40 protein-coding genes (2 of these 40 cut by a window edge) are annotated in these 57,671 nt (G+C 40.1%); 18 read left to right on the top strand and 22 right to left on the bottom strand.

Annotated features, from left to right (window positions below; translation table 11 throughout):
• A protein-coding gene (locus PISS_RS16465) for a phospholipase effector Tle1 domain-containing protein (protein ID WP_016899129.1) crosses the window boundary here: on the top strand, positions 1-1,484 show its 3' portion. 16 nt of this gene lie to the left of the window's left edge; only the last 1,484 of its 1,500 coding nucleotides appear in the window; its start codon lies off the left edge, out of view; it ends in the stop codon at positions 1,482-1,484.
• A 55-nt stretch (positions 1,485-1,539) separates the two neighbouring features.
• On the opposite strand, the gene nagP is transcribed toward PISS_RS16465, so the two are convergent.
• The 5 genes from nagP to PISS_RS16440 all read right to left on the bottom strand — a co-directional run bounded on the left by nagP (position 1,540) and on the right by PISS_RS16440 (position 8,759).
• Positions 1,540-2,835, bottom strand: a complete 1,296-nt coding sequence (nagP, locus tag PISS_RS16460; protein ID WP_024602609.1) for an N-acetylglucosamine MFS transporter NagP — start codon at positions 2,833-2,835, stop codon at positions 1,540-1,542.
• A gap of 32 nt (positions 2,836-2,867) precedes the next feature.
• Complete coding sequence (nagA, locus tag PISS_RS16455) at positions 2,868-3,995, bottom strand: N-acetylglucosamine-6-phosphate deacetylase (protein ID WP_058155706.1); 1,128 nt, start codon at positions 3,993-3,995, stop codon at positions 2,868-2,870.
• A complete protein-coding gene (gene nagB-II, locus PISS_RS16450; protein ID WP_013462891.1) occupies positions 3,996-4,994 on the bottom strand; it encodes a glucosamine-6-phosphate deaminase NagB-II in 999 nt (332 codons plus the stop codon). It lies immediately after the preceding gene.
• Positions 4,994-5,905, bottom strand: a complete 912-nt coding sequence (gene nagK / locus PISS_RS16445) for an N-acetylglucosamine kinase (RefSeq protein ID WP_024602607.1) — start codon at positions 5,903-5,905, stop codon at positions 4,994-4,996. Before nagK ends, nagB-II begins: the two co-directional genes overlap by 1 nt.
• Before the next feature lie 163 nt (positions 5,906-6,068).
• Positions 6,069-8,759, bottom strand: a complete 2,691-nt coding sequence (locus PISS_RS16440; protein ID WP_058155704.1) for a family 20 glycosylhydrolase — start codon at positions 8,757-8,759, stop codon at positions 6,069-6,071.
• A 508-nt stretch (positions 8,760-9,267) separates the two neighbouring features.
• Between PISS_RS16440 and PISS_RS16435 the strand changes: the two genes are divergently transcribed.
• Both PISS_RS16435 and PISS_RS16425 read left to right on the top strand, forming a co-directional pair.
• On the top strand, positions 9,268-10,290 hold the full coding sequence (locus PISS_RS16435) for a LacI family DNA-binding transcriptional regulator (RefSeq protein ID WP_016899123.1): 1,023 nt from the start codon (positions 9,268-9,270) through the stop codon (positions 10,288-10,290).
• A gap of 362 nt (positions 10,291-10,652) precedes the next feature.
• A complete protein-coding gene (locus PISS_RS16425) occupies positions 10,653-11,378 on the top strand; it encodes a MauE/DoxX family redox-associated membrane protein (protein WP_058155701.1) in 726 nt (241 codons plus the stop codon).
• 64 nt (positions 11,379-11,442) lie between these two features.
• Here the strand turns inward: PISS_RS16425 and eat are convergent, their stop codons facing one another.
• From eat to PISS_RS16410, 3 genes are read right to left on the bottom strand one after another with little or no spacing between them, the layout of a single operon-like run.
• Positions 11,443-12,855 (bottom strand): ethanolamine permease, encoded by a 1,413-nt coding sequence (gene eat / locus PISS_RS16420; RefSeq protein WP_058155698.1) that lies wholly within the window; start codon positions 12,853-12,855, stop codon positions 11,443-11,445.
• 37 nt (positions 12,856-12,892) lie between these two features.
• The gene (eutC, locus tag PISS_RS16415) at positions 12,893-13,777 is read right to left on the bottom strand and encodes an ethanolamine ammonia-lyase subunit EutC (protein ID WP_033103028.1); all 885 of its coding nucleotides are present in this window, start codon (positions 13,775-13,777) and stop codon (positions 12,893-12,895) included.
• Positions 13,778-13,779: 2 nt separating this feature from the next.
• Positions 13,780-15,180 carry an ethanolamine ammonia-lyase subunit EutB gene (locus PISS_RS16410; protein ID WP_028834301.1) on the bottom strand — a complete coding sequence of 467 codons (1,401 nt, stop codon included), beginning with the start codon at positions 15,178-15,180 and terminating at the stop codon, positions 13,780-13,782.
• A gap of 278 nt (positions 15,181-15,458) precedes the next feature.
• Between PISS_RS16410 and PISS_RS16405 the strand changes: the two genes are divergently transcribed.
• Positions 15,459-16,385 carry a helix-turn-helix domain-containing protein gene (locus PISS_RS16405; protein WP_335337944.1) on the top strand — a complete coding sequence of 309 codons (927 nt, stop codon included), beginning with the start codon at positions 15,459-15,461 and terminating at the stop codon, positions 16,383-16,385.
• A gap of 314 nt (positions 16,386-16,699) precedes the next feature.
• Here the strand turns inward: PISS_RS16405 and arfA are convergent, their stop codons facing one another.
• The 4 genes from arfA to PISS_RS16385 form a co-directional block, all read right to left on the bottom strand.
• Complete coding sequence (arfA, locus tag PISS_RS16400) at positions 16,700-16,900, bottom strand: alternative ribosome rescue factor ArfA (RefSeq protein ID WP_013462885.1); 201 nt, start codon at positions 16,898-16,900, stop codon at positions 16,700-16,702.
• Positions 16,901-17,073: 173 nt separating this feature from the next.
• Positions 17,074-19,602, bottom strand: a complete 2,529-nt coding sequence (locus tag PISS_RS16395; protein ID WP_033103516.1) for a TonB-dependent receptor plug domain-containing protein — start codon at positions 19,600-19,602, stop codon at positions 17,074-17,076.
• A gap of 438 nt (positions 19,603-20,040) precedes the next feature.
• Complete coding sequence (locus PISS_RS16390; RefSeq protein WP_058155696.1) at positions 20,041-21,198, bottom strand: HDOD domain-containing protein; 1,158 nt, start codon at positions 21,196-21,198, stop codon at positions 20,041-20,043.
• Positions 21,195-23,204 carry an EAL domain-containing response regulator gene (locus PISS_RS16385; protein WP_058155694.1) on the bottom strand — a complete coding sequence of 670 codons (2,010 nt, stop codon included), beginning with the start codon at positions 23,202-23,204 and terminating at the stop codon, positions 21,195-21,197. Before PISS_RS16385 ends, PISS_RS16390 begins: the two co-directional genes overlap by 4 nt.
• 473 nt (positions 23,205-23,677) lie before the next feature.
• Between PISS_RS16385 and PISS_RS16380 the strand changes: the two genes are divergently transcribed.
• The 4 genes from PISS_RS16380 to hemH all read left to right on the top strand — a co-directional run bounded on the left by PISS_RS16380 (position 23,678) and on the right by hemH (position 28,949).
• Entirely contained in the window at positions 23,678-24,862 is a 1,185-nt protein-coding gene (locus tag PISS_RS16380; protein ID WP_058155692.1) for an FIST signal transduction protein, read from the top strand.
• Positions 24,859-26,268, top strand: a complete 1,410-nt coding sequence (locus tag PISS_RS16375; RefSeq protein WP_058155690.1) for a sensor histidine kinase — start codon at positions 24,859-24,861, stop codon at positions 26,266-26,268. Before PISS_RS16380 ends, PISS_RS16375 begins: the two co-directional genes overlap by 4 nt.
• 245 nt (positions 26,269-26,513) lie before the next feature.
• The gene (gene nosR / locus PISS_RS16370) at positions 26,514-27,851 is read left to right on the top strand and encodes a response regulator c-di-GMP phosphodiesterase, NosR family (protein WP_024602599.1); all 1,338 of its coding nucleotides are present in this window, start codon (positions 26,514-26,516) and stop codon (positions 27,849-27,851) included.
• Positions 27,852-27,929: 78 nt separating this feature from the next.
• The gene (gene hemH / locus PISS_RS16365; protein WP_013462876.1) at positions 27,930-28,949 is read left to right on the top strand and encodes a ferrochelatase; all 1,020 of its coding nucleotides are present in this window, start codon (positions 27,930-27,932) and stop codon (positions 28,947-28,949) included.
• Positions 28,950-29,105: 156 nt separating this feature from the next.
• Here hemH and PISS_RS16360 read toward each other — a convergent pair whose 3' ends face one another.
• Entirely contained in the window at positions 29,106-30,263 is a 1,158-nt protein-coding gene (locus tag PISS_RS16360) for a benzoate/H(+) symporter BenE family transporter (RefSeq protein WP_036955364.1), read from the bottom strand.
• A gap of 369 nt (positions 30,264-30,632) precedes the next feature.
• On the opposite strand from PISS_RS16360, the gene PISS_RS16355 reads away from it, so the two are divergent.
• Entirely contained in the window at positions 30,633-31,346 is a 714-nt protein-coding gene (locus tag PISS_RS16355) for a hypothetical protein (protein ID WP_013462874.1), read from the top strand.
• Positions 31,347-31,418: 72 nt separating this feature from the next.
• The gene (locus PISS_RS16350; RefSeq protein WP_024602595.1) at positions 31,419-32,162 is read left to right on the top strand and encodes a M12 family metallo-peptidase; all 744 of its coding nucleotides are present in this window, start codon (positions 31,419-31,421) and stop codon (positions 32,160-32,162) included.
• A 120-nt stretch (positions 32,163-32,282) separates the two neighbouring features.
• Here PISS_RS16350 and PISS_RS16345 read toward each other — a convergent pair whose 3' ends face one another.
• Positions 32,283-33,503 (bottom strand): alkaline phosphatase family protein, encoded by a 1,221-nt coding sequence (locus tag PISS_RS16345; protein WP_028834310.1) that lies wholly within the window; start codon positions 33,501-33,503, stop codon positions 32,283-32,285.
• Between the two features lie 150 nt (positions 33,504-33,653).
• Between PISS_RS16345 and dgt the strand changes: the two genes are divergently transcribed.
• The 3 genes from dgt to PISS_RS16330 all read left to right on the top strand — a co-directional run bounded on the left by dgt (position 33,654) and on the right by PISS_RS16330 (position 37,955).
• Entirely contained in the window at positions 33,654-35,117 is a 1,464-nt protein-coding gene (dgt, locus tag PISS_RS16340; RefSeq protein ID WP_016899096.1) for a dGTPase, read from the top strand.
• Positions 35,118-35,462: 345 nt separating this feature from the next.
• Positions 35,463-36,944: a hypothetical protein gene (locus PISS_RS16335; RefSeq protein WP_058155688.1), complete on the top strand. Its 1,482-nt coding sequence runs from the start codon at positions 35,463-35,465 to the stop codon at positions 36,942-36,944.
• A 162-nt stretch (positions 36,945-37,106) separates the two neighbouring features.
• Positions 37,107-37,955: a substrate-binding periplasmic protein gene (locus PISS_RS16330; RefSeq protein ID WP_013462869.1), complete on the top strand. Its 849-nt coding sequence runs from the start codon at positions 37,107-37,109 to the stop codon at positions 37,953-37,955.
• A gap of 524 nt (positions 37,956-38,479) precedes the next feature.
• Here the strand turns inward: PISS_RS16330 and PISS_RS16325 are convergent.
• Together PISS_RS16325 and PISS_RS16320 are read right to left on the bottom strand one after the other, a co-directional pair.
• Positions 38,480-39,685 (bottom strand): type II toxin-antitoxin system HipA family toxin, encoded by a 1,206-nt coding sequence (locus tag PISS_RS16325; RefSeq protein ID WP_058155686.1) that lies wholly within the window; start codon positions 39,683-39,685, stop codon positions 38,480-38,482.
• Complete coding sequence (locus PISS_RS16320; protein ID WP_004589614.1) at positions 39,675-39,974, bottom strand: helix-turn-helix domain-containing protein; 300 nt, start codon at positions 39,972-39,974, stop codon at positions 39,675-39,677. The genes PISS_RS16325 and PISS_RS16320 overlap by 11 nt, the downstream gene beginning before the upstream one ends.
• A gap of 703 nt (positions 39,975-40,677) precedes the next feature.
• Here PISS_RS16320 and PISS_RS16310 point away from each other — a divergent pair.
• Positions 40,678-42,735 carry a DNA phosphorothioation-associated putative methyltransferase gene (locus tag PISS_RS16310; protein ID WP_058155682.1) on the top strand — a complete coding sequence of 686 codons (2,058 nt, stop codon included), beginning with the start codon at positions 40,678-40,680 and terminating at the stop codon, positions 42,733-42,735.
• 263 nt (positions 42,736-42,998) lie between these two features.
• On the opposite strand, the gene dndA is transcribed toward PISS_RS16310, so the two are convergent.
• Positions 42,999-44,126, bottom strand: a complete 1,128-nt coding sequence (gene dndA, locus PISS_RS16305) for a cysteine desulfurase DndA (RefSeq protein WP_058155680.1) — start codon at positions 44,124-44,126, stop codon at positions 42,999-43,001.
• A gap of 135 nt (positions 44,127-44,261) precedes the next feature.
• Here dndA and dndB point away from each other — a divergent pair, with 135 nt between their 5' ends.
• Genes dndB through dndE form a run of 4 tightly spaced genes read left to right on the top strand, consistent with a single transcriptional unit; the run spans position 44,262 to position 49,308 of the window.
• Positions 44,262-45,353: a DNA sulfur modification protein DndB gene (dndB, locus tag PISS_RS16300; RefSeq protein WP_058155677.1), complete on the top strand. Its 1,092-nt coding sequence runs from the start codon at positions 44,262-44,264 to the stop codon at positions 45,351-45,353.
• Entirely contained in the window at positions 45,343-47,010 is a 1,668-nt protein-coding gene (gene dndC / locus PISS_RS16295) for a DNA phosphorothioation system sulfurtransferase DndC (protein ID WP_058155675.1), read from the top strand. Before dndB ends, dndC begins: the two co-directional genes overlap by 11 nt.
• Entirely contained in the window at positions 47,000-48,958 is a 1,959-nt protein-coding gene (gene dndD / locus PISS_RS16290; protein WP_058155673.1) for a DNA sulfur modification protein DndD, read from the top strand. The genes dndC and dndD overlap by 11 nt, the downstream gene beginning before the upstream one ends.
• On the top strand, positions 48,958-49,308 hold the full coding sequence (gene dndE, locus PISS_RS16285) for a DNA sulfur modification protein DndE (RefSeq protein WP_058155671.1): 351 nt from the start codon (positions 48,958-48,960) through the stop codon (positions 49,306-49,308). Before dndD ends, dndE begins: the two co-directional genes overlap by 1 nt.
• 122 nt (positions 49,309-49,430) lie before the next feature.
• On the opposite strand, the gene PISS_RS16280 is transcribed toward dndE, so the two are convergent.
• The 5 genes from PISS_RS16280 to dptF form a co-directional block, all read right to left on the bottom strand.
• A complete protein-coding gene (locus tag PISS_RS16280; protein WP_058155669.1) occupies positions 49,431-50,648 on the bottom strand; it encodes an AIPR family protein in 1,218 nt (405 codons plus the stop codon).
• Between the two features lie 57 nt (positions 50,649-50,705).
• A complete protein-coding gene (locus PISS_RS16275; protein ID WP_058155667.1) occupies positions 50,706-50,966 on the bottom strand; it encodes a hypothetical protein in 261 nt (86 codons plus the stop codon).
• A gap of 188 nt (positions 50,967-51,154) precedes the next feature.
• The gene (gene dptH / locus PISS_RS16270) at positions 51,155-56,227 is read right to left on the bottom strand and encodes a DNA phosphorothioation-dependent restriction protein DptH (protein WP_244175299.1); all 5,073 of its coding nucleotides are present in this window, start codon (positions 56,225-56,227) and stop codon (positions 51,155-51,157) included.
• Positions 56,208-57,518: a DNA phosphorothioation-dependent restriction protein DptG gene (gene dptG, locus PISS_RS16265; protein WP_058155663.1), complete on the bottom strand. Its 1,311-nt coding sequence runs from the start codon at positions 57,516-57,518 to the stop codon at positions 56,208-56,210. Before dptG ends, dptH begins: the two co-directional genes overlap by 20 nt.
• Position 57,519: 1 nt before the next feature.
• Positions 57,520-57,671: the final stretch of a DNA phosphorothioation-dependent restriction protein DptF gene (gene dptF, locus PISS_RS16260; protein ID WP_058155661.1), read on the bottom strand. The gene runs 1,441 nt beyond the window's last position; only the last 152 of its 1,593 coding nucleotides appear in the window; the start codon falls outside the window, past its right edge; it ends in the stop codon at positions 57,520-57,522.

Here is a 57,671-nt window from a genome sequence, read left to right as displayed (position 1 = left end):
TTATTTTTAATTTTGATGGTACCGGCAGTGAACCCCGAGACGCAGATCAGTTTAGTACAGAGCATTTTAAAGAAGACGCCAGTATTTCTAATATTTTAAAACTACACTTATTGCTCGGTGGTAAACTTGATGATTCTCCCACCACCCCATTTTCCAAACAGTTAAGTTTTTATTACCAAGGCATAGGCACTAAAGGCAGTCGTTTAAAACGAATTTTAAATCAAGCACTCGCCCCACGTTCAGACGATGTAGCCAGCATTTTAAATCAAGCTATTAATGATTTTAAACAGCATTACCAAAGCGGCGATACCCTCCTACTTACCGGCTTTAGCAGAGGCGCTGCATTAGCGCGGCGATTTGCAAAGTGCTTAGAGCCACTCATACATGAAAAGGTGTATTTATGTGTGTTTGATACAGTGGCCTCGATTGGCATGTCAAAGGTGAGTAAAGCCACTTGGGGTGCAGAGCATGTTATTTTTGAAAATCACACCATTGCCAGTAATGTCTCTGAGGCGCTGCACTGTGTAGCGCTTGATGAAAAACGTCGCGCCTTTGAACCGACGTTAATGAACCAGCAAGCTAACATTACCGAGCTGTGGTTCGCAGGAGCCCATTCCGATGTGGGAGGCGGCTACTATCGCGATGGACTTGCCGATATTTGCTTGCGTTATGCACTTGAGTGGCTTATTGCTCAGCCGCTGTCAGTTTCATTGCTAACCAGTCATGACATCGATTACGAAAACCTTTTACCTGAGAGTAACTTGGTTGCCCAAGACGATGTGACTGTTATTCCCGATCCACTGGCGTTAAGTCATCAGCAAAATTACTTTTGGCTAAACCCATTTTTTAAACTTGTTGATAGGCAGTGCTGTGTATTAATTGACGATGAAATCAGCCACGTCGCCCCATTAATACATCACAGTGTTGCACAGCGAATTAATAAACTAACCAGCTATCGTCCCGAATCGTTAAAAAACTTACATTATAAAATGATTTACAGCGACGACAGCACGTTAAACTTTATGGGACTCAGTGCCCATATAATGCTAGCCAACCAAAATATGAGTTTACTTAGCATAAACCAAAGCCAAGATGTGATGGTATATGCCAGTGAAGCCTACAACGCCACCGGCTTAATGCTTGCCCAAGGTGCGACCTATCGCTTTACTCCTTATCCTAATCAATATTGGTATGACGATGGTATAAAGTGCTCTCCTTCTGGGTGGCATCGCGATAACGTGCAACTCGGCGTTAAAGAAATCCCCATGGCATTACTTGAGCCATTTAGACGTTTAGCTACAGCGCAGTGGTTTAGCTTGATCGGCACGATTGGTCAAAGCGATGAACATGCCTTTGAAATTGCTGAAGGCGTTGAAATAACCATTAAAAAATCGGGAGAGTTTTGCCCTTTTGCTAATGATTTAAGTCGTTTTTATGGTGCGAATGCCGGTAGGATAAAACTTAAAGTAACGCGATTAAGCTGATAATCAGTGCACTTTATACTGCAAAGTGCACTGAGCTAGGGATAGCTGGTGGAGGTTATTGCTTTTTCATTTTATGGCCTTTCACGGCATAAAATAATATGAATAGATAACAAGGTAACAACACCGAGTAGCCTGTTTGTAACGAGGTAAAGCCACTCAGTAGCCCCCATAAAACGGGACCAAATGCACCTCCGGCAATCCCCATGATTAAAAGCGCAGAACCAGTACTAGTAAGTTTACCCAATCCTGATAATGCTAGTGGGAACACCGCAGGCCAAACAATCGCGTTTGCTAAGCCTAAAAAGGCAATCAGCAGTAAAACATCAGGCAAATTAGCGCCGCCTAAAGGCACCAATAGCGCATTGGCAATAACAAACGACTGTGCATCGAGCAGTAAAATACATAATGTAATAACAATCCCTAATACAGCCGATGCGGTTAAAGCGCTCTGCTGAGAAATAAATTTAGGGATAAGTAAAATACCTAAAATATAACCAAACACCATAAACATCATAGTGTATGAGGTCATTACCCCATATTTTTCGACTCCCAGCGATAGTGCAAAAGTACCTATGGTATCGCCTGCAATAACCTCAACCGCCACGTACAAGAATATCGCAATAGCGCCTAACACTAAGTTTGGATGAGATAGTGTTTCACGAATTTCACCCTTATCGTTTATTGCTTCAACTTCATCATTAATAAGTTCAGGTAGCGGCGACTTTTTAACCGCAAAAGCTAATAAACCAATAAATATGGCCATGCCTAAGTAAGGTAAAATAAGGCCGTTGGCCATATCATCAACTTGCTCTTGGCTAAGCTCTGTGCCTACCGTACCGGTAAAGTTGCTTAAAATTAAGGCGGTAAATACCATCGGAGAAATAACCCCTGCGCCTTTATTTAAAATACCCATAATACTAATACGCACAGCAGCCGACTCTTCTGGCCCTAAACGCACTACGTACGGGTTAACCGCAGTTTGTAATAGAGTTTGACCTGCCCCCATCACCAACTGGGCTAATAAAAACAGAGGAAAAAACTGTGACATAGCAGCAGGAATGAACAGTAAACCCGCTAACATCATACACCCCATGCCAAGCGCCATCCCATTCTTATAGCCAACTTTTTTAATTAACACGGCCGAGGGAAGCGCAGTAAAGGTGACGGCAATATAAAAGGAAAATAAAATTAACGATCCTTGAAACGGAGTTAACTGTAAAATCTGACTTAAATACGGCATTAATGAGCCATTTAGCCAAGTAGCAAAGCCCAGTATAAAAAATAATACCGCAACAATGGCCATTGGAACCACGCTACTATTTTTGGACGTATCCATAACATTGGTTGTCATGTTATTTTCCTTTATTTATATTTATTATGTTGTTAACAAACCTGAGCGCCGCCAATCCACGTGCTAATGACTTGTTGTTGTGTGTTTAATTGTACAAAATCTGCTGGACTGCCCGGTATTAATCGCCCGTGTGTGGTGGGCAACTGTAAATACTGAGCAGGATATAAACTTGCCATATTAAGCGCTTGCGCTAATGGCTGCTTTAAATGGGTTACTGTATTTCTTACTGCGGTTGCCATATCAAGCGCAGATCCTGCCAGTTCACCCGTGGTAGAGGTGAGCTTACCATTATCTAAGGTGACGGTACGGTCAAAAAAAGCAAATTCGGTGTCATTCGTACCCACTGGTGGCATCGCATCAGTGACTAAAAAAACACGACCCATTGGCTTTGCTTTTAACGCAAGCTGACATGCAGCGTAATCAACATGATGCCCATCAACAATTAGGCCGCAATAGGTGTCATCGTTTAATAATGCACAGCCTACAACACCTGGCTCACGCCCCTGTAATGGCGACATAGCATTATATAAATGCGTAAATCCGGTTGCGCCAGCATCAACCGCGCGCTGAGCTTGAGCAAAGCTTGCATTGGTATGACCTAAACAAACGTGTATGCCTACCTCACGCATTTTAGCGATATCACTTGGCAGAACATTTTCAGGTGCAACTGTTACCACCACTTTACCTAAATCTTGGCGAGATAATACCTGCCATTCTTGTTCAGAAATAGGGCGAATATAATCAGCACTATGAGCGCCTTTTTTTGCAACAGATAAGTGCGGGCCTTCAAAGTGAATGCCAATAATACCGGGAGTCTGCAAAGCAATAGCATCAGCAATGACATCGGCTGCTTGGTGCATCACTTCAACCGTGTCAGTAATTAAAGTCGGCAACATGGCAGTTGTGCCATACTTGGCATGTGCCAGCAGCATTTGTTTAACCCCAGCAACACTGCTAGTACGATTAAACAATACACCACCGCCACCATTCACTTGCAAGTCAATAAAGCCTGGCGCAACTAACCCCGTTAGGTGCTCATCTGCCTGTTGCACGTTATCATCTATTGCCGTAATAATACCCGCATCAATGCTCAACACTTTGTCGTTAACAAATTGCTCGCCATCAAAAAACTCTGCTACATGAATACGTTTTACTGACATTTATAATGTCCTTGTTACTTTTTTAAGCCCCTTAGGCTCATCAGGGTTAAAACCACGGCTTAACGCTACTTTTGCCACATCAAGATAAAAACGCTGCAATACTAAAAATGGCGCTAATCGAGGGTGTACGTTAATACCGTTTTGATTAAGGCTAATCACGTGTGCACCGCGTTTTTTAACCTCAGCAATTTGCTGCTGATGTGACTCTTTAGTTTCATCATCAACCGAGCAATCTAAAATCACTAACCCTTGCTCAACTAAGGTTACCGGACCATGTAAAAATTCTGCACTACTGAATGACTCAGCATGAATAGCACACACTTCTTTAAGCTTAAGTGCCATTTCTTTTGAGATAGAAAACCCTAAACCACGGGCTAATACCACCATGTTCTTAATGTTTGCAAACTCACTAGGCTGTAACTGAGTTGGCGAGTCTATCATTGCATCAAGCGCGCTAGGCAGCTCTTTAAGCCCTTGTAATAATGACTCATTTTGCGTCCAATTAGCAACAATATGTACCAATGCCGATAACGTGGCTAAGTAACTTTTTGTTGCCGCCACCGAAATTTCATCACCGGCTTTAAGGGGGACAAAATCATCTACTATGTCTTGCAATGGTGACGCTTCATCGTTAACCAGTGCAATACAATAAGCGCCCGCCTCTTTCGCCATTTTTGCTTGAGCGAGAATATCTGGGCTGCGTCCTGATTGAGAAATTACAATCACCACAGCGCCTTCAAGCTTTAATGTTTTACCATATACACTCGCCACTGATGGCGCTGCTGAACTGACCGGTACACCGGCTTCAATTTCAATTAAGTATTTACCAAAAACGCCAGCATGATCTGATGAACCGCGACCAATCATCATCACCACCTTAGGGGCCATATCGCGAAGCTTATGACCAATTTTTTCCACTAAAGGTTGGTTGGCAATAATTTGCTTTTCAATAACATTTGGCGTTTGCGCCGCTTCTTTTTCCATTAGGGTGTTAAACATCATAACTCCTGGCTGCTGTAATTAACGTGCTGTTGTTTAGCGTAAAGTACAGACCCCATTTCTGGTGACGATAATGGGGCTGATAAAATAGCTTGAATGTCTGGATCTAACCATGTTGTCATCACGGCTGATAAGCCACCAATAAACGAAAGCCTTGGTGGCTTTTTATCTAATAATTGTCGTGCAATGTCGCTTAAATAAGCGCCACCTTCTTTTAAAATGGCAATCGCAATGGCATCGTTTGCTTGTGCTGATTGAAAAACACAACCTGCAAGTTGCGCAAAAAAGGCGGCTGGTTTATTCGCAATCACTTCAACTAGTTGCATTGCATCACGCACTTCTAAATACTTCATAATCAAATTAGTAAGCGCACCACTTGGGATTAACTTGTCTAGGCTTAACAACACCTGCTGACAAGCAGTAAAGCCTATCCATGCACCGCTGCCTTTATCGCCATGCGGGAAACCATGACCACCAATCATAAACGATTGACCATTAACGTATGAAAATCCACACGAGCCAGTACCTGCAATCATCACTGCGCCATCACTACCTTGATGAGCGCCCATACAAGCAATGAGTAAATCAGTCGTTAAATGCATAGTTTTAAATGGGTGTTGCCACTGGGTCATTTGATTATGCAAACTTGGTAAGTTAACTCCCGCCAGGCCAACCCCTGCGATTAATGCAGATAAAGGCGTCTCTTTGAGTCCTGCATCTTGCAAGGCTAAACGCGCTGATTGCTCAATGGAATGCGTTGCTTGGCTAAATCCATGTAACGGGTTACCAGGGCCTGCCACACCGGTGCCTACTATTTCATTACAGCTATTGACGATAATTGCTTTACATTTAGTGCCACCGCCATCGATCCCCACAAAGAGTTCATTGTTATTAATATTGTTGGTGATCATTTTTGCCTCTTAATTTGTTCGACCGTTTTGCAAAACACTGAAAATAAAACCGGACTGTCATACTGTATGAATCTTATACTAGCACAAATGACAGCGTTGTCATTATTTTTATTTACAAATAAATAACTTCTTTCATCTTCAATAATTTAAAGGAAAACGCACCTTATCGGTGCGTTACTTTGAGCTTTCTGCTTACACGACTTGCTGATGGAGTCTTAGAGCGAATCCATACATCTTGTGTTACTTTGACGGGTTGTTTATAGGTTTGCCATTGGCCGCTTCCTTGTTTGTATTCAATTACCAAACCAGGGTAGGCAATATTGGCGTACAACATGCCGTTCTCAATTTTTGCGCCCGCATTTGCAAGACGATAATGCACATCAGCCATTTCTAGCTTAGGAAATTCTTTTAGTCCCATTGTGGCTGCAAAAGTCTGCCATTGCTGATCGCGCTGCTGTTTTAATGCTGAGCTAAAGCGATTTGTTTGTTGGCTATAAACAAAGCCATTGTGATCATACGGTACCGCCCAATCTGCCTTATGCCATGCTCTTTGTGCCAACGATAATAACCGTGGGAAGAGCTTATATTCGGCCATATTATTGGTGCGCGTATTTTCACTCCATAACTGCCCTTGAATACCAATAAAGCGTTTATCTTTTGCCAAAGGCGCTGATACTACCTTGCCTTGCTCATCACGCTGTAACGTGTCATCAGCGACATAGGGGTTATCTTCTCTATCGAGCCAAAATTCAGCATGAATAGGTAAATTATCTGGCATAAACTGAAATATTTTTTCGGTATTTATATGCCTTGAAGCCCAGTAATAACCGTGTTCTTGTGGGTCTGCTTCATACGGAAAGTCAAAATACAGCACATCTGGCGACGAGAGCACCACTTGCCAATTTCTATTAGCAAATTCATGGGCACGTTGATGGCCGTTCCACATTAATAAATCCCAGCTATTACCTTGTACAACCTCTGGCATATTCTCTGGGTTAGTATGCGATAAACCATCGCTCCATGCAGCAGTTTCAATATTCATATCAGCCAACATATTCGCAATACGTTCAATAAAATAGCTGCCCAGCTGACTCGCTTCAGTAATTTCTAACTTATTTTGTTTAATAAAATCAGCACAAGCTGGTGAGTCAACCCACGCTCCGGCGGTTTCATCGGCGCCTATGTGATAACGGGTTAACGGATGCTGTGCATCACTGTGTATGCCTTTTACCTGTTCCATTACTTCACGAATAAACGCATACGATGAGTCTAAACACACATTAATCGTATTGTCGTTATAGTGCTGTACCGACGAATACACGGTTGTATCAAGCGGATCATAAAGTAAAAACTGCTCGGCTTTTTGTTTATCGCCTTGTTTTATGTATTTATTATAACGCGCTTGCATGGCTTTAATTGCAGCGCGAGAATGCCCTGGCATATCAAGTGATGGGATCACTTGAATATGACGCGCACTCGCCGCTTTAAGTATTTCTTGATAATCAGCCACCGAATAATAGCCGTTTGCTGCACTTGAAGTATCAAGCCCTGCGCCCAACTGTGGCATTAAACATTGTTGCTCGCTTTGATCAAAACAACGCTTCGCCCCTATATCCGTAAGTTCAGGGAGTGATGGGATTTCTATACGCCAGCCTTCATCATCACCTAAGTGTAAATGTAGCTTGTTAAGTTTATAAGCCGCCATTTGATCAAGTAACTTTAAAATAAAGCCTTTGTCACGAAAGTTCCGTGCTACATCAACCAACACCCCTCTAAACTGATAATGCGGTGCATCAACAACCTCTCCCACTGGTAACATATCACTGTTAACTTGGTATAAACTCGCTAAGCTTTGCAAAGCATAAAAAATGCCCGCTTCATCAGCGGCATTAATCACAATTTCATCAGCTTTAATCGCTAACTTATAGCTGCCTTCAAATTCATCATTTTTAGTTACTGTATTAAGTATGACCTTAATGGCCGCTGCATCATCGCTTATATTAATACCTAGTAGTGCTAACCTTTGTGTTGCGGCAGATAAGTGTGTTTTATCTATTCCTGAGTAGTTAATATTAAGCCCTTTGCTAATATCAAGCGTTTGAGTTTGACTAAATTCGCTCACGCGTGGAGTGGGTATAATTTGTTGAGCAATCACATTGCTTACTTGATTTTGCGACGTTAAATAAGCTGAAAAGTCATACTTTTCATTACGCTCAAACAAGCGCTCAGCAGTAAGCCACTGAGTTTTATCGCTCTCAGTACGTTTAAACTGACGAGTGTAATCGGTATAAGGTTCTACATGTGGTAATAGCTCTAACCCTGTCTCTGGGTCAATTTTAGGTTTTGTGCTTTCAATCACTTTAGCGGTGTCATTGTTATTCACCACGATATAGTTAGGAATAGCGTCGCTTTGCGATAATGACCAAAAATGCGCATAAAAAGTAATCGTTTTAGTCTCACCGGCTTTAAAGCCAGTAAACCCGTCTTTAAGCTCAATAACATGAATATCGCCATTAACGTGTTTAATAGTAAATTCATCGCTAACCGACTTTTGTATTGGCGTAATTTGACTAAAGTAAATTTTCCATTGGTCAACGTTAATCGCCGAGTTGGCGGTTAAATGTAAATACGCTTTAAAACAGTGACCGTTTTCAATATTTGGATCGCACTGAGCTGATGGGCGGTTATCAACCTGCTGATATTTTATTTGTAACGTTTTAGCAAGTAACTCTACGGCGCTATCGTTTGCGGGGCTTAGCTGAACCGATACCGTATTTTGTTCATCAACATTGCCCTGACACGCACTCAAACCCAGTGCTAAGCAGCATGCTGTCAGTAATGATTTAATCTTCATTCGCTACTTTCCCTCTATTGTTATTAATTAGTCACTTAAGTATCTCTTTCAGATACTTAAATTAATCCCGCTTTTAAATCAATCACTATTCACATCTAGCAATTGCTACCTTAGCGCACACAATCCGCTACCTTAGGGTTTAAATAATAATTAACAGCGCGCACCAACTTGTGACAACGCTGTCATCAAATTGTTAATGTATCCTTTTTTTTCTTTTATAGCTACACAGAAGGGCAAAAAAGATACAAAAAATTTACATGTATGTGCTTAATATTCTTTTAAACTATTGTATTTAAATTAAATTTAAATATTACTAAATTATTACCTAAAACTTTATCTACCATTCTCACAAGAAAGGCGTATAAATTAACTGTTAATATTCAATGATGTCTTTATAATTTAGCCGTCAAATAATAAAAACCGAGCACTGTTAACTGCTTCTGCTGTAGTTGTTAACCGATAAAGATAAATTAGTACCCAAAATGATATGTAAAGGTCTATTAAGCCTATGAGAACAACAATAAACGACGTGGCAAAAGATGCCGGGGTATCAATAAAAACGGTATCACGAGTAATAAATAACGAAACCTCGGTGCGTGACAACACCCGTGAGAAAGTCATGGCGTCGGTTAAAAAGTTGAACTTTCAGCCTAACCTTGCTGCAAGAAGCCTTGCAGGAACAAAAGCTTACAGCATTGCTTACATTTACGACAATCCAAATGCCTACTATATTATAGATATGCAAAACGGCATTTTAGATGCGTGTAAAAAGCAAGGGTTTGAACTACTTATCCACCCATGCGATGCCAAAGAAGCACATATTATTGACGAAATAACCAGCATGATAAAACGCACCCGAATTGCCGGTATTTTACTCACGCCGCCATTTTCAGAGATGCCACATTTTGTTGAAAAGCTGACACAGCTTGACCTAAAAGTTGTGCGTATTTTATCAGGACACGACGCCCCCGATACATTAACGCCCTGTATTATGATTGACGATAACCTCGCCTCTAAATCAATTACCGAACACCTTATAAATAATGGCCACACACGCATCGGCTTTTTAGCTGGGGGCAGCGAACATAACTCCACCAAAGAGCGCTTAGAGGGCTACAAAGCGGCTTTAAAACAATACGACATTACTATAGACCCTAGCTTAATTATTGATGGCGAATACTCATTTGAATCCGGGGTTGAGGGTGCTAAAACACTCATTAATCAACAAAACAGGCCAACCGCTATCGTCTCATGTAACGATGAAATAGCCGCCGGTGCGTTATTTGCAGCCAGATTAATGAACATTGATATACCCAGCGAGCTTTCTATTACAGGGTTTGAGGATAGTCCATTCTCACGCCAAACATGGCCAAAGCTCACTACAGCGCATCAGCCAAATAATAAAATTGCTGAAGATGCAGCCAGCTTACTGATAGCGCAAATTCGTAATGGCAATGACCGCGATATTATTAAACTATACACACCAGAACTGGTTGTCAGAGATTCAACAGCCCCTCCTATAGCTTTATAATAAATTAGCTGGCATGCGCTGCAAGCCCCCCTTCAGCGCTTAAAGCATTAAAAGCGGCCTGATTTTTGAACGCATAGCCTGTACCACTGAGTTTATTAACAATAAAACGGCACATGTTGTAAATTTTACACTTAGGGTCTGTTGATCTTTCAAGGTTATATAACTCAGTTAACCCCTCTAATACCAATTCGCTTAATTAACTGAGCTATTTTGAGGGAGGAAAATCGTGTCGATAGCAAGGCAAAGAATTTCGTTATTGAGTTGTTCTAAATGAGACGTTTTTAACGCTGTTAGCGTCTAATCTGCCCCCTCAAAATGATTAAGTATTATTGCAAATTGGTATAAATATACAGGAGTAAAATATGGCCAAGTCAGCCCAATTGTATAGAATGGCAACCGATGAACATATTTGCCCATTTGGTTTAAAATCTAAAGATTTACTTGAACGTCAAGGCTTTGAAGTAGACGATCATTTACTCACCTCAAGAGCCGATACCGATACCTTCAAACAAAAATACGATGTAAAAACAACACCACAAACATTTATAGATGATGAGCGTATCGGTGGTTATGATGAACTCAGAGAGTACTTTAATAAATCCCCTGCCGGTCAGCAAGGTACAACCTATACCCCTGTGATAGCGATTTTTGCGGTTACCTTGTTGCTCAGTTTAGCCTTTTCGTTGAGCGGTGCAGGATTAAGCATGTATACACTTGAGCTTTTCGTGGCATTAACCATGGCGGTACTAGCCATTCAAAAGCTGCAAGATTTAAACAGTTTTTCAAATTCCTTTATCACTTACGACTTACTTGCCATGAAAGTGATTCCTTACGCTTATGTATATCCATTTTTAGAAGCCTTTGTTGGCGTGGCCATGATTGCAGCACTTCCGGTTTACTTGGTTGCACCTATCTCGTTGTTTATTGGTAGTGTCGGCGCAATATCCGTGATTAAAGCCGTGTATATAGACAAACGCGAACTTAAATGTGCCTGTGTTGGCGGCGATAGCAATGTACCACTTGGCTTTATTTCACTAACCGAAAACCTATTTATGATAGCAGCCGGTATCTGGATGCTAGTTAAATAATAAAAAGGCGCGATAGGTTTAAAACCTACCGCGCCACTATTAAGTCTGTATTTATAAAGTAAAATTAACTCTCACTTATGGGGATATTTAAACCGGCCTCTGCATCGGCTAGCATAGCAAACTCTTCATCTGCACTTTTGGCCACTAAATGTTTAGAACTAAAGCCAAAGTAATACGCAGCCCCCACTATAAATAACACCATAGTGTATAAAAAAGCGCGGGGATCAAAGGCGTACACACCGGTCAGTGCAATCAAGGATAAGCACAATGCAATACCTGAAGTCACAGTCCCGCCAGGCGTTTTATAAGGACGAGGTAAATCTGGCTGCTTATAGCGCAGTAAAATGTGACTTAGCGCCATTAACGCATACGATACGGTTGCACCAACCACCGCCATAGCTAACATTAAATCGCCCTCACCACTTAGTGAAGCTAAAAAACCAAATACAGCAGGTACAATAAGCGCTCGTGCGGGCACTTTACGCGCGGTAGTAATTGATAACGAACGGGGTAAATATCCCGCACGCGACAGCGCAAACACCAATCGACTATAACCATAAATAATAGAGAAAAATGAAGCCACCAGCCCTGCTAACCCTAATATATTAACCACGGTTGCTAAATCGTTATTGCCCGTCGCATTTAACGCATCCACCAGCGGAACTGCACTTGCGCCCATTGCTGTTGCACCTGCTGCCCCGGGTACTAATACAACCACTAATAACGCGGTAAACAATAAAAACACCATAGCGCCAATAATGCCTTTAGGCACATCTTTCGCCGGATCTTTTGCCTCTTCTGCCGCCAATGGCACCCCTTCAACCGCTAAAAATAACCACATAGCAAAAGGTAATGCTGCCCATACACCATACCAATCCAGAGGTAAAAATTCACTCGCGCCAGCAGCATCGGTTACGGCAATATCAAATAAATTTGTCGCATCAAAATTGGTGATTAACACCACAGCGGTGGCAACAATAGCCAGTACCGCTAAACCGCTTATTACCATCATTACTTTTAGCGCTTCACCAACCCCAGCTAAGTGAATACCCACAAACACCAAGTAAAAGAGCGCATAAACCCAAGGGCCATTAAACCCCGTTAACGCCTCCACCGCAGAGCCAATAAAAATAACAATAGCAGCCGGTGCTAACGCATATTCAATTAATACCGCAAGGCCGGTTAAATAACCCCCCGTTGGCCCCATTGCTTGGCGAGCAAAGCTATACCCTCCTCCCGCAGCGGGAATAGCAGCCGACATTTCAGCCAGCGATAACACTAAGGTGAGATACATAATAGCCATTAATACTGCCGCTATGGCAAAGCCGCCCCAGCCTGCTTCTGCAATACCAAAGTTCCACCCAGCAAAGTCTCCTGAAATCACATACGATACCCCTAACCCCGCCAGTAATAACCAACCCGCAGTGCCACTTTTAAGTTGCCTTTTTGCTAAGTACTCTGAATTATTAGTAGACATAACATCCTCTTTATCGATTTTTTATTTTTAGTTACCGTTATTCCGCATTTAAAAAATGACGGCTCGATTGTTGATGCTCAATCACATCATCCTGTGTACGATCTTTTAAGTTCACTCCTGTTAGTTTTAATTTTTTTGCCTCACGTAATAAATAAACTGCACGCCTTGCAGCCTCACAGTAAGGCAAGCCCGCAGGGCGAATATTTGAAATACAATTGCGACAGGCATCGTTAAGACCTGTTTTAGGTGCCCAAGTTAGATATAAACCAAGGCTATCGGGCGAGCTAAGCCCTGGTCGCTCACCAATTAACACCATGACTACTTGTGCATTTAAAAGCTCTCCAATGTCGTCACCAATCGCCACCCGACCTTGCTCAACCACACTAAAAGGCGCAATGTTTAACTCACTGTTATCACCTAGCTGCGCTAATAATTCATTAATAAAAGGATAAGCATTTTTTTGCACCGCTAGCGACGATAAGCCATCAACCACAACGATGGCTAAATCATATTTTGCAGCCGTGTTTTGCTGCCCAGCGGTGAAATTAAGTAGGGTTTGTCGGCCGTTTTCATCTAACCTGCGTCCTAAATCGGGGCGTTGTAAATACGTCATTCGGTCAACAGCCTGGCTATGTAAGCGCAAAGGAGCAGCCAGCTGTTTCTCAGCACTGAGTTTGCTAAGCTGTTCGGTTATTGCATTAATATCGAGCGGAAAGTTCACCGCATCACGCGCTTGTGCATGGGATAATTGAAACGCCAGCATTTCACTGGTCGGTAAGCTTATTCCTGCGCGGCCAAGGCCAATCCGTGCATCAGTAAAACGGCGTAAATCGCGCCATGGGTTATGCACCACGTTGCCATTATTTTTATGTGTATTATCGCTGTTGTTTGTAACAGACGTTGCGTTAAAATTTGATTTCATACTCAGCCCCCTTTAATCGCATTCAGTGGTTTAGCAAAAGCGGCAGGTAACGTATCAGATAAAATAATATCGTGACTGTTGCGCATAATATTCATATCAGTAAGCCACTTTTCAAACTCTGGCGCGGGGCGTGCGCCCAGTACTCGGCGCACATATAACGCATCATGAAATGAGGTGGTTTGGTAATTAAGCATAATGTCATCAGAGCCCGGAATGCCCATCACAAACGAGCACCCTGCGACCCCAAGTAGCGTAAGTAAGTTATCCATATCATTTTGGTCGGCCTCGGCATGATTGGTGTAACACACGTCGCAGCCCATCGGAATACCCAATAACTTGGCACAAAAATGATCTTCAAGCCCTGCGCGAGTAATTTCTTTACCATCAAACAAATATTCAGGACCAATAAAGCCCACCACGGTATTAACTAGTAGCGGATTAAATTTTCGTGCAACGGCATAAGCACGGGTTTCGCAGGTTTGTTGATCAAGCCCATGATGTGCGTTAGCCGAAAGCGAACTGCCCTGCCCCGTTTCAAAATACATCACATTATCGCCTACAGTTCCGCGCTTTAAACTCAGTGCGGCATCTTGTGCCTCAGCTAAGGTATTTAAATTAAAACCAAAGCTCGAGTTGGTTGCTTCTGTTCCACCAATAGACTGAAACACTAAATCAACCGGCGCTCCCGCTTCAATGCATTCAATCGTGTTAGTAACATGAGTAAGGACGCAGCTTTGGGTAGGAATTTCATATTTTTGAATCACCTCATCCATCAATGTCATCAACTTAATGGCCTGCGCTACGTTATCGGTTGCAGGGTTTATACCTATTACCGCATCACCATTACCGTACAAAAGCCCATCTAAAATACAGGCGGCAATACCGTTAATATCATCCGTAGGGTGGTTAGGTTGCAATCGCGTGGATAAGTGCCCTGGTAAGCCAATGGTATTTCTAAACGCACTGGTTACATGGCATTTTTTAGCAATTAAAATAAGATCCTGATTTCGCATTATTTTGCTTACAGCCGCAGCCATTTCAGGGGTGATCCCTTGCCTAACACTTGCCAACACAGCGGGAGTTGCAAAGTCACTTAATAACCAGTTACGAAAATCGCCTACGGTTAAATGAGCAATCGCCATAAATGCATTGGTGTCGTGATCGTCCATAATTAAGCGGGTTATCTCATCGTCTTCATAGGCAATCAGCGCCTCATTTAAAAACGTTTTAAGCGGAATATCTGCCAGTGTCATTTGCGCCACAGCTCGCTCTTGTGCTGAGCCTGCTATCACTCCTGCAAGACGATCGCCCGATCGCCCAGGGGTAGCCTTTGCCATTACTTCAGCCAAGTTTTTAAAATTGTACACCTGCGTGCCTAACGTATATCGGTACCTTTGCCCCATGATCTACTCCACATAACAACTAGTTCAAACCTTGGTACAGGTTTTGCTGACCTATAAGCTATAAATCAATTTTGTTTAGTTTCAAGAGAGCTTAATTCGTACCAAGACACTATCGAATTTTGGCAAATCATCATTTTTGGCTTTATTTCATATAGTTAACTATAGTTACTGGTGGTAACTTAATCTTAATAAAAATAAAAAAAGCAAAGAGTAACTCCATTATGACGCAGCAAGATTTAGCTAGCGCACCACAAAAGAGCATGGTGCATACCTAAGATATAGATGAGCAAGCGAATAACCTAACGCAGTGGCAGCAAAAATATGATCAGCTCAGTGAAGGGCGATTTTTTGGGCGTATAGAGAGCGTGGATTATTCTAATATTCATGCATTTGAAGAATACACAGAGCGTGCTCTTCACCAACAATGTGCAATAGCGCCGCAATCTATTTGGCTTGGGATCCCAAAGCAGTCTCAGCAGAGCAAAATTAATGGCTTAAATGTGGCAAGTAATCAATTTATGTGTCGAACCAGTGAGAGTAACTTTGAGCTTATTACACCTGAGCAGTTTAATATTTATGGTTTAGTAATAGACACGCAATCGTTAGAACATATGGCTCATATACAAGGGATATACTTAAAAAATATAACCTCTTCAGGTACTGAGCGACATACAACAAGCAACGCCATGTTAAAAAGTGCCCGGGGTATAATAAACAGTATGGTTAGCAGCAACGCTTTTGGCCTAAATGCCGATTTACAGCAAGACATGCTTAATATGTTGGCATTACATTTACTAAACGAACAGACTCCGTGTCAACGTATCGCTCCCAGTTATAAACACCGAAAAGCGGTGGTTGATAAAGTTAAAGAGTATGTAAATGCAAACCCACAAAGTAGCGTGACCATTACTCAGCTATGTGAGCTCACTTTTGTTAGCAGGCGCACGCTACAATACAGTTTTGAAAGTATTTTAGGGATTAATCCGCTGCGATTTTTACGTTTAACCCGATTAAATAACGTCAGAAGAGAACTAAAATTAGCAAAACAAGATAAGCCAATTTCTGTCATCGCAGCCAATTGGGGATTTTGGCATGCAGGGCAATTTACTAAAGATTACACCCAATTATTTGGTGAAAACCCTTCGCAAACACTAAGCAACCATGCTTCTTATTTGGCGAATTCTAAATCGATAATACACGGGTAAATAAGAGATGGGTGTCGTGGTTCGGGTGTCGGGCTAAGAGCTACGGGAAGAGCATTCCTGTTTTTATATTTTCTCATTAACCCTCACTCACTTCTCATTGTGCAAACATGTTTTAAGTGATTTATTCACAAAGAGGTTATGAGACGCTGCGCTGAAAGAGAAGGCTAAAGGCGCTAGGTTCTAGGGAAGTAACTAGGCGCTAGGTTGTGTTCGCTGCTCGTGACTCGAAGCCCGAAGCCCGAAGCCCGAAGCCCGCCTTATTTCAGCAAACACTTAGCTAACTCGCAACAAAAGCCCTATTTGATCGGTGCTATTTAAGCCGCGATTAAATAGGACTCTTGTCCTGCATGTTTGTTACTGCGTTTAAACGAGCCTTTGCCTTTTTTGGCTTTAACCACTTGCGGTTTAAATACTTTAGAGGTTACCAGTGCTGCCAATGCGTTGTGTTTTATCACACCGCGCCCAGTGTCTACTGCGGATTTGTTAACCGCTTTTGCTTTGCTTTTTTTCGCCATTTATTTTTTCCTATTAATAAAACGAGTATAACGAGGGATATATATCCCACTGTGTTATTGATGGCGATTGTATGCTTAATTTTCAAGCATGCAATCATTTTTAATGCTGTTTTAAATATATTTTAGCCATAAAAAAAGCGCCGTTTATAACGGCGCCTATTTAGCTTATAAAATTAAAAACTAAAGCTTACTTTTGCGTAGTAAGTACGACCATCAAAGCCATAGGGTACGGCACGTAACGGGTATTTAAATGCCCCATTTGAAATAGCGTTTAATACTTCATCATCGCCTAATTCATCCGGTGTTTCATCAAATACATTGTCTGCACCTACCGATAGAGCAAACATATCGTTAATTTGATAACTTACATTTAAATCCACTAATACGGCTGATTCTACCGTACTGGTTGCTTTAAATGAGCCATCTGTTGCAAGTTCAATATGGTCATTACCAAAGTACTTCACATCGGTTTCGCCAAAGTAATTAAAGCGGATCATTGAGCTGTATGAATCACGCTCATAATCAAACGTTAGCGTTGCACGTTCGCCCGGCTGCCCATCAGTTAAAAAACTACTTTGGATATCATCAAGTGCTACATTTTCAGGAATACCCGGTGCTGCATTAACACTGTCAATTTTAGTTTCGTTTAAATTACCGGCAAACGTAGCAGAGAAATTACCGTCATATAAATCAGTGCGATAGGACGCAATAATGTCAACACCCTGCGTTGTCGAATTCACTGAGTTTGAAAAGTAATTCGCTTGTACTGCCCCCGTTGCCTGTAGCGCGGCAACTGCATCAGGACTAAATGCCACATCATCAGCCGATAACAAGCTGCCCAGTGTAATACGGTCTTCAATTTCTACACGGTAAAAATCCACCGTTAACGATAAATCACTGGTCACATCATAAACAAAGCCTGCACTGTAGTTAGTTGATGTTTCAAGCTTTAAGTTATCAACGCCTAATGCAGCTGGAAATGCTGAGCCCGTTGTTGCGGTAAACGACTGGCTTAACGTGCCGTCAGAACCTAAGTTAGTGGTAAACGCAGTGTAACCGCTTTGCTGTAATGATGGCGCTCTAAAACCCGTTGATAACGCACCACGTACCGCAAAATCATCGTTAAATTCATAACGCGTGGCTACTTTACCAATTATGTCGTCACCCGCATTAGAGAAATCTTCGTAACGAAGTGCACCGCTAACATTCCACGCATCGGTAACCATGGTTTCTGCGTCAATATAAACGGCGTAGCTATCGCGATCACTTTTATTTGATGCTTCAGGGCGAAGGCCGTTGTAGGCTTGAAAACCACATTGTGCAAATTGATTCGGATCGTTCACTGATGGGTATGAAGTATCTGTGTTAGCAGTGCCACACGCGTATGAGGCTTCTTCACCGGGTACAATTTCATAGTTTTCTTTACGGTATTCAGCACCAATTGACACGTACACAGGCTCACTGCGGCCAATATCAACAATCCCGTTCACATCCGCGTTGAATGTTGTTTGGTCAAACCTAAAGCCACCCGAATACCCCTCAGTTGGTCCTGCATTTGCAGCAATATCGGCATCACTTGCACCTGGGTTATTAAATAAGTACTCAGCAGCATAAGAGGCATTTAATGTATTGCGTGAGGTAAAGTCGTATTGGTTTTCACCATATACCGCCGATACATCGTAATTCCAATCAGGGTTAATATCGCCTCTAAAACCAATTGAAACAGAGATATCCTGTGCTTCATTGTCTATTTGCGGTAAAAATCCATCGCTATAGACTTGAATCACGTTTTTAGATGCTTCGTTAAAGTTACGATAAAAGCCGTTACCTAGTGCAGTACGCTCAGAATAGCCACCAAATGAGTAAAGCTCGCCCTCACTCATTGGCAATGCCATATTGTAAAATACCGAAGTAAATTCACTTTCTGCATTACCTTGTCCCCAACGAACTTCGTCCGATAAGGTGCCAGGTGCGACATTAAGTGAACCTCCAGTATCTCGCTCGGCACGATTGGTTTTATCTGCATCGCGATACTCAAGCGATAAATTAATAAAACCACCTTCGTTGCCTAGTTCAAAACCACGATTTAAACCTGCAGAAATTGTTTCCCCATCGCCTTCTGCCGTTTCACCGTATTGCACATAACCTGTGGTTAAATCTGTTGAGTTATTAAGTGATAAATTGATAACCCCCGCAATCGCATCTGAGCCGTACTGCGCCGCCGCACCATCACGTAAAACCTCAACCCCTTTTAAAGCAATAAGCGGGATCGCATTCATATCAGTCCCCGCAGAGCCACCGCCCACGGTACTAGTTAAACCAAAAATAGATTGATTATGGCGGCGCTTACCGTTGACTAAAACCAGCGTTTGATCTGGCTGTAAACCGCGTAATGTTGCTGGGCGAAATAAATCGGAACCGTCAGAAACTTGTGTACGAGAAAAGTTAAACGATGGCGCTGTCGCTTGTAAGCTTTGCCCAAGCTCGGTAAAGCCGCCTTTGTTTAAATCATCCGCGTCAATTAAATCAATAGGTGATGACGACTCTGTTGCTGTTCGGTTAGAAACTCGCGACCCTAACACAGATATTTGTTCGATATTTTTTTCAGCTTTAGCAGGCGCTTCTTGTGCATTAACCATACTTGGCGCACTGAAAGCAAAAGCAACCGCTACAGCCAAGGTGTTTAAACGATATGTTGACATAATGATGACCCTGTTTTGTGTATTCTTATAATGTGTGTGGGGTATATTCCTGTATCCCATTGCCAACATCCTAGCAACATACACAAACAAAAAGAAACAAAAAATTTGATAAAATTAGCATAAGAATGCAAATAACTTTAAAAACAGGAAAATAACACCTATAAAAGCTCAAAATACAACCAAAGTAGCAATTTAATATCACACCACCCAAAGTTAATACAATGTTAATATTTAGGTTTTATTCATAATTAGTGAAAATAACGGTTTTGTATATTTTTCACTCTGAAATGAGCAAAAAACACACTCCAAATGAGGTTTTATGCGTTTTTTATAAGACTAAAGTAGATACTAAAGGTAAGAAAGGGTACTCAGAAAAAACTATACATAGGTAGTTATGTAGTACTGTCCATTTTTAAACAATATTTTATACAGGCCTATTTAAGAGGTATAACTATGCCAATCAAATTCACTAATTAGATGGCAAAGTATAGGGTCTACACCTTTTGAGTCACAGTATGCGCGTAACTGCATGGGGGAGTGTTTATCAAAAAGAATTTGCCTAACAATAAATAACGTATGATTAAGCGGAATTAACTCATTATCATCAGTGGCGGCTAAATCATGGCAACTCATTAATAAGCTACACATTTTCGTGTCGTATCCCCATAACTTTAAAACATAGGCCGAAATAAAGTTAGAACTAGCATATTCATCACTCACGGCTTTTTCATGCTCAAAAGACGCTTCACTTTCCCCTTGAGACAGCAAAATAATTTTGCCAACAAAACTCAATAATGCCACTGAAAATAATAGTTCTTGATCATGTAAGTTAAAACCTGCCTGCTTAGCAAAACGCTTAACACAACTAGCGTAATTCGCCGCTATATCCAATTGTTTCTCATGGATAGCCGAAGGAATAGACGATTCAAAATTTTTGGCAACTAATAAAGAAGTGGTGATAGCCATTAATATCGTTGTTCCGAGCCTCGACACAGCTTCATCAATTGACGATGTTGGCCTTACAAACCCAAGATAAGATGAGTTTGCAAGTTGCAACAATTTAGCAGTTATTATTGGCTCTTGAGAAACAACATGGGCAATGTCGTGTAAATCAAATTCATCGCTTTGTACTAACTCCCTGAGTTCTTTCAAAATAAGAGGATAAACAGGAAAGCTGATCATAGCCCCTAACTGCCTGCGCACATTAAAAGCAAAGGGTAACGACTTTAACGCCGCCACATTGTTAAAAAGTGCGGTTATGTCTGCCTCATTAAACGGTTTAGCAAGGTAAGCATGCACAACATTAGGTTGTCGCATCATGGTGCTCAATGTCATATCACCAGTAAGTAATGCTCTGACTGGGTAGGGGTTTTGTGAAGAGCATTGCTCTAAAACATCCAATCCATTCATTTGCGGCATTAAATAATCACTTAATACTAAATCTAAGTCTTGCTTAGTGTTTAGCAGCTGCCAAAATTCATCAATATCAGCGGTTGTCATTATATCAACCTCTGGATAGGCTCGATGAATAGTCCTTTGTAATACTTTTAATAAAAAAGCATCATCGTCTAATATGACGACCGCTATCGAACTCATTGCGCACCTTGAGAATTGAAATGGCTTAAGTAATTACAAAAATCATCCTGCTCTAAAGGCTCACTATAGTAATAGCCTTGTATGTAGTCACAGCCTAATTTTTTAATCATTTCGCATTCAAAGGCAGTCTCTACTCCCTCAGCAACAACTTTAAGATTTAGATCATGTGACATACGCGTAATATTACGAATCATACTTTGCATTGCTAAAGACGATTCAATATCAGTAATCAGCGCTTTATCCAATTTAACGCCATCTACTGGCAGCTTAGAAAGGTAGCCAAGTGATGAATAACCCACGCCAAAGTCATCAATCAATAGCCTAAACCCCAAAGCCCTTAGTCTTATTAATTGCTGTTCGCAGGTAGCAAAATCTTCGATTAAATAGGTTTCTGTTAGCTCAAAAATCAACTGTGATGGCTCTAAATTATCGCGATTTAAGCACTCGTTCATGTAGTCAATCCAGTCCGGATCATCTTTTAACTGTCTCGCAGATATGTTAACAGCCAACACATTCACACCTATATTGTTATCCCCCCAATATTTTAGTATTTTACAACTTTGAGAGATAACCCAGCGCCCTATTGATATAATTTGACCATCGCATTCAGCAATCGGGATAAAATGTGCAGGGGGAACCCAGCCATATTTAGTTGGCTCATACCAGCGAATAAGCACCTCAGCACTAAGTACTAGCCCTGTTTTAGTATCAACTTTTGGTTGAAAACGTAATGACAGTTCATCTTTATTTACCGCTGTTAATAATAAACGGCTTAACTCAAAGTTCTTTTTATAATCTGCGACCAACTGAGGGTCAAAGCGAGAACAAATACGCTGCTGATCACCTACTTGGTAATTCATCGTCAACTGCATTTGATTAACGAGCTCTTTTCCCTCTAAACTATCCTCAGGAAACAAACCATACACACCATAAAGCTGCACGTGGGCATCGGTATATTTACTAGGAAGTGCTTTTTTCAGATCATTCATCGCCTTATTTAGAACGGTTAAAATTTCACTATCAGATTTAATTTCAGGAACAAATAATACAAACCTATCGGCGCTCTTATGAAGAACTTTGATCGCTCTTTCTGATACGCCTTTTAGCACCTCCAGAACCAATTTTATAAGGTGGCTGCCATCTTCGCCCCCTAGCAAATCATTAATTAATTGAAATTGCGAAATACCTATATAAACGAGGGCATAACATTCTTTATTCGCTTCACACAGGGCTAAATGATGATAAAAATCAGACTCGTTAGTCACCACTGATGGTGTTCTGGTAAGTTGAAAAATATTACTCATACTATTTGAGTTAATTGATAGCTTCAAAAGTTGGAAAGCATCATCATTTAAACAACGCTCTATCATAACTTCTTCGCTTTTCGCTAGATCAGAGGCGCGTGCATAATTAATAAAAAGTGTACTGCTTTGCTTGTCAATAAAAGACTGGCTTACCGCTTTATTTTGAGCTGTATCTAAATAGGCGAGATGTTTGTTTTCATATAGATGAATATCAGGAATGATTTCAGCAGCAGGCGCATTAAAACGATTAATAATTCCGTTATTGTCTATCTCTATTAGGCCAGACATACTGCCCATTAATAACTGATCTCTTACTCTTTTAGCTCGGCGCTGTTCATATTTAACTTTTGCTTCGCTAATGTTCTCAAGTAACTCACTATCGACCCATGGCTTTTCTAAAAAACGAAATACCAATCCCTGATTTAATAACTCAACCACAGACTTAAAATCAGCATACCCGCTGAGCACTAAATTTACGCAATCGGGCCAATTAATTTTAACTTGGCGTAATAAATCAGCGCCGTTCATTTCTGGCATTCTAAAGTCAGTAATAATTATCTCAACTTGATTAGCCGCTAATATTTCAAGTGCCTCAAAACCACTGGATGCTGTTATTACATCATAACCAGAACGAACAAGTACTCGCTTTAAAGATTTCAATACATTAAGTTCATCGTCTACCAATAAAATTCGCAAAGCCACTATTTATACCTCAAATGAGTTTTACTTGTGCCTAGTAAATTGTTCACACAGCTCATCCATGTATCGTTACTTAATGATTTAAATAAATTCACATCAGCATGTTGTGCCTAAACACATAAGCAATAAAGTTATTTACTCGTAGCTATAATTACCTCGCTCAGCTAATGAGTGCCCTTTTAGGCCTCCTACATTAATCCAGTGTTTCTATACACTGATGAGGATATAAGTAATTAGCAACCTTATTCAGCTTTACCGGGGCTGAAAATGTCAATATCATTAGCTTGATTTTAACGCAACGCTAACATAAATTTAAACGCAGCACGACAAATAAAACTCGTGGGCAAAGGTGATATCGACTAATAATTAGCAGCTAAATTCATTCTATTTAATATATAGTCTAGAATAAATTCTAAGCGATTATTAATAATTAAAACATCCACGGTTGTGGCTATTGTTATTACCAAGGGGCATCTATGTTCGCCATTGATACTTTTCATACTCACGGCAGCGATATAGATAAATTTATCCAACCTGTTAGTCAGTTTACGAACAACAGCCCAGATTTACTGCTTGGGTTTGCTACAACCGATACCATTAAATACCTTTTTAATAACCAGCCAGGCTTTTTAAAAAACACTCACAATTGTTTAATCATCTCTTCGTGTCTTGGGTCATCAACCGACCAAACCCTATCATTAAATGAGCAAAGTATTAGTTTATTTTCGATTATAGACTCAAATGGGCATTATGGTGTTGCTAGTTGTAATGCAACCGATAACCTAAGAGAAAATGCCGCTCAAACTGTACTTAAAGCCATTGCTAATGCAGGCCAAGCAGGCCTCGCCCCAAAAATGGTCTGGTGCTTTCAAGTCCCAGGTAATGAGGAGCTGGTTTTGCAGGGAATTCAAGATGCTATCGGGCAGCGTATACCTGTTTTTGGAGGAAGTTGCGCCGACAACGATATTTCTGCCAAGTGGTGTTTTAGCGATACTGAAAATGTATACCAACAAGGTTTTATTATTGCGGTGTTATACCCCAGTGTAGAAACATTCGGCTTTTATAGTTCAGGCTACGATAAAACCGACCAGCAAGGTACAGTGACAGACGTGGATGGTCGTTTATTAAAAACAATCGATAACCGGCCCGCGTTTGATATTTATAATCAGTGGCGAAAAAACATAGGTTTAAACGCCTTAACTTCAGGAAATATCCTTGCTCAATCAACAATGACCCCATTGGCAAGCGCCCTTTCTTTAAATGATGAAATCCCCCGATTACTGTTAAGTCATCCAGCGGTAGCAAAAAATGGGGCGCTAGAGCTATTTTCGAACCTACATGTTGGCGATACGGTTTACCTTGCCTCAGGAAGCCCAGAGCAACTAATTAAACGAGGTGATATGGTTGTCACCTCATTAACTAAATTGGCAGAACTCCATGCCATAAAAAATATTACCGGCGCCATTATTATTTTTTGCGGAGGCTGTATGCTGTCAATTAAAGACGCCATGCAAGAAGTAAAAGAGTCTATTGCAGCACAACTACCCAACACCCCATTTATTATGGGCTTTACTTTTGGGGAGCTCGGCACATTCAGCGATTCAACAAGTAAACATGGTAATTTAATGATTTCATGCGAAATCTTTGGTGGCCCTGAATGAGTAGCAATGAAATACTGTTAGAAAAGCTACACTTATTACAAGTTCATAATTTAGCACTTGAAGAAAACCGTGCCTTTAATAGCCTGATCTTAAATGGCTTAGATGCCATTTTAAAGAACGACAAAACTGAAACCTTACTCACTGAGTTTTTTGATATTTTGCAGCAAGCCATTGCTTTTTCTGCGGCTATTTTAATTAAAATAAACCCCAGCAATGAAACCACGACGTTAATTACAGCATCGCACCCACAAAGTGATGAAATAATTACCCAACTCAAAGCACTAAATAAACCCAATAGAAACATTAAAAATGTATTTAACTTACACCAACTTCATGATTGGCAAGTAACTGATCCTTTTTGGCATTCGCAGCAGGCAATGCTCACCACCCCAGTAAGTACCAGTACAGAAAGCTACCAGCTCTATATTTTTTCAGAAACAATTGGCGCATTTAATCAGCACGATATTACTTTAATGCAACGCTTTGTCAGCTTTGCAGGGAATACAATTTCACAATTTGAAAAACGAAATTTACTTGTTAAACAAAAAGAAATGGAAGAAAAACAAAGTAACATTGAACAAGTGTTAATCAACTCTGAAAAAATGGCTTCGTTAGGGCAAATGGCGGCAGGCGTTGCACACGAAATAAACAACCCTTTAAGCTACATTGTCAGTAATATCCAAAATTTGGCTTACAACCTTGAGCAATTTAGTCATTTAATTAACGCACTCAAAGCAGAAAAAGCCATAGCGCAGCAAACATTAGCAGATACGCTACAACATTATCAATTTGATGAATTAGAAACAGACTCAAGCGATATCATTGCTGAAATGACTGAAGGGGCTGATCGTGTTAAGGAGATTGTTCAAGGATTAAGGCAATTTGCTCATCCGGATCAAACCCAAATTGGCGATATTGATATAACAGAGCTCATTGATAACACATTACGTGTTGCCTGGAACGAAATTAAATACAACGCCAACGTTGAAAAACACTACGACACAGAACCCGTTATCATCACAGGACGTTCGACCCAGCTCTCTCAGGTATTTTTAAATTTATTTTTTAACGCCGCTCAAGCCATTTGCGACAAAGTCGGTGTCATCAGTATTACCACTAAAGCCGATAAAAAAAATGCCTATATAACCATTGCCGATAATGGCAGTGGAATTGATGAGGACAAATTAAATAAAATTTTTGACCCTTTCTATACTACAAAACCAATAGGCCAAGGCACAGGGTTAGGGCTAGCTATAAGTAAAGCAATTATAGAGCAACATAGTGGCCAAATTCGAGTTGAAAGCCAGTTAAACCAAGGCACTGCTTTTTATATTACGTTACCTAAAAAGCCCACATTAACTGACGACGTACTGACCATATTACATGCCAACAAACAAATTGAGTAAGCTATGTCACACTCTCGATTTTGCTTAGATTCGATTTTATTTAAATAAGTACTCATCTAAATTACAGAGAATTACAGTAAAAATAGATGCAAACTACAACACAGCGTTACCTTATTTAATCCTAACAACAATGATTTGCGTATTGTTCAAATACTATACTTGGAACGGCTTAAATAAATCAGTTGTTTACAACCAAAGCTTAGACTAAATTTAGCCATACAACTCACTATCTTATTGGTAAAAAAATGACGGACATTGATGTATTAGAGCAATTAAATGAACAGCCGCCGAGCATTTTATGCCTAGATGATGAGGCTAATGTACTCAAATCTTTAGTCCGACTTTTACGCCAATATAAATTTGATGTGAGTGTTTCAACCAGTGGCCATGATGCACTTGAAAAAATGCAAAAAAAACAGTTTGATGTCGTCATCAGTGACATGCGTATGCCACTAATGAGCGGTGCTGAGTTTTTAGCTAAAGCAAGAAAAGTTGCCCCCGATAGCCAGCGTATTTTGTTAACTGGTTTTTCTGATTTAGAGTCAACAATTAGTGCTGTTAATGAAGGAGGCATTCACGCCTACGTGCAAAAGCCTTGGCAAAACGATCACTTAATTAGCGTTATCCAATCAGGCGTCGAAAAGTTTAGACTCAAAAAGCAAAATGAGATTTTACAGCGCCATGTAAATCAGCAAAATGAACAATTAAAAGAGCTGAATACTAACCTAGAGCAACTCGTCGACAAGCGGACAAAACAAATTAGAAGCGTATTAAAAAAACTTGAAGTCGCTAATGAAAGTGAAAAACGAGAGCACCAATCTACTGTTGAACTGCTTTATAATTTTATCAATGCAAATCCTTATCTCGATGGTAAAAGAGCAGAAAATATAGCCGGTACATGTACTCAAATAGCGCGTTACCTTAACGTATCGCAAAAAAGCATTGAACTTGCGCCTATTGCGGGGTATTTGGCTCAAATTGGTTTACTTGCTATGGATCCTGAGCTTTACAACAAACCCATTAACGAGCTTAATGAAGTTCAAAGAAAAACGTTTTACACCCACCCAAGTATTTCACAATTAATGCTCATGCCTGCGACTCATTTAAGCGATGTGTCTGATGCAATTTACCACCAATTCGAACGCTACAATGGCCAAGGTATTCCCAAAGGACTTGCTAAAAACGATATTCCCATTGGTGCTATGGTGCTCAGTGTTGCTCGTGACTATTGGGAGGGTTACGAGCAAAGTGAGCCGCTACTGACAACAAAACAACGCCATCAATTTGCGCTCAATAGTATTAAATCAAACAGTGGCAGCTTATATCATCCGCGTATTGTCGATGCACTTGAAGCCAGCCACGCTAAACTCATTACCTCTGACAGCTCTATTGGTTCAATAAAGGTGATGAGCGCACAAGAACTCGAAGAAAATATGATATTGGCAAACTCACTGCACAGCCATACAGGTATTATGCTTTTGCCTAAAGGACATATTTTCAATACGAAATCGATTGTTAAGCTACAACAACTCGAAGCTAAAAAGCCGACCCCATTTAGAATTATGGTTAAAATGGCTAAATGATTGATCTAAAATACTCTTTTATTCGTTATACTAAGCCTAAATAGATACCTCTAAATCCATTGCTTGAAGGAGCACAACGTGTCGCGATTTTCTGCCGTTACCGACAATCCCCACGACGGGCGTTTTAACCAAAAAACGGGAATACTTCTGACCAACTTAGGTAGCCCCGATGCCCCAACAGCAAGTGCATTGCGTATTTACTTACGTGAGTTTTTGTCAGACCCTCGTATCGTAGAAATACCGCGTATTGTGTGGATGCTTATTCTGCATGGCATCATTTTGCGTATACGCCCAAAGCGCTCAGCTAAATTGTATAAAAGCATATGGACTGAAAATGGCTCACCACTGACCCACATTACACGCCAACAAAGCATTAAATTAAATGCCTTATTAAAACAGCACGGCTATACCAACACCGAAGTGGTTATGGCGATGCGCTATGGTAATCCATCAATCGAAGCGGGCCTTGAAGAGCTCAGAGATAAAGGCTTAACCCGCATTATTGTGTTACCACTTTACCCACAATATTCAAGTCCAACCACAGGCTCAACATTTGATGCCGTGGCAAATGTATTAAAAAAATGGCGCTGGGTGCCAGAGCTACACTTTGTAAATGGGTATCACAAAAACCCAACCTACCTAGAGTCGCTTGCTAACAGCATTAGCGAAGATTTAGAAAAACACGGCATGCCACAAAAAATGGTGTTTTCATATCATGGTATGCCTAAACAGTTTTTAGATAATGGCGACCCCTATCACTGCCTATGCCAACAAACCACCCGTTTAGTGGTAGAAAAGCTAGGCCTAGATAAAAACAAAGTGATCACCACCTTCCAAAGCCGTTTTGGTAAAGCTGAATGGTTAAAACCTTACACAGATGCAACTCTTGAGAGCTTACCTGGCGAAGGAATTAAAGATGTGGCTATTATCAGCCCAGCCTTTAGCGCCGACTGCCTAGAAACACTTGAAGAATTGGAAGGTGAAAACCGAGAGATTTTTGAAGAAGCCGGCGGCGAAAAATACCGTTATATAGCAGCGCTTAACGACCGTGACGATCACATAGACGCCATGTTTGATGTGTTAAAACCAATGCTATAAAACGGGGACAGCAGCGGTTAGGTTTTAGCTGTCAGCGATCAGCAAGAGATCAGCTAAGTGCGGTGATCGACTGTAGGCGTGAGTTTACCTCGCGCGCACAGTACCAAACCCGTTGCTCGACACCCGATCCCCGCACCTAACACCTAAAATCTGCTCTTAGCTCTTACGTGTCACCATTAACGTGAGTGCTCCTGCTATTATCCCCCAGCATGCAGAGCCGACTGACCATAACGTTAAATCAGAAGCCGTAACTAAAAAGGTAATAATGGCCGCCTCTGTATATTCAGGACTGTGCAAAGACTGCTGCAAACTATTAGCGATGGTGCCAAACAGTGCAATACCCGCTAACGCCAATACCAGTGCTTGCGGCAGGCTTGCTACAATTGCCACTAGCATTGCAGCACACAGCGCCATAATAATGTAAAACATCCCACCAGCAATGCTCGCCCAATAGCGCTTATCAGGGTCTTTATCGGCCTCTTCGCTCATACAAATAGCAGCCGTAATGGCCGCTAAATTAATTGAATAAGTGCCAAATGGCGCGGTTACTAAATTTATTAACCCGGTCACAGTTAATGACGATGATATTGGCGCTTTATAGTTATGCGCTTTTAAAATAGCGAAACCGGGTAAGTTTTGTGAAGTCATAGTTACTATATACAAAGGAATACTAATACTTATAAATGCCTGCAAACTAAAGCTTGGTGCAATATAAGCAAAGCTGCTTGCCTGCCACTGCACGGTGCTGGTATCGATATTTCCCATATACCAGGCTAAAAATATACCCGCTAACAATACACTTAGCATTGCAAACCGAGCAAAAAAGCGCTTGCCAATAAAGTACACCACCACCATTAAACCAATCACTAATGGCAAGTCGTTCATAAAGTTAAACACATCAATACCAAATGTGACTAATACCCCCGCTAACATAGCACAGGCCAGTTCACTGGGAATACGGTTCATGATTTTTTCAAACCAACCGGTAATGCCAGATACCAATACCAATAAGGCTGATAGCATAAATGCGCCTATCGCTTCATGTAAGCTGTAGCCCTGGGCACTTGAGATCAGTAATGCTGCACCGGTGGTCGACCATGCAATTAAAATGGGCACCTTATAATAAAACGACAGCACAATAGACGTACCGCCCATTACTAGCCCCAGCATTAATATCCAGCTTGCCACAAGTTCAGGTGTACCACCTAAGGTGATCACCACTTGATAAATCAATGCAATAGAACTTGAAAAACCAATAATGACCGCAACAAGTCCTGCCATAATTCGACTAAGTAACTGATCAGTCCCTGCCATAATTCCCTCTTTTAATAGGTGTTTAACGATACAACATACTTTGCCTATTTATACTTTGCAATTAGCCCTTTGAATAATGAAAAATGATCACGTTACTAAAAAATTTTATTGGTCAGTTTTACTTGTCAAAATCTGTGTGATTTAAAAAACACGCACGTACCCAAAAATATGCCACAGGGTGCACCATTACTACAAAAAAGCCATCCTATTAAACCAAAAAAGCATACCTAAAAAAGGTAAAGCAAATACTTACAATAAGTTATAAAAAAAGCAATTACCACTTTATGATTACAATTTAAATTTGATCTAATTCTTTTTTTAAGATAAAACTTAACAATTAGTTCACCATTTAACCTAAAAGAGAAACAGATGAAACGTTACATTGTTTTAACTATCGCTATTCCTTTGTCTGTATTTGCCTTGTATACGCTGCTTAATGATCAGAAAAAAACCGATGAGGTAGAAGCGCCCATTGCTATTGATATCGTTCCTGTTGATTCTGAGTTTGCAAAAAAAACACATAACCCATCGCCCATTGATATGAGTAAAGACCCTATTGCAGCAAAACCCGCTAACATTGAATCAAACGTACCTTCAAACTCATTTGACGCAATTAATAAACCTTCAGCAAAGGCTAAAGAAATACTTAAAGCGGCAAAAGTACTGCCAACCGATTTACAAAATGAAGCCTACATAGAATTTGATCTAGCGGCGCTAAAAACCCTCAAAACGGGTGATAATTTTGACCTTGCAATACCACAAACCGCAGAAACCTACAGCGCTGAAATAACCAATGTAACCCATGCCAGTAACGGCGATAAAAGCATTGTTGGTCAGGTTATTGGGGCCAATGGCGCAATGCACACCACCATATTAACCGTTGGCAATGATGCGGTTTACGGTCAATTTACAGCCCCAAGTGGTAATTATGTTTTTGAAAGTAAAGGTCAATATGGCTGGATTGCAGCTAAGCGTGACCTATATAAAACACATATAGAGCATCAGGTTGGTGAACCTGCACCAAAAAATGCGGATGACACAGACCCATTTGCACCTCGTGCTGAAAACACGCCCTCTTTTTAAACAAACCTGTCAACGCAGGCAACAAGACCTAGCAGTAAACACTGCAATCGTAAAAAGTAAGGAAATACAACAATGAAAAAAGTAATTTCAACAGCCGCTATTGCAACGGCGCTATGTGCGGCCAGCACAGTGTCAGCAGAAACCATTGATATTGGTATTTTATATACCGATCAATCTGCAGCAGCTACCAGTAATATCAATACCAAAATTAATCAGCTTATTGCTTTTAGTAACCAGGTATACAGCCAAAATGGCGTTGACATTACGCTACGTTTAGTTGGGACTCAAAATTTAGGTGACTATGCAGTAACCCCTTCTGAAGATTGGTTAAATGCCGTCACAAATAGTAGTTACGTAGATGGTTTACGCAATGATTGGAAAGCCGACATGGTTGCCGTACTCGGTACAGGCCAAAGTGCAGGTAACGGTTTAATTTCATGTGGCTTAGCATGGGTTGGCCAAGGCACAAATGGTAATTTATACAGCTCAATGAGCAGCCGCATGTACTCAATCACCGCAATCGATTGTGGAGCCACAACCTTTGTTCATGAGCTTGGTCATAACCAAGGTTTAGCGCATTCACGTAAGCAAGGCGATACAGCCGGTGGTGTATACGTTGATGGTATGGGGCACGGTGTACAAAATGAATTTGCCAGTATTATGGCCTACCCATTTGTATTTGGCAGTGCAACGCAGTACGACTATTTCTCAAACCCTAACTGGAGCGTAAACGGTATCCCATTTGGGGTGACCAATCAGTCGTACGCCATTCGTACCGTTACCGACACAAAAACCAGTATCGCTAACTTTAAATAAGCTCAATGCTGAATAATAAATGTATTCTCAAAATTCAGCTTAAATAACAATGTAAACATGGGTTAATAATCCATGCTGACCAATTAAGTTTCCCTTGCGGAGCGCCTCGGCGCTCTTTTTTTAATGATTAATCATTTTCTGTTTTATGGCAGGGAGTAAGGTTTCACCATCGCTATCCACTTTACTCATTAGCTTTAAACCCATCACCTTAGCAAGCACAGGGTAAATATCTAAATTATTCACTCGCTCAATGCTCACCCCTTTTTTAAACGCCGGCCCGGTAGCAATAAATGTCGCTGCCATATCATCGGTATAGGCATAGCCATGCGTTCCTAAGTAAGGCACTTTAGCACTACTGCTAAATACCGCAGGCGCTGTCGTTTGTACCACAATATCGCCCACACGAGTGCCTTTATTATAGTGATATCCTGCAAGCTGCTCCTCTGTTAGTACCGTGTAGCGTCCTTTTGCTGCATGTTGTAAACGGGCTTTATAAGCCTCAACATCTGCATTTTTAGCATCGCTTTTAGTATAAATAAGTAATCGAGGACCGGTATTTACAACCATAAAGTTATCATCTTTAGGTAAGCTGCTCACAACAATGCTCTGCTCAGGCTCAACTTGTGCCATACCATGATCAGACACAATCACCAGATTTACCTCTTGCTCTAACTTACTCAAGCGGGTTTTTAATTGCCCCATCAGCGCATCTAGCTGTTTAACGGCATCACGCGTTTGCACCGCATCAGGGCCATATTCATGCCCCATGCTATCCACTAACGAAAAATAACTTGCCACAAAACGCGGGCGCTGTGCTTTAGGTAAGCTTAACCATTGAATGATTTGATCAATTCGGTCTTGGTAGTCACCTTGTTTAGAGTAGTGAAAATAATAGTCAGGCGTCATACCATTAAAGCGCGCATCCGACTCAGGCCAAAAGTATACCGCCGATTTAAGCCCATGCATTTTAACTAAATTCCACAGTGGTGTGCCGCGTACCCAGGTACTGTCTTTTTGTCCTTTCCCCATGCTGTAGCATTCATTATTGCGCGCTTTGTCACAAAACTTATTATCTACAATGCCATGGTTAACTGGCAGTAAACCGGTGATCACCGAAATATGATTTGGAAACGTTTTAGTAGGATAAACAGGCTGCATTTTTTGCGCTCTTACGCCTTGCTCACCCATTGCTTTTAAATTAGGCGCACCGTGCTTTTCAATGTAATCCCAACGCAAGCCATCAATAGAGATCATAACAACCGTTTGCTCTTTAGCGGCAAACGCACTATTCACACCCAATAAAAGGCAAAAACACATTACCTTAGTGATCCACAACTTCATTTTAAATACCTAGATGTATGTTAATTTTATAAAAAATAATACTAAAGCAAGTTGTTACTTTATGATACATGCTGATAAATTAAAGCAAACTATTAAAAATAAATAATCGTGCGTTTAATAAGTGCTTAATTCACATAAAAAAGGATTACCATGATCAACTTCAGTAGCAAAGTAACCCCTGCACGTATGCAGCGCACCACTGCCAATTTACAAATGGCGCTTGAGAGCGATCGTGGCCGAATTATTAATAGTGCAGCCATTCGTCGGCTGCAACAAAAAACCCAAGTATTTCCGCTGGAGCGCAACGCGGCTGTGCGTTCGCGCCTAACTCACTCATTAGAAGTTCAGCAAGTTGGCCGCTTTATTGTGCAGCGCATCTTTGCCAATTTAAATTACCAGCAACAAAAAGAATATGGTTTATCGGGTTTAGAGCGCCCACTAGAAACCCTAGTAGAAATGGCCTGCCTAATGCACGATATAGGTAACCCGCCGTTTGGTCACTTTGGCGAAGCGGCTATTAATAATTGGTTTAATGCTAATTTAGCCAGCATTACGCCTGAGCGTTGCCAAACCACAAACAGCAGCATTGGCGTTATTTTTAAACATTTAGCCCAAGATATTTGCAGCTTTGAAGGCAACGCTCAAGGCATACGCATTATTCACTCTTTGCTGAGCCTAAATTTAACCTATAGCCAAACTGCCGCTATTTTAAAGTACACCCGTCCGGCTAGTTTAGCGAAGCAAGATATTCCTCAAAATAAAAACTACATTATGAAAAAAGTGGGGTATTACTACAGTGAAAAAAGCTTTGTTGAAGCACTGCAAACTGAGCTGAAAATGGAGCCCTATTGCCGTCACCCTGCCAGTTATATTATGGAAGCCGCTGACGATATTTCTTATTGCCTTGCCGACATAGAAGACGCCGTAGAAAAAGACATTATCACCACACAGTTATTATGCGAGCAACTAAAAAAGCAGTATCAAAAAGCATTAATTAACCTCGCTCTTAACGACACTCAACACCAAAGCTTTGTGGACGACGCTATAAACTACGCCATAGAACGAGCACAAGCACAGCCCTTTAATTTTAATAGTGAGTTTTTTATTTATTTACGCGTGTCATTACTGCACCCGCTAGTAAACCATGCCGCAAAACGCTTTATTGAAAACATAGAGCCAATTTATCATGGCGACTTTAACCATGCATTATTAGAAGATCGCAGCTACCTGCATGCAGCAACCCAAGCGCTCAAACAAGTCGCGCTTGAGCATGTATTTTCGCACAAAGAAGTCGAAAAGCTCGAACTGCAAGGCTACCGTATTATTAATGGCCTACTCGATTGTTATAAACCTTTGCTGCTTTTGAGTAGCGATGACTTTAAACGTGCATTGCATGGCGACAACCGCTTATTAATAGAATCGAGACTCGTTAAAAAACTCTCTAAAAAGCATTTAAGTAGCTATCAGCATGCCATAAATGCGATGCAAGAAGAGCCCGATCATTTTGCCGCCTATGAATTTTATTATCGCTGTCGGTTAATTCAAGACTACATTAGCGGTATGACCGATCAATTTGCTTACGACGAGTACCGAAGCTTAATGGTAATTGACTAGGGTCTGTTGACCTTTCAAGGTTAAATTTGCAGCAGTCTGTTTGGTATTTAGGCAAGGCAGAGCCTATGTGGTGTGGTTATTCCCCATAAATAGGCGATAACGCAGCATCAATGCCAAACAGGCGCTGCCCTTCGGGTTCTGCCTAGGGGCGATTTACTCTTTGTTGCTCGGTTTTTACTTAGTCCACTAGGTTACAAACCTCGCGTCGCGATTAAACCGCCCCTAGTTTGAACAAATTGTAATCCGCAAAGGTCAACAGACCCTAATTAACGCTAGGCGCTTCTAGATAATTTTTCACTTTACGCTTAAGATTAGGGCATTGATGCTTAACCACTTTTGAGTTTTATGAAACCGTTACTGAGTTGCTTACTTTTTTGTTTTGCTTTGTTTTATAGTGCCAGCAGTGCCGCTTATAACGAAGCTATGTGTATTCTTATAAAACAAGAAATGCAGCAACACAGCAATAATAAAGCCAGCCGTAAATACCGTAATGCTGCGCGAGACTTTGAAAAAAACTGCAGTGATCCGCAAGCGGCACGCACTTTGCCAGTACCAAAGCCTAAACCGCAGCCGGTTATTGAACAATCGACCCCGGAGGTTGTAAAACCACAACAAACAGAACCCACTTTACAGCCAACGTTGCCAGACGCTGCAACTGAGCAAAGTGCAACTGGACCCCAAAATAATGTAATCGAAAAAAGCGCCACTCAAACTATAGAGCAAGCTAAAAAAAATGCCCCAGTAGCATCAACCACAACAGCACCTGATGAGTCACAAGTCAATGTAACAGCAGCGGCTGAACAAAGCGGCGCTTCTGAAAAAAATGCACAGCCCAGCAAAATACCGGTCAGTGAATTATCAAACACTGAGGAAAATACGCAACCAGAGGTAAAAAAAGCCACCGTTGAGCCTGCACAAACCGCCGTACCTATTACTATAAAAGCCAGCGAGCAAACAGCCGTTATTGCCTCTTCAATGCCCAAAGGGGCTAATATAATCTCGCTAGTATTACCAAGTGTGGCACTATTGTTAATTGTGGTAATTACGGTTGTGGTATTAATGCGCCTGCGCAATATTAAGCAAAATAAACAAGCGGCTGATACTGGCATACCATTGCAAATGCCCCCAAGTCACGACAATGATCAAACTCACAGTGTTGTTACTGAGCCGATGGTGACTGGCTCTGATCTGCAAAACCCAGCCGTCGAAAGCAAGGGTAAAGAGCCTGATTCTAGTCGAGTTAATACAGTGAAAATAAAGCCGGAGCCTAACACGGCAGAGTTTGAAGCAGCTGCTAAAGCAACCTTAGAGCGGATAAAAAATGCAACAGAGTTTGCCGAGCCACAAGTAAGAGATTTTGACCCCGAAGCCAAACAAACCAAAATTCAGCGTAATCCTATAAATCAGCCAATCAAAAAGGTACGACAAGAAGCGCCTATAAAGCCTTCACACAGCGCACCTGAACCCATTGTACCCCATCAGCCACAAGCTGATTTCCATCCTGCAAAAACGCAGCGTTCATCATTAAGCTCAACCACTGAACACGACTTTAAAGAGCCGGAAGTACGCACTTTCGATCCCGACGCGCCACTACCAACTAAAAAAACTAAAGTAATGCCTGAGCAAGTAAAGGTTGCCCCTGAAGAGCCAAGTAAGCCCGATAACTCACCACAAAGCAGCAATCCATTTGCTAATTTATCGCTTGATGAAAGCTGGGATCCAAATTCTCCACAAAAACCAAAAATAGAAGAAAAAAAACGCGCGCCTAAATCACAAGCACTCATCGATGCAGAAGAACGCGCAAAAAACATGCAAACAAAAGAATAACGCGGTAACATAAAAATACTTAAAATAAGTCTGTAAAGCGACGGTATAGCCCTTAAGCCTACATTCAGTTAACGCCTTTAAAATAGCCTGTTTTTTAAGCAACGCTCAAAGCCGCTTTATATCCAAAAAGGGTATATTTAATAGAAGGAGAGACTTATACACATGCATGTTATGTTATCAGCTAAATTAAGATACCGTATTTATATCGCATCTTTTTTGCTGATGGCTTTTACCAGTCATTACACGCACGCAATTGAAGCAATACAACCCTCAAGCAAAGCGCCTAATCACCATGCTACTTTAAATATAAGTACAGGCGAATGGCCGCCTTTTTTAAGCGAATCGCTGCCTCACAAAGGCGTGGTTGCGCATTTAATTACCGATATATTTGCACAAGCTAACATTAAAGTTAACTTTACCTTTTTACCGTGGCCGCGTGCCTACCACGACACCATTAATGATAAATACGCAGCCACTGCAGTATGGATGTTTGAACAACAACGTACTGAGGATTATTTTTACAGTGAGCCAGTGCTAAACGAGCGTTTTGTATTTTTTTATCATAAACAACGCCCTTTTGATTGGCAAAATCTAAACGATTTAAAAGGCTTATTACTCGGTGGTGGGCTTGCCTACAGTTACGGCAAAGACTTTGATAAAGCAGCCGATGAAGGCTTATTCGATATGTCGCGAGTAAGTACCACAGAGCAAAACTTTAAACGCTTAGCTATGGGCAGAATCGACGCCTTTGCCGAAGAGCAAAGCGTAGGCTATTTCACATTAGCGAGTAAATTACCTGACCTATTCAGCGCTATTAATCACCACCCCAAAGCATTGTTGGTAAACCAAAGCTTTATGATGTTCCCTAAAAATAACCCACGCAGTGAACAGCGGCTTGAAATATTTAACCAGCAATTACTTAAATTTAAACAAAACGGCCGTTATCAAGCCTACTTTGATGCGTTAGATAATGGCGCTTATCAACCCACAAATAGCGCTCTGGCCGACTAACCTGTAGGCAGGGCTTTATGCAGCGCGCTTTATGTTTGGAACGCGGGTTTCGGGCTACGAGCTACGGGGGGTGGTAAAACCTAACCCCTGTTTTTATATTTTCTCATTTACCCTCATAGTCTTCTCTTTGTGCAAACATGTTTTAAGTGATTTATTCACAAAGAGGGCAAAGAGACGCTGCGCTAAAAGAGTAGGCTCTAGGTTCAGGGCTGGTATCAGGCTGTTTGTAAAGCTCGCTACTCGTCGCTCGAAGCCCGTTGTCTTCTCTGTGTTCAAATAATTTTTAAGTAATTTATTCACAAAGAGATTATGAGGCGCTGCGCTTTTAGAGGAAATAAAAAAGCCAAATATTATTCTGTAGCAGCGATTTTATATCGCGTATTTATAGGCTTTTGCATTTTACCCGCGCCTCGTCGCTCGAAGCCCGCTGCCTTCTCATTCCCGCTTTAAGGTTCATATAAGCGCCAATTAATAAATGACTACTTAATCAGTCATTAATCAACTAATGACTACTTTATTAGTCTTTAACTTATAGAGGGTATTACGCTTTCTAAGCGTTTTATGTCAATATCACTGATATTAGCAAAACGTTTAAAGTGCGCTGGCCACTGGCGAGTATAGCCCTCAACCTCGGCAATTATTTTTGTTGCTTGAGCCTTGTTGAGGCCGAAGCGTTTGGCTTGCGACAGTAAATTATCGATACTAGCATATCGGCCATCATCACCAAGCCCTATGCCATGCTGCTTTGAGTTATTAATAGGGGTAATATCATAAGCGGGGCTCATACGCCACGTTTGCCCTGAAAAGTGATACAAAAATGCATGATTTCGGCTGTGATCATCAGTATTACCAATAAATACATTAAATACCATTCGCTTGTAGAGCTCTGTAGCATCAGCAGCGAACTCACCTGTGTGGTGGCGAATAAATTCAGCCAATTCACCGTAGCTATAGTATGTTGCTAAGTCGTTTATCGCGACTTTTGGTTTTTGTAATAAGCTATTGGCGCTTAAAAAGTGATGAGTTGGTAAGTCATCGCTTACATCAAAACGTTCAACTAACAGAACATCGCCATTTTCTGTTTCATGAATACGGGTATTTGCAGTGCGAATCCCCAATTCATTAGCCATACACATAGCGCCATGCTCAGCCCTAGCTAAGTTAAACAAATCGTCTTGACGATTAAACTTTGCCAAATAAAGTTTTTGGTCAATTTTCACAGAGGTTTTAGGTCTTGCCCCCCCCATACTTTGGCCAAATTCAAAGGCTTTTTTTGCTTCTTGTGAAATCGCTTTATTGGCGAGCAAATCGTCCTTTGCTTGATCTAACAAAGCTAAATCGGCTAATGTATTTTTATTCGCTTTATGTTTTGATGCGCTGCGCGACAAACTAAATACCAAGGCGCCAACACCATACCCAGACCCTGCGAGTAAAAATTCTAGCTCATTTTTTGGTTTGGTATTATGTAAAGACAGTATAAGCTTACGCCCCCACGAATCAGCTCCCGCATCACTTAACACCCCAAACACACCTTTATTGGCAGAATAACTAACTATGCCAGGCTGTAATGGTAAATGCAGCGGATCGAGCGCAAACGCATCAGAGCGCGCAAGGTAACTTTTACCATAATTAAACTCACCTCGGCCTGTTTGTGTATTTAACTTAAAAAAACCACAAATTACCGGGTTGTCTTCTAAACCGTCAATAAATACATAGGCTTCAGAAGTCATCGTTAATCACCTGAGTTTTATTGCTTTTACGCTGTCTTGCATTATAACCGCCCACATCTGCGGCAAGCTCGTTAATTTCATCCAGTAATGAGCCTTGCAATTGAAGTACAACAAGGGCTTCAAACAATATATCGCTTTTTACTACCTCCCCTTGCTCAAGCTTTTGTACCGTGGAGCGAGATACACCAATCATCTTAGCGAACGTGCTCTGGGTATAAAGTAAAGTACGATGCTGGCGAATTAAATCACCCAATCGACGCGCCAGTTTTAATGCTTGTTCAGATCTCATAAATGACTACCTAATCGGTCATTAATATACTAATGATTAGTTTAGCGGTATTTAATATGATTGCAATATTATTTAAATAGATACGAAATGAGCTTCGAGCTTCGAGGTTCGAGCTTCGAGCTTCGAGGTTCGAGCTTAAAGCGCCTAGTCCCTTTTGCGTTACCTCTTTAGCGCAGCGCCTCATAACCTCTTTGCGAATAAATCACTTAAAACTATATTTGCACAAAGAGAAGACAGCGGGTTTCGAGCAGCGAGCGACGGGCAGCGAACACAGCCTAGCGCCTTTAACCTAAAACCTTTTACCTATTCCCACCTTAGGCGTTAAGCTTGCTGAAGCGAAAAGCGCAGCTTTAAATAGCTCGAAACACGCTTCCCGCAACTCGACGCTCGACGCCTTTATTAATACATGTCGCGTTGGTGACGGCAACCAAAGAGAAGTAACCGCCGACTTCTCTTTGGAACCTCTCGGCGCCCCGAGGATCACACTGCTTCCTCAATTTAAATTAATGATATGAACGTAAACGCGATGAAACACGTCCGTGTGTAGGCATCGCTTAAAGCGCATCCATGCGCTGATATTACTCATCAATAATTCAATTTCGGGTGTGATCACGGGGGATTTAACTCAGGCACTCGCCTGCAAATTTGTTGTTATTAAAAGCGTTATGTATATTAAGTTATCTTAACTGTTTGAGTAATTTTAATGAATGCTAACTCACCATCACCACTTAATTTTCTAGAATACCGTGATTTAGTAAAAAAGCTCGAACATGGAAAATCACTACCAACAGCTATTTATTTACATAAAACTGCGTTGAATGAAGCCCTACCAGCAGAATTATTAAGCTTTATAACAAACACAATAAACAAACTTGATGTTCAACAATCTTGGAACCTAGTTAAGCTTTATAAACGCGACTTAAAATTTACACTACTTAACTACCCTAATTTTGATGAATACGCTTACCCAGCACTCCATACCAGCCATACTATAGATGCCCAAGAGCTAACATTAAAAACAACTAACTACAGTGGCTCAAATAATCCACCCATATTGCACCGTAAAGAAACCTTTGTTCTCCCCAATTATCCTCATTATCCATTATTTAAAGATATTACTGAAGAAGGAGAGCAAATAGGCCTGTATCAAAACACCAAAAGTATTGGCTTTAAGCAGCAATGGCATAACTTAATTAAACGCAAAGGCTACAAGCTTGATGAGAAAGGAAGGCTGCATAAAGTGGCAGAATTACCAAAACCAGTAATTGAACATGAGCCACAAAAAATACAGCGCCATTTAACCGCAATAAATCGCGATAGACTTTCAGCTCCTTTTCAAAAATTGGCAAAGTATGGCTACTTGAATGGTGAATATTCAATACTTGATTACGGTTGTGGGTTAGCTGATGACGCAACTGAACTTGAAGCCCACGGGCTTAATATAAATGCGTGGGATCCAGTGCATAGGCCAAACGGGAACAAACAAACGAGTGATATTGTTAATTTGGGCTTTGTACTCAATGTTATTGAAGATCAACAAGAACGAATAAACACACTAAGAGCGGCTTACCGGCATACTAAAAAATTACTTTTAGTATCAGTAATGCTCGCCAATGAAGCCAAACAAGAACACTTTAAACAATACAAAGATGGCGTAATAACTAAATGGAATACGTTTCAAAAATACTATAGCCAAGCCCAAATAAGAGCTTACATAGAGCAAACCCTAAACGTTAATACAATGGCGTTTGGGCAAGGCATAATTGCTATTTTTAAATGCCCACAATTGGAAGAAGCCCATCACTTAGAGCTACAATTTCAAAATTATAATTGGCAACATATAACCCAAAGGCCACAGCCAAAAGCTTTACCCAAAGCCCAGCAAAAAACCTTGTTTGAAAAACACCAAACACTACTTGATGACTTTTGGCAACATTGCCTGCACTTTGGCCGTTTACCTGCAAACGATGAGTTTGAGCAAAGTACAACTTTGCGCAAATACTTTGCCAGCCACAACAAAGCATTTAGCTTGCTGCAAAATTACTATGAACAAAATGAGTTTGAGCAAGCGCAGCAAAAACGAAAACATGATTTACTGGTTTATTTTGCACTTAGCCTATTTGGTAAACGCCAAGCTAAAAGCCATATGCCTGCAAGGCTAACGCGAGATGTAAAAGTACATTTTAGCGATTACAACCAAGTATTAGAGCAAGCAAAACAACTGCTTTTTTCAATAGCAGAGGCTGCTAATATTGGTAACGCCTGTTACCAAGCTTACGAGCAAATTCAGCTCGGTGAATTGCAAGACAACCACTCGTATATTTTACCCACTCGTTACTTAAACCAACTCCCCGCAATACTGCGTGTTTACATAGGCTGTGCCGTGCAGTTGTATGGCGATATTGACGATGTAGATTTAGTAAAAATACATATGCGCTCAGGCAAAGTGACATTTTTAAAATACGATGACTTTAATAAAAAACTACCACTGCTCACTGAGCGAATAAAAGTAAAAATGCTAGAGCAAGATATAGACTACTTTTACTACGGAGAAATTTCCCCCTACCAGCCCTTTTATAACAAAATAGATTATTTACAAAAAGGCAGTAGCGAATACAAAAGCCAACAACGGTTTGATAAAAAGTTAGCTGATATGCTCAAAGGTGTAGCAAAAGCAGAGTGGCCCAATTGGCCTATTTTACTCAAAGTGTTTGATTATTGGGCTGTTGAGTTAAAAGGTGACAAATTTTTTAAGAAATAAAAGCCGTTTTAAAATGCCAGCTTGCTGGCGGCAACCAAAGGGCGAATACCGCCTTCCGCCCCTTGGAACCCCACGGCGCCCCACAACTTCACTTTCCTTTAAACAAATAATTAATATGAGCGTAAACACGTGAAAGCACATCCATGTGCAAGCATCGCTTTTCTCACATCCATGCGAGGCAATTACTCATGAATTATCTGTTTTGCAGGTGAAGTTGAAGGGGAATTATCTTAGCTACGGAGCATTAATCGACTGAATCAATATCACAACTTTAGCTGTTCCAACTTCTCAATGATTTCAGAAATAGGTAATGACTCCGTCATATGTCCCCATGAAACCCTTATAGCACCTGCAATTCGCTTTTCATCTAGCTTCATTGCAGTTAGAACATGAGAAGGCGTATAACTTGATGATGTACACGCAGAGCCATTAGAGACAGCCGCAATCCCTTTTAACATCACCATTGCAGCCTCAGAGTTTATACCTGGAACTGAAAAGTTAAGTACAAATGGAGATGTATTTTCACCGTTGTATTGCGCATCAAGTGCATTTAAGGCTTGAACCAATTCATCTTTCAAGTTTTTTGCGTGCTTTTGCCATAAAGCTGCATTTTTTTGTGCTATCTCACACGCAAGGCCAAAACCTGCAATAAGTGGAACGGCTAATGTTCCTGGACGTAGCCCTTTTTCCTGCCCACCGCCAAACATAATTGGTTTTAATGGCGGCTTTAAAAAGCCACGCTTTCTCATTATTAACGCACCAATTCCCTTGGGGGCATATACTTTATGCCCGCTTGCGCTAATTAAATCGATACGATCATTTTTTAAATCGTCGCTCATTTTGCCAAAGCTTTGTGCCGCATCAATATGCAAATAGGCTTCACTTAGTTCAAGCGCATCACAAATCTCATTAATAGGTTGAATAGAGCCCGTTTCATTGTTTATGTGCATTATTGATACTAGCAAAGTATCATCTTGAAGAAGCTTCTTAAGTTGTTCAGGATTTACAATACCACTCTCATCAACTTCTAAATAACTTACAGTAAAACCGCTTTTCTCTAAGTGCTCAATTGGCTCTATTACAGCTTTATGCTCTATTCGAGTTGTAATGATATGCTTTTTATTATTCGCTTCACCAAACTCTTTTAATCCTAAAATTGCAATATTATTGCTTTCGGTTGCGCCACTGGTAAAAATCACTTCAGACTTGTCTGCATCAACTACGTCAGCAACTTGCTTGCGTGCTTTTTCAACAGCCTTTTTTGCACTTGCACCAAATTCATGAGTACGACTGCCAGCATTGCCATACTCTTCTAAAAACATTTTTCTAACTAAATCAGCTACCTCATCAAGTACTGGCGAAGTAGCATTCATATCTAAATAAGTTGTCATCAAATCCCCAAAATAAACTCATATTCTATGCGAGACAGTGTTAAGTAATTCATGTAAAATAGCCCGCCACAATGTTCGTACGAACAAGCAGTAAAAGTCACGAACAAATTAAACTATAACTTAATTACGAAAGATATGAATCAAATAGTGTCAGGAACTTCATTTCCCGCGATAAAGGGAATGCAAGCAAAAACAGAATATTACATTGTAATGTGCCCACTAAAAAGGCTTAGTAAGATATTTACTTTAGATGAGGGGCAATTACCTGTAGATCAACGCGCCCAACGTATTATCAACGAAGAGCGTATTCCTGATATTGCAAACTATATACTTGATAGTAGAGATAACTATGTTTTTTCTGCTCTAACAGCTTGTATAGATGGATTAAGTGAGTTTGTAGCAATAGGTGAATCTAAACACGAACAAAAAATCGGTACTCTTGTTATTGATGAAGACGCCGAGATTTATATTACTGATGGGCAACATCGTAATGCTGCAATATTAGAAGCTTTAAAAGCAGATCCAACACTAGCGGATGAAACTATTTCTGTCGTATTTTTCACAAATAAATCACTTGAAGAGCGACAAAGAATCTTTAAAGACCTTAATCTTTATCCAGTTAAAACCGATAGCTCATTGAGTATTACTTACGACGATAAACCAGATGCAATTCTTTCGAAAACAATAATATTCAGAAGTGAACAATTTACAAAGTTAGTGCATATGGAAAAAAGTAATTTAGGGCCGCGTTCTAAAAAACTAATTAGCCATAGTGCCGTAAATAAAGCGAGTAAATACTTACTTGGAACAATAACCAAAAGCAATTATGAGTCTTTAATTCCGGTGGCTTACGAGTTTTGGCATGAGGTGCTCAAAAATATGCCTGCTTGGCAACTTGTATGTGATGACAAAGCATCGGGTGGAGAATTACGTGACGAGTCAATACACGCCCATGCAGTAACCTTTCATGCCCTCGGTTTATTAGGATTTTATTTACTAAATAACGAGCCAAAATGGCATAGTAAATTAAAAGGCTTACAAAAAATAAACTGGAGTCGCCAAAACTCTGATTGGAATCGCCGCTGTGTAAATAACAAGTCGATGACAAATAATCGCAAAGCAGCTGAGCTTACCTGCATCCAAATAAAAAATTATTTAAAAATATCACTTACCGACAAAGAAAAGTCGGTAGAAAAATCATTCACAGAGGAACGAAATGGCTACTGATAAAGATGTACAGTTCCATTCGGCCTTTGGCGAAACAGGCTTAAAAAGCTCAATTCGCCAGAGCATCGATCATATAAAAATGCTTTACCAAAGTGACTCAATCCCATGGGTAATTGGTTATAGCGGCGGCAAAGATTCAACTGCTATATTGCAGCTCACATGGTATGCCCTGCAAGAGCTAGCACAAGAAGGTAAATGCGAGAAAAAAGTACATGTAATCAGTACTGATACGCTTGTAGAAAACCCAATTGTTGCCATGTGGGTAGGTAAGTCTCTACAGCGCATGAAAGAGCAAGCAGAATCACAAGGTTTACCAATTGTGCCACACCGCCTTACCCCAGCTGTAAAAGACCGCTTTTGGGTTAATCTAATCGGTAAAGGCTACCCTGCGCCACGTTATAAATTTCGCTGGTGTACTGATCGTTTAAAAATATCGCCATCTAATACGTTTATTCAAAATATGGCTGATAAAAACGGCGAAGCTATTTTAGTACTCGGTACACGTAAAGCCGAAAGTACGGCACGTGCTGCAAGTATGGAGCGCTTTGAAAGCTCAACTACTAACACACGTAAAGCGCTTGGTTTAACCGAAAACGGTTCACTTGAACGCGTGTGGGTTTACACCCCTATTGCTAGCTGGAGTAACGACGATGTTTGGGTATATCTAAACAGCGTAGAGAATCCATGGAAGTTCCCAAATCACGATTTAATGGGAATGTACCAAGGCGCAACAGAAGGTGGTGAGTGCCCACTCGTTGTTGATAAATCAACACAAAGCTGTGGCGATAGCCGTTTTGGTTGTTACGTTTGTACTATGGTTTCTGAAGATAAATCAATGAATGCCATGATTGCTAATGACGATGAAAAAGAGTGGATGTATCCACTTGTTGCTCTCCGCAATGAGATTGAAGTAAACGATGCCAACCGCGCTAAAAAAATTGAGAAGTTAACGCGTGATAAAGCAAACCGCGACTTTAGACGCATGAACGGAAACCTAACCGTGCATGTATCTAAACACGGAGCAGACTTAGTACCTGGCCCCTATATACAATCTTTTAGAGAGCATTTGTTAGGTAAAGTATTAGAAGCTCAAGTGGCTGTACAACAACTTGGGCCTGAAGAAGTTAAAGATCTTGAACTACTGCCACTTGAAGACTTAGAAGAAATTCGTCGAATTTGGCTAGAAGAAAAGCACGAAGCAGAAGACAGCGTGCCAAAAATTTACCAAAAAGTACTAAAAAAAGAATACCCGGGTAAACAACGCGCACACCACCCTATTCTTAATTTAGACGTACTTAATAAATTAAAAGCACATTGCCAAGAGCAAGGCGACGAAGACGGTTTGCTATACCAACAAATGCGATCAGTAATGAGTATTGCTAATAAGCATAAAAACCAATTGCGCAGAGCAAAACTCTCTGACGAACTTGCACAAAGCCTAGATAAAGGGGCATTTAATAACTTATTTGAAGCAAAGCAATTTGCACTAGAACGTGAGCGCCATCGCTTACAAATACAACTAAACAATTCTCCAAATTTAACTGAAGATGATAAAGCTGCAATTCAAGAAAAAATCATCATGGTAACTAAGTCGATTAAAGAACAGGGCTACAGCTCACTGCTTATCGATTTTGAAGAGGTACACGATGATAATTAAACAACTCACCCTTGAAAACTTTGGTATTTACCAAGGGCGTCACGAAGTCGATTTAACCACAGCAAAAAATAAACCTATTATTTTATTTGGTGGTTTAAACGGTGGCGGCAAAACTACTTTTTTAGATGCATTGCAACTAGTGCTTTATGGTAAACATGCAAAATGCTCTAACCGTGGACATCAATCTTATAGCAGCTTTTTAAGCAGCACCAAAAACCGCTATGTTGGCGAGCACGATATTGTTGAAATTTCACTTACGTTTACACACACAACCGATACAACAACCAAAGAGTTTGTTGTAGTACGTAATTGGAAAACCAATACAAAAGACGTTAAAGACAAAGTAACAGTTTATTGTAATAAAGAAGAAGATAGCCACCTAAGCCAATACTGGGATGAGTTTGTAAATGAATTTATTCCGCTAAGCCTCTCTGACCTTTTCTTTTTTGATGGCGAAAAAATCGAAAACCTGGCACATCCTGACAGAAGCGCCGATTTAATAAAAACAGGTATTGAAAACTTACTTGGTCTTGATCTGCTTTCACAGCTGCATATTGATTTAAACAACGTTGAACGCAAACGTAAAAGCGAAAACTTAGAAAGCAGTGTAATTGCCAAAGTTGAAGCGCTAGAAGCTGAGATTGGCGACCAATCGACACTTGTTTCAAACCTTAAAACAGAAATAGCAGCGCTAGAAAAGCGCGCGAGCGATACTAATTTAAACATTAATAAAGCCCGCCAAAAGGTTCGCTCTGCGGGCGCTCACTTAATTGAAGATCGCGACTCTATAAAATTTGAATTAGGCGCTATTGAAGAAAAGCTCAAAGCCAATTTAGCCGAGCGCGTAAAACTAGACGCAGGATGCGGTCCGCTTGGTTTAATACCTAATTTAATAACAAGTACAAAAGCACAAATAAAAAAAGAAGAGCAAGCAGTACAAGCTAATGTTGTTCAAAGTGCTATAGCGGAATACGAAACCACAATTATACAAACGCTAATAAACGAAAATGTGCCACAAAGCGCACTTAAAGCGCTTAACAGTAAAATGGCTACCTTAGCTCAAGAACGCCAAGAGCTAGCAAGTACAGCGTGCTACATTGGCAGTAACGCTGCCATTTTTAATAGCCTTGATGAAAAAATTACGCAAGATAAGTTAGAGCGTTCAAACTTACTAAAAGCTCGCGAAGAACTCTTAGAGCAGCAAGCATTGTTTGATAAAAAATTAGAGTCGATCCCTGATTACGAAACTGTACAACACTTATTAAGTGAACTTGCAGGGCTTGAAGCCGAGCTTAAAAACGACTTTGTTTTAATAAAACAAAAACAACAGTTGTTACAGCAAGCACAAGCGCGTGACGAAGTATTAAATACTCGCTACGCAAACTTGCTAACCCAGCAAAGCAAAGACACGTTTGAACAAAAGCGCTCAATTCAAGTAGCTGAACATATTGGTAAACTTAAAAATACCATGAAGTCATTTGCAGATGAGTTAATACGTGAAAATGTAACTGGGCTTGAAGAACACATTGCTGCTAAGTTTTTTGATCTCTCTCGTAAAAATAACTTAATTACCGGCGTTAAAATTTGCCCTGATTCATTTAAACTTACGTTACTCGACACCAATAAAAACCCTATGTCACCAAGCCGATTATCAGCTGGAGAAAGGCAGTTACTCGCCATCGCTATTTTATGGGGCTTGGCTGAAGCATCAGGCAAAGAAATCCCCACTGTTATCGATACACCACTTGGGCGTTTAGATGGTAAACACCGTACTAAGCTTATTAATAACTACTTCCCTAAAGCGTCAAGCCAAGTGATTTTACTATCGACTGACGAAGAAATAACAGGGCAATATTACACGCAATTAAAGCCTGCTATTTGCCGTGAATACCACATTAGTTATAACGAGCAAGAACAAACCTCAACCTTTACTGAGGGGTACTTTTAATGAAAACAACACTACAAACAATAGACTCTATTAAGCTCTCTGAAAAACAAAAGCAGCAGCTTGTTCGCCTAAAAAGTAAAACAGGCATTGAGAATTGGAATGTACTGTGCCGCTGGGCATTGTGTATGTCGCTCGCTGAAGATTCAATTCCCCCTGTTGAAGATATTCCATCAGACAGCAATGTAGAAATGAGCTGGAAGGTGTTTGCAGGCGAATATGCTGATGTGTATTTAGCGGTATTGCGTGAAGCTTATCAAAAACAAAATGCACACCTAGAAGGTGTGCATTTTAGTGATTTTGTTAAGTTGCACTTGAATCGTGGGATTAGTTTTTATATTTCAAAATATTAGTCTTTAAAATATTTGAATTTCAGTGGTTCTACTAACACTAGTTCAGACGACCTGTGCTGAGCTAGTGCGAAATAGACAGTTATTACTAGCCATTTTATATGTGTTAGTTCACAAAAAGCATTTTAACTAGTTAATCCAATCTTTCCTTTCATAGCCAATGTACTAAACGCAAAAGAAAAACATACTTGATATGCCGTAGCTTTTCTTCCTACTTCTGCAGGCTTATTTTTATGTGTAAAGTTTAATTCTTTAATATTGGAGGCCATATCTTCAATAATTTCATTAATTAAGTCCTTTGGATCTTCAAGCCATTCCAACTTACCACTATCCCAAGAACTTTGTTTTAAATTAGCTCTGAAAGCAGAAACCATTGGATATAACCAACCTTGTGGAATTAACCCCCTAATTTCCCCATCGGTAAACAATGCATCTTTTTTATGGGCATCTGAGGAAACTCTATTTCCTGTTTTTTTATTATTTACTTTATTTCTTGAGAAATACCCTATTGAAGCTTTCTGAATTTCCTCTGATAACTTCAAAACTTCGAATGTAAATGGGATGAGACGCTCAAAGCTTGATTCTTGAGAAGTTTTTTTTATATCATCAGAATAATAATCTAATACTTTCTTCTTTCTTCCAAATATATCATTCGGCTGCTTGTTATTTGGGTACTTATTCAAATCCAAAAGACTTAATAAATGTAACACTTCAAGAATATCAACTTCCCCATCATCACCATCCTTATAAGCTATCTTATCAGCCCCTTTTTTGCCTTCCATCGCTTGTCTGATATTATCAAAGCTACCTTGTAAATTTTCCAAACTTTTATCATCAACTTGTAAATTATTATTTAAGCCATCAGCTAAATCTACAATGCTTTCAGAATCTAAATTTTGATATATGTGCAGCCTAACATATGCACCTTCATCATACTCTTTAAAATACTTTACCTGTCTAATAGCTTGAAATGTGTGACCACCATTTACAATTCCATGTAACATCTTATCATTCAAAACCACCTCCACTTCATGTGAGTTACCCTTTACTCTAGTGGATTCCATACTATCGACAGACAGATAAATACCTAAGTTTTTTAAAGCAAACTTTTCAGGTTCTTCTGTTAATGTTTTAACAATAGTTCTAGATACTTTACCTGAAAGTTTTTCAACTTTATTCATTTTAGGGCTTCTAGGATTAACGCCGACCCACTCTCTTAACTCATCAGGTATATCTTCGGCTTTCACAAACATAGTACCTAATTTGATTTTTTTATCTTCTAACCCAGGTAAAGGCAGAGAGCGAAAGTCGTCGCATTTAATTTTAAATTTCAAATATTCCATATCACTTCCTATTGGTTAAATAAGAGGGGGCATACCCCCCTTATTTATGGTCATAAACTATTTTTCTTTCTTACCATTAACTTCCGTATCTCCCAAAACCTGGATATTAAGTGAAAAGCTAATGTCCTGAACAGTTCTTATCTCTTCAGGAAGGAGTTGAGCTGTGCTACTCGAAGAAGATAGAGTTTCTTTTCGAATAGATCCATCCAACTGAACTCCAATAAAAATTGTTGCCGAAAAAGCTATTAGCGCTAGCGCTAAAACAAATTTTTTCCAACTGCTAGTAGTTTTACCTTTTGGTTTTATTGCATTTTGCATTTTAAAGCCCTTAAAAAAACCGCGAGACCTCCAAAGGTTCAAGTTTGAGAGGCTGGCGTTGTATTAAGTGGTTTGTTTAGGGCTGCATAACAGAGCTAAACTAACCAGTATGACCTATACCTGCTTGCCGGCATAGGAGTGTATGGTCAAATTGACCAATTCTATACATACTTTAATTTTTAAAATGACTACTTAGTTTTAAATTCTACTCTTGCACACTGTATTCTAACCAACTTACCTTCTGATTTAAGGTAAGCATCCCCTTTACCATTTAGCACTTCCGCGCCTTGTTCATCTAAGATAACCCGACTTTCTGTACCATTTTTAACACGCAGAGCAAGCTGGGCTGGCAGGTTAGATCGTAAATTTGTGCTTATTACATCGCCACTTGGTTTTTGAGTGGCGATTATTAAATGAATACCGGCAGCACGGGCTTTTTGCGCTAAGCGCTTAAGCTCGGCTTCAATATCCTTTTTCATATCTTTATCTGATGTTAAATCGGCGTATTCATCAAGCACCAATACCCACCAAGGAATGCGCTCTTCTGGTGTTACCTTGGCGTTGTAGTCTGGCAATGAACGTACACCTTGCGCTTTAAATTGCGCATAGCGTGATTGCATTTCAGCCACAGCTTGAGTTAACAGTTCTAGTGCGTCTTCATCATCAAACCCAATACGCCCTATTAAGTGTGGATAGCGCTCAAAATCGTTAAGCTCTGTGCCTTTAGGATCGATTAACATCAGCTTTAATTCTTTATCACTATAGTGCTCGACCATGCCGTATAAAATAGTGTTTAGCGCTTCTGACTTACCGCTACCAGTTGTACCCCCAATAAGTAAATGCGGGCAGTTTGAGGATGAAAAATTAAGTTTAATCACCTCGCCAAAACGGTCTTCACCTAGTGGTACTTCTAGTGCATTTTGAGGGCGCTGCCAATTTGGCCAAATGTCGTTTTGGTCTACAAAGTAACGTTGTTCTTGGCTTTTTGGTACATCAATCGTAATGCAGCCTTTATCTATGCCAAAGCCTACATCTTGTTCTTGCTCAAGTTTTAACGCGAGCTTAAGTGATTGCGACTTGGCAAATACGCTTTCAGGCTTGTCACCTAAGTTTAAGCCAACTCGGAATAAAATAGAGGCTGGGCCTTCAATGTAAGGTTCAACATTATCTGGTTTGAGTAACGTAATGTTATGGCTGTAGTAACAATCAATAATTTGCTGATAGATAGCGCTTAAATCGCTCTCACTCATTTTTTTACGTGCCGATGTTGCTGCCATATCTAAGTTGTTTATATTTGCCTCTTTAACCTCTGTAGGGTTTGCTTGCTCTGTATTTTTACTATTCCTACTAGGTGGTGATATATCGTCTAATGCGGTAATTTTTGTACCTTGCGTTTTTGTAAGCTCAGTTTGCTCATCAGCTTTGGCATTTTGTTCAAGTACTACTTTTTGCGTTGTTGCGCTCTTCGTTAAAATATATTGCGCATCAATATGGTGTAATTTAGCAGGAGTTAAATCGGCTAGTAAATTCTGCATTGGGGTTTTAACCCAGTGAGATAAATTGCCCGCTGGTAGCTCTACTTTGAGTATGTTGTGCACTTTTAAGAATGATGCTTTTGTAAAGTCGCGATCTTCCACATTTACAAATAAAAAGCCTGCTGGGTAATCTACAAGTTCTGCAAGTTCATAATCGCCTTGTAGCCACTGCGCACTGCGTTGCTCAATGCTATTAAAGTAACCCTCTTTATACACTTTATAAAGTTTGTACTTATCAATTTGCATTAATACTTGGCGCATAAATAAGCCACGATATAAATGCCCTGCGAGTGTTTGCTGCCCAAGAAGTGCTTCAAAGTATTGTTTTAGCTCTTTGGCTTGCTCAACACCTTTGCTGTGGGTTTGGCGCTTACCTGTTTTAACTTCAACTGGCAGTAAAATCATTTGTTGGCCTTTAAAGCCTACAAATAAAATATCGTCTGATATAACGCCTTTTTTAAAGCCCTGTGCATGGCGCGATAAGTCGCTATCAGCCATATTTAGGCCTAAGTTACCTGCAACACGAATCACTTCCGCAATAGAAAGGGGCACCCACGTAATATCTGAGTCTGCGACTAAACAGTTAACGTATTTATAGGCACAGATAATGCCGCGCTTTTCTTTTCGCTCGTTGTCATTTGCGGTTACAAGGTTTAACAACCACTCACCATTAAACGCATTAAACTCTTCGATAATACCTCCCTCGTCGTTTTCGAGTACTTTATGGTATAGATCGGTTTGTTTAGTGACCGTTATTGCATCGTAATTAACTGAGTTTGTGTAGTTATCAGAATAATGAATAAGCACCATGTTCTTTTGACTTTCAAAAAACTCTAAGGTTACTTTAGGATCGATTATTGTGGTCCAAATAGAGTTTTCGTAAGAGCGCTCTAACAACGTTTTAAAGTTTTCTGTAACTACAAGTGCTTGAGATTTAGACTCGCTATACTCTTCATGGTGGCGCTTTGCGGGCTTTATTAATCCGCTATATTTAGCAACAAGCTTTAATTGTGGAGTACTATCGACATCAATGCCTTTTAAGCCAAACGATGTGTAATAGCTGCCATTTTTGTTTGATGCCGACTCGCCTGGCATTAGGCCATGACAAACAACACCGGTTTCTTGTTTTAATAAATCAACGTCAGTTGCTTGCACACGTTCGTTATTTTTAAAAAACGACATGTGTGCATAGTGCTGCTCTTTTTGGCCTTTTTCATGCTCAAATTTACTGTAAGTTAAACGTGTTCTTAGTAAATCGATTATGCTGTCAGCCTGCTCACGGGCAGCGCCTTTATTTAACTCACAGAGCTCTTTTAAGTCATCATAGCTTGCCATGTCAGCAAACTTGTCGAACCAGGTATAACACTGCGCTTCGTCGTATAAATTTACATGAATATTGGTAACTTTATTTTTTTTCAGTTTGATGTAGTCAATTAAGCCTAAAAACAACTCTTTATTTTGCTGATTATTTACAGAGTTAATAATCAGCGTTGTTTTACTACCTGCTACAAATAAATGTTTAAAGGCCGTGGTGAATTTGCCTACTTTGTCTTTTACGAGCGTGCGCACAAAGTCATAGCTACTTTCTTGCTGTGGAACAAGTTTGGACCAGAATACATTTTCTTTTTCGGCGTGATTATATGAAAAGTCATGCACAGGGTCGTACACAAAAGGTAAAAGCCCTTGCGCAGTTAAGCGCTGAATAGTAACTGGTGGTAATTTTTTAAAGCTGCCTGTTGCCTGTTTATCTTTACTTAATAGATCAGCCAAATTGCAATTATAAGCAAGTACCAGTGGGTGATATGGCGTAATATAAGTTTGCTCATCAAAATCTGCAAAGCCTATATTTACAAGTAACTTGTGCTGTTCTAAAAGTGGTGCGTGATAGGGTATTTCATCAATAGCAGCCTGATAAGCTTCAACAACCTGAGTGGCAAGCGCTCTAAGTTTTTCGCCCCAGCCCGATAAGCTCAACAACGCTTTTGTATGCGCTAAATAATCAAATAAATCACGATAAGCAAAGTACAAATCAGCATAATGTGATTCTAAGTCTTGTAGTTTAATATCATTGCCATTAGCAAACTTAGCTAAGGTTAAGCTATCCAGTAGCTCCGCTTCGTTTTGTAATAACGTGAGCCGCTTGGCTTTAGGTGCGACTTCCTTTCCGTCTATAAGTACTTTATTTTTACTACGATTGAATTGCCCGAAGTATTCATCGTTAAACAAATGATTAAAACGGCCTTGGTCTAGTAATAAAGGTAAGGACAAAGTATCGGTTGATACTTCCCCTTCAACATTAAATGTTAATTGGCTAATCGCACCTTGTACGGTGAAGTTTATTTCATCAGATTCAGTTGCTAGCTTTTTAAAATCAACAATGCCTACTGCATTTGAATCAAATACTTGGTTGTTTTCTGCAAGAACACTAGCATTTGTTAAATCGCTTATTTGTAATGATTGCTCATCAGTTTGCAGCGTTAACCATTGTTTTGCGGGATCAACTAAGTAAGTGTGCTTAAAGCCGTCAATGTAAAAATCGTTTTTACTAATTACTAATACTTTGAAATTGTGAGTTTCTTTTGGTTTGTCGGTTTTAACACGGAAATTAAAGTAGCGAGCTTGTCCGTCAAAACTACTCGTAAGTACTGCCCTACTTCTTATTCCGCCTGGGTTTTTAATTGTTATATCAACATTTGGCAGCTCTTTACTTTGTTGAATTTTACAAAAGCTATCTTTTAACTTTTGATTGATAAAGCAAAGCTCTAATTCGAATGTGTGTTGCTCTGGCTCTAAAACTAATATTAAGTGACGCTCTCTTACACCTGCCCCTTTTTCTGACTTTGCTTTTGCAAGTAGCTCAATGTATGGGGCCTTTTCGCTTTCAAGCTCTAACAGGTTAGTACGGTTTTTTTGCTGTTCTGTAAAGCATTCACCTATGTCGAGGCTTTCCTTGTACTTTTCTACATTCCCCTCAGGAAAATGCTCTTTAATAAATTTTTCACTAAAATCTAAAGCGGACAATTTGTCTTGCAGTTCATTTGGAAAATGATGAGTGATGAAGTCAAGTTTATCGCTTAGCTCTTTATTTTCTTTTAAGCGCAAGCTAATTTGCTCGCCTTCCCAGCCTTCTTGCGAAAGTTGGTCATCGTTTAATAAACCAAGCTCATGGAACTGTAAGTCGCCATCTGCAATTGCGTAATATAGTTTTTCAAAGCCAAACATAGTGGCTTCGTCTTCAACTATTTCATCAAAGTGATAGTCGAGTAAACATTCAGAAACTTTCGCTTTTTCATCAGTTTGATCTATTTCTTTATGTAGCAGTAGCTTGATATTTTTTGGGTCCCAAACAACGCCTGGCTGCGCTACATCTTCTGTCGAATTTTTTAACGTATCGAGCATAGAGTTATGGATGATTAACAATGCTGTGCCTTTTGTTTCACCTTCCATAGCTGAAACAACATCACGTAGGTGTGCTATGTAGTTTTCTGTAAAGTTTTCACCTTCGTATACAGGAATTAATTCGACATCACCGTACTGCACCGTTTTTAACTCAATGCCTTTTACAGTTACGCTATTGTCTGCAATTTTCATAAAGGCTTGATAAAGTGCAAAACCCTTATCACTATCAGGACTTGTGAACTGATAACGAAAACCAACTTTTAACTCTTCAGCTGCCCAAACATTAAAGTGGCTAACTAAAAATTCTTCAAACTGTTTTTCTAACATATACTGCATCTCCGCTATCACTCATTCTTTCTACGTTACCCATTCGTTCATAAAAATCGATTAAAGATTGCTGGCTTTGTTTATCAAAAAACACGCCCCTTGCTTCAAATTCCTTAATAATTTCGTGAAAACGTAATTTATCGCGCTCGCCAATGGCTAGGTTTGTTAGTAGCACTATGTAATCTTGGTTAAACGTAAGTACTTGGCCTGCACGGCCTCGTCGCTGAATAAATGGGTCTAAAATATTACTCAACGTGCCCTTGACCACGGTGTCGTTATATTCAGTTAAGCGACCTTTTTTATTATCGAACTGCGCATGAGAAAAGCTAAGTAATTGCTGTAATACTTCTTTTTTATCGCTTGAATCTAGCCAGTTTTGCTCGGTGTTGTACCATTTGCGTTGAGTACGATCTTCTACAAAATCACGACCAAATTGATTTAGTTTAGTTACATCGTTTTCGTTGATAGATTCAAATAGCTGCCAAAGGGGTTTAACTTCACCTTTGGTTTGTATAGCTTCATTCATAAATAAATAAGGAAACAGATATTCTAAGTATTCATGAAGCTGGCTATAGCCAAAGTTTTTAACTTGAGAACGCTCGTCGCTTGCCTTTTCGTTATCAATAATAAAAAAGCAGGGCTTACTTGATGGAGCCCCATTTGCCCAATTTTTTATATTGAGCGCCATTTGCGAGATATATAAAAACCCATATAACCGAATAACAGAATTAAAGTTGTTGAGTAAGTAGTGAGGTCTTTTATTTAAAAATTGTAAATCTTGTTTAAACAACTCACTTAAAAATGGCAAATAGGCGGGCTCTGTTTTAAGCGCTGTTTTTGACTTACCTGATACATAAAAACTATCAAATTCAGCCTTTATTTCTTTTTCTAAAAAATTTAAATCGTTAACTGAGGAGCTATCGAGAGTTAAACCATTTAATAGACCAACAAACATGTCACCCAACTTTTTACTGTTGGTATCTACTTCATCTTTAAGGGCTTTAAAAATAAGCAGCTCTGGTGATATTTTAAATAGCTGCTCATTTTCAAAATACATTTTTTCCAATACTGTCCAAAATTCAGGTTCGTCTAATTTTGTTGAAAAGCGCTTTTCACATAAACCTTTGAAATGCTCTATGTCGCCATTTACCAATGACTTTGCGTATAAAACATGGACGAAATAACCTAGTACTGTATCCCAACAAAACTTATAGTGCTTGTCTTTTGTTCTTAAGGGTAAAAATGTATTAAATGCATTATTGTTAGGTGGTGTTAAAGTTTCTTTAATCATTTTATAGCCCACTCACTTCAAACTCTTCGTCATCAATATTTTTGATAGTAAAGTGTTTATTTCCTTTGATTATATGTAACGTTGAAACTTGATTTGCTACTTGTGCAATTTCATCTATCAATTCATCTAAGAGTACAACGGTATTTTTATCGT

Source organism: Pseudoalteromonas issachenkonii, from assembly GCF_002310795.1.
Classification (GTDB): Bacteria; Pseudomonadota; Gammaproteobacteria; order Enterobacterales; family Alteromonadaceae; genus Pseudoalteromonas; species Pseudoalteromonas tetraodonis.
This window is presented reverse-complemented; position numbering and strand designations above follow the sequence as displayed.

Bases quoted from the DNA above. Each gene is read 5' to 3' on its own strand.
- nagP (WP_024602609.1), bottom strand. From the start codon at position 2,835: ATGACAACCAATGTTATGGATACGTCCAAAAATAGTAGCGTGGTTCCA.
- nagA (WP_058155706.1), bottom strand. From the start codon at position 3,995: ATGTCAGTAAAACGTATTCATGTAGCAGAGTTTTTTGATGGCGAGCAA.
- nagB-II (WP_013462891.1), bottom strand. From the start codon at position 4,994: ATGTTTAACACCCTAATGGAAAAAGAAGCGGCGCAAACGCCAAATGTT.
- nagK (WP_024602607.1), bottom strand. From the start codon at position 5,905: ATGATCACCAACAATATTAATAACAATGAACTCTTTGTGGGGATCGAT.
- PISS_RS16440 (WP_058155704.1), bottom strand. From the start codon at position 8,759: ATGAAGATTAAATCATTACTGACAGCATGCTGCTTAGCACTGGGTTTG.
- PISS_RS16435 (WP_016899123.1), top strand. From the start codon at position 9,268: ATGAGAACAACAATAAACGACGTGGCAAAAGATGCCGGGGTATCAATA.
- PISS_RS16425 (WP_058155701.1), top strand. From the start codon at position 10,653: ATGGCCAAGTCAGCCCAATTGTATAGAATGGCAACCGATGAACATATT.
- eat (WP_058155698.1), bottom strand. From the start codon at position 12,855: ATGTCTACTAATAATTCAGAGTACTTAGCAAAAAGGCAACTTAAAAGT.
- eutC (WP_033103028.1), bottom strand. From the start codon at position 13,777: ATGAAATCAAATTTTAACGCAACGTCTGTTACAAACAACAGCGATAAT.
- PISS_RS16410 (WP_028834301.1), bottom strand. From the start codon at position 15,180: ATGGGGCAAAGGTACCGATATACGTTAGGCACGCAGGTGTACAATTTT.
- arfA (WP_013462885.1), bottom strand. From the start codon at position 16,900: ATGGCGAAAAAAAGCAAAGCAAAAGCGGTTAACAAATCCGCAGTAGAC.
- PISS_RS16395 (WP_033103516.1), bottom strand. From the start codon at position 19,602: ATGTCAACATATCGTTTAAACACCTTGGCTGTAGCGGTTGCTTTTGCT.
- PISS_RS16390 (WP_058155696.1), bottom strand. From the start codon at position 21,198: ATGAGTTCGATAGCGGTCGTCATATTAGACGATGATGCTTTTTTATTA.
- PISS_RS16380 (WP_058155692.1), top strand. From the start codon at position 23,678: ATGTTCGCCATTGATACTTTTCATACTCACGGCAGCGATATAGATAAA.
- PISS_RS16375 (WP_058155690.1), top strand. From the start codon at position 24,859: ATGAGTAGCAATGAAATACTGTTAGAAAAGCTACACTTATTACAAGTT.
- nosR (WP_024602599.1), top strand. From the start codon at position 26,514: ATGACGGACATTGATGTATTAGAGCAATTAAATGAACAGCCGCCGAGC.
- PISS_RS16360 (WP_036955364.1), bottom strand. From the start codon at position 30,263: ATGGCAGGGACTGATCAGTTACTTAGTCGAATTATGGCAGGACTTGTT.
- PISS_RS16355 (WP_013462874.1), top strand. From the start codon at position 30,633: ATGAAACGTTACATTGTTTTAACTATCGCTATTCCTTTGTCTGTATTT.
- PISS_RS16350 (WP_024602595.1), top strand. From the start codon at position 31,419: ATGAAAAAAGTAATTTCAACAGCCGCTATTGCAACGGCGCTATGTGCG.
- PISS_RS16345 (WP_028834310.1), bottom strand. From the start codon at position 33,503: ATGAAGTTGTGGATCACTAAGGTAATGTGTTTTTGCCTTTTATTGGGT.
- dgt (WP_016899096.1), top strand. From the start codon at position 33,654: ATGATCAACTTCAGTAGCAAAGTAACCCCTGCACGTATGCAGCGCACC.
- PISS_RS16335 (WP_058155688.1), top strand. From the start codon at position 35,463: ATGAAACCGTTACTGAGTTGCTTACTTTTTTGTTTTGCTTTGTTTTAT.
- PISS_RS16330 (WP_013462869.1), top strand. From the start codon at position 37,107: ATGCATGTTATGTTATCAGCTAAATTAAGATACCGTATTTATATCGCA.
- PISS_RS16325 (WP_058155686.1), bottom strand. From the start codon at position 39,685: ATGACTTCTGAAGCCTATGTATTTATTGACGGTTTAGAAGACAACCCG.
- PISS_RS16320 (WP_004589614.1), bottom strand. From the start codon at position 39,974: ATGAGATCTGAACAAGCATTAAAACTGGCGCGTCGATTGGGTGATTTA.
- PISS_RS16310 (WP_058155682.1), top strand. From the start codon at position 40,678: ATGAATGCTAACTCACCATCACCACTTAATTTTCTAGAATACCGTGAT.
- dndA (WP_058155680.1), bottom strand. From the start codon at position 44,126: ATGACAACTTATTTAGATATGAATGCTACTTCGCCAGTACTTGATGAG.
- dndB (WP_058155677.1), top strand. From the start codon at position 44,262: ATGAATCAAATAGTGTCAGGAACTTCATTTCCCGCGATAAAGGGAATG.
- dndC (WP_058155675.1), top strand. From the start codon at position 45,343: ATGGCTACTGATAAAGATGTACAGTTCCATTCGGCCTTTGGCGAAACA.
- dndD (WP_058155673.1), top strand. From the start codon at position 47,000: ATGATAATTAAACAACTCACCCTTGAAAACTTTGGTATTTACCAAGGG.
- dndE (WP_058155671.1), top strand. From the start codon at position 48,958: ATGAAAACAACACTACAAACAATAGACTCTATTAAGCTCTCTGAAAAA.
- PISS_RS16280 (WP_058155669.1), bottom strand. From the start codon at position 50,648: ATGGAATATTTGAAATTTAAAATTAAATGCGACGACTTTCGCTCTCTG.
- PISS_RS16275 (WP_058155667.1), bottom strand. From the start codon at position 50,966: ATGCAAAATGCAATAAAACCAAAAGGTAAAACTACTAGCAGTTGGAAA.
- dptH (WP_244175299.1), bottom strand. From the start codon at position 56,227: ATGTTAGAAAAACAGTTTGAAGAATTTTTAGTTAGCCACTTTAATGTT.
- dptG (WP_058155663.1), bottom strand. From the start codon at position 57,518: ATGATTAAAGAAACTTTAACACCACCTAACAATAATGCATTTAATACA.